The sequence below is a fragment of the Novosphingobium capsulatum NBRC 12533 genome (assembly GCF_001598375.1).
GTDB classification, from domain to species: domain Bacteria; phylum Pseudomonadota; class Alphaproteobacteria; order Sphingomonadales; family Sphingomonadaceae; genus Novosphingobium; species Novosphingobium capsulatum.
In genome coordinates, this window is the sequence record NZ_BCYV01000011.1 from 225,357 (window position 1) to 279,173 (window position 53,817).

56 protein-coding genes, 1 tRNA gene and 1 pseudogene (1 of these 58 cut by a window edge) are annotated in these 53,817 nt (G+C 63.5%); 15 read left to right on the top strand and 43 right to left on the bottom strand.

What is annotated here, in order from left to right; all coding sequences use genetic code 11:
• Positions 1-458, bottom strand: the 5' portion of a protein-coding gene (locus tag SCA01S_RS11205; RefSeq protein ID WP_022677308.1) for a TetR/AcrR family transcriptional regulator. Its footprint begins 130 nt before the window's first position; the window shows 458 of its 588 coding nt (coding positions 1-458); the start codon lies at positions 456-458; its stop codon lies beyond the left edge, outside the window.
• A 180-nt stretch (positions 459-638) separates the two neighbouring features.
• Here SCA01S_RS11205 and SCA01S_RS11210 point away from each other — a divergent pair, with 180 nt between their 5' ends.
• A complete protein-coding gene (locus tag SCA01S_RS11210) occupies positions 639-4,073 on the top strand; it encodes an acyl-[ACP]--phospholipid O-acyltransferase (RefSeq protein WP_174544795.1) in 3,435 nt (1,144 codons plus the stop codon).
• Between the two features lie 84 nt (positions 4,074-4,157).
• Positions 4,158-4,805, top strand: a complete 648-nt coding sequence (locus SCA01S_RS11215) for a YceI family protein (RefSeq protein ID WP_062785532.1) — start codon at positions 4,158-4,160, stop codon at positions 4,803-4,805.
• 58 nt (positions 4,806-4,863) lie between these two features.
• Here SCA01S_RS11215 and SCA01S_RS11220 read toward each other — a convergent pair whose 3' ends face one another.
• From SCA01S_RS11220 to pdeM, 3 genes are all read right to left on the bottom strand, one after another.
• Positions 4,864-6,582, bottom strand: coding sequence for a hypothetical protein (locus SCA01S_RS11220; protein WP_062785534.1), 1,719 nt, complete (start codon positions 6,580-6,582; stop codon positions 4,864-4,866).
• 192 nt (positions 6,583-6,774) lie between these two features.
• A complete protein-coding gene (gene infC / locus SCA01S_RS11225) occupies positions 6,775-7,299 on the bottom strand; it encodes a translation initiation factor IF-3 (RefSeq protein ID WP_022677304.1) in 525 nt (174 codons plus the stop codon).
• A 143-nt stretch (positions 7,300-7,442) separates the two neighbouring features.
• Complete coding sequence (pdeM, locus tag SCA01S_RS11230; RefSeq protein ID WP_062785536.1) at positions 7,443-8,150, bottom strand: ligase-associated DNA damage response endonuclease PdeM; 708 nt, start codon at positions 8,148-8,150, stop codon at positions 7,443-7,445.
• Positions 8,151-8,224: 74 nt separating this feature from the next.
• On the opposite strand from pdeM, the gene hemF reads away from it, so the two are divergent.
• Together hemF and SCA01S_RS11240 are read left to right on the top strand one after the other, a co-directional pair.
• On the top strand, positions 8,225-9,088 hold the full coding sequence (gene hemF, locus SCA01S_RS11235; protein ID WP_062785673.1) for an oxygen-dependent coproporphyrinogen oxidase: 864 nt from the start codon (positions 8,225-8,227) through the stop codon (positions 9,086-9,088).
• A gap of 4 nt (positions 9,089-9,092) precedes the next feature.
• Positions 9,093-9,722, top strand: coding sequence for a GNAT family N-acetyltransferase (locus tag SCA01S_RS11240; protein ID WP_062785538.1), 630 nt, complete (start codon positions 9,093-9,095; stop codon positions 9,720-9,722).
• 215 nt (positions 9,723-9,937) lie between these two features.
• Here SCA01S_RS11240 and mauJ read toward each other — a convergent pair whose 3' ends face one another.
• On the bottom strand, positions 9,938-11,314 hold the full coding sequence (gene mauJ / locus SCA01S_RS11245) for a methylamine utilization protein MauJ (RefSeq protein WP_022677300.1): 1,377 nt from the start codon (positions 11,312-11,314) through the stop codon (positions 9,938-9,940).
• 303 nt (positions 11,315-11,617) lie between these two features.
• On the opposite strand from mauJ, the gene SCA01S_RS11250 reads away from it, so the two are divergent.
• Positions 11,618-13,708: a RelA/SpoT family protein gene (locus SCA01S_RS11250; protein WP_054130459.1), complete on the top strand. Its 2,091-nt coding sequence runs from the start codon at positions 11,618-11,620 to the stop codon at positions 13,706-13,708.
• Between the two features lie 7 nt (positions 13,709-13,715).
• Here the strand turns inward: SCA01S_RS11250 and SCA01S_RS11255 are convergent, their stop codons facing one another.
• Entirely contained in the window at positions 13,716-14,657 is a 942-nt protein-coding gene (locus SCA01S_RS11255; RefSeq protein ID WP_062785540.1) for a peptidylprolyl isomerase, read from the bottom strand.
• Positions 14,658-14,731: 74 nt separating this feature from the next.
• Between SCA01S_RS11255 and SCA01S_RS11260 the strand changes: the two genes are divergently transcribed.
• Together SCA01S_RS11260 and SCA01S_RS22845 are read left to right on the top strand one after the other, a co-directional pair.
• Positions 14,732-14,822 (top strand) — tRNA-Ser (locus tag SCA01S_RS11260).
• Positions 14,823-14,921: 99 nt separating this feature from the next.
• Positions 14,922-15,116, top strand: coding sequence for a hypothetical protein (locus SCA01S_RS22845; protein WP_062785542.1), 195 nt, complete (start codon positions 14,922-14,924; stop codon positions 15,114-15,116).
• A 282-nt stretch (positions 15,117-15,398) separates the two neighbouring features.
• Here SCA01S_RS22845 and SCA01S_RS22850 read toward each other — a convergent pair.
• The 17 genes and pseudogenes from SCA01S_RS22850 to SCA01S_RS11350 form a co-directional block, all read right to left on the bottom strand.
• Positions 15,399-16,511, bottom strand: a pseudogene (locus tag SCA01S_RS22850) (recombinase family protein); the annotation flags it as partial.
• The gene (locus SCA01S_RS11275; RefSeq protein WP_062785546.1) at positions 16,432-16,833 is read right to left on the bottom strand and encodes an HVO_A0114 family putative DNA-binding protein; all 402 of its coding nucleotides are present in this window, start codon (positions 16,831-16,833) and stop codon (positions 16,432-16,434) included. The pseudogene SCA01S_RS22850 and the gene SCA01S_RS11275, both read right to left, overlap by 80 nt.
• Positions 16,834-16,964: 131 nt before the next feature.
• Complete coding sequence (locus SCA01S_RS11280) at positions 16,965-17,318, bottom strand: hypothetical protein (protein ID WP_157088948.1); 354 nt, start codon at positions 17,316-17,318, stop codon at positions 16,965-16,967.
• A gap of 44 nt (positions 17,319-17,362) precedes the next feature.
• Entirely contained in the window at positions 17,363-17,608 is a 246-nt protein-coding gene (locus SCA01S_RS11285; protein WP_062785550.1) for a DUF2274 domain-containing protein, read from the bottom strand.
• A gap of 1 nt (position 17,609) precedes the next feature.
• The gene (locus SCA01S_RS11290) at positions 17,610-18,872 is read right to left on the bottom strand and encodes a TraB/TrbI/VirB10 family type IV secretion system protein (protein WP_062785552.1); all 1,263 of its coding nucleotides are present in this window, start codon (positions 18,870-18,872) and stop codon (positions 17,610-17,612) included.
• Positions 18,869-19,897 carry a P-type conjugative transfer protein TrbG gene (gene trbG, locus SCA01S_RS11295; RefSeq protein ID WP_062785554.1) on the bottom strand — a complete coding sequence of 343 codons (1,029 nt, stop codon included), beginning with the start codon at positions 19,895-19,897 and terminating at the stop codon, positions 18,869-18,871. The genes SCA01S_RS11290 and trbG overlap by 4 nt, the downstream gene beginning before the upstream one ends.
• Complete coding sequence (gene trbF, locus SCA01S_RS11300; protein WP_062785556.1) at positions 19,894-20,577, bottom strand: conjugal transfer protein TrbF; 684 nt, start codon at positions 20,575-20,577, stop codon at positions 19,894-19,896. The genes trbG and trbF overlap by 4 nt, the downstream gene beginning before the upstream one ends.
• 2 nt (positions 20,578-20,579) lie before the next feature.
• Positions 20,580-21,917 carry a P-type conjugative transfer protein TrbL gene (gene trbL, locus SCA01S_RS11305; protein WP_062785558.1) on the bottom strand — a complete coding sequence of 446 codons (1,338 nt, stop codon included), beginning with the start codon at positions 21,915-21,917 and terminating at the stop codon, positions 20,580-20,582.
• Position 21,918: 1 nt separating this feature from the next.
• Positions 21,919-22,236 (bottom strand): putative entry exclusion protein TrbK-alt, encoded by a 318-nt coding sequence (gene trbK-alt, locus SCA01S_RS11310; protein WP_062785560.1) that lies wholly within the window; start codon positions 22,234-22,236, stop codon positions 21,919-21,921.
• Positions 22,237-22,247: 11 nt separating this feature from the next.
• Positions 22,248-23,009, bottom strand: coding sequence for a P-type conjugative transfer protein TrbJ (gene trbJ, locus SCA01S_RS11315; RefSeq protein ID WP_062785562.1), 762 nt, complete (start codon positions 23,007-23,009; stop codon positions 22,248-22,250).
• Complete coding sequence (gene trbE, locus SCA01S_RS11320; RefSeq protein WP_062785564.1) at positions 23,006-25,444, bottom strand: conjugal transfer protein TrbE; 2,439 nt, start codon at positions 25,442-25,444, stop codon at positions 23,006-23,008. Before trbE ends, trbJ begins: the two co-directional genes overlap by 4 nt.
• 13 nt (positions 25,445-25,457) lie before the next feature.
• Complete coding sequence (locus tag SCA01S_RS11325; protein WP_062785566.1) at positions 25,458-25,739, bottom strand: VirB3 family type IV secretion system protein; 282 nt, start codon at positions 25,737-25,739, stop codon at positions 25,458-25,460.
• On the bottom strand, positions 25,739-26,032 hold the full coding sequence (locus SCA01S_RS11330; RefSeq protein ID WP_062785568.1) for a TrbC/VirB2 family type IV secretion system protein: 294 nt from the start codon (positions 26,030-26,032) through the stop codon (positions 25,739-25,741). Before SCA01S_RS11330 ends, SCA01S_RS11325 begins: the two co-directional genes overlap by 1 nt.
• Positions 26,033-26,082: 50 nt before the next feature.
• Positions 26,083-27,111 (bottom strand): P-type conjugative transfer ATPase TrbB, encoded by a 1,029-nt coding sequence (gene trbB / locus SCA01S_RS11335; protein ID WP_062785569.1) that lies wholly within the window; start codon positions 27,109-27,111, stop codon positions 26,083-26,085.
• A gap of 170 nt (positions 27,112-27,281) precedes the next feature.
• Positions 27,282-27,719, bottom strand: a complete 438-nt coding sequence (locus SCA01S_RS11340) for a ribbon-helix-helix domain-containing protein (RefSeq protein WP_062785571.1) — start codon at positions 27,717-27,719, stop codon at positions 27,282-27,284.
• 11 nt (positions 27,720-27,730) lie between these two features.
• Positions 27,731-29,722 carry a conjugal transfer protein TraG gene (locus SCA01S_RS11345; RefSeq protein ID WP_062785573.1) on the bottom strand — a complete coding sequence of 664 codons (1,992 nt, stop codon included), beginning with the start codon at positions 29,720-29,722 and terminating at the stop codon, positions 27,731-27,733.
• Between the two features lie 116 nt (positions 29,723-29,838).
• Positions 29,839-30,138, bottom strand: a complete 300-nt coding sequence (locus SCA01S_RS11350; RefSeq protein ID WP_062785575.1) for a DNA -binding domain-containing protein — start codon at positions 30,136-30,138, stop codon at positions 29,839-29,841.
• Positions 30,139-30,245: 107 nt separating this feature from the next.
• On the opposite strand from SCA01S_RS11350, the gene SCA01S_RS11355 reads away from it, so the two are divergent.
• Complete coding sequence (locus tag SCA01S_RS11355) at positions 30,246-30,509, top strand: helix-turn-helix domain-containing protein (RefSeq protein ID WP_062785577.1); 264 nt, start codon at positions 30,246-30,248, stop codon at positions 30,507-30,509.
• Positions 30,510-30,547: 38 nt separating this feature from the next.
• The gene (locus tag SCA01S_RS11360) at positions 30,548-30,769 is read left to right on the top strand and encodes a helix-turn-helix domain-containing protein (protein WP_062785580.1); all 222 of its coding nucleotides are present in this window, start codon (positions 30,548-30,550) and stop codon (positions 30,767-30,769) included.
• Here SCA01S_RS11360 and SCA01S_RS11365 read toward each other — a convergent pair.
• From SCA01S_RS11365 to SCA01S_RS11380, 5 genes are all read right to left on the bottom strand, one after another.
• Positions 30,752-31,699: a LysR family transcriptional regulator gene (locus SCA01S_RS11365; RefSeq protein ID WP_062785582.1), complete on the bottom strand. Its 948-nt coding sequence runs from the start codon at positions 31,697-31,699 to the stop codon at positions 30,752-30,754. The genes SCA01S_RS11360 and SCA01S_RS11365 overlap by 18 nt on opposite strands.
• A 19-nt stretch (positions 31,700-31,718) precedes the next feature.
• Positions 31,719-32,714 (bottom strand): aldo/keto reductase, encoded by a 996-nt coding sequence (locus SCA01S_RS11370; RefSeq protein WP_062785584.1) that lies wholly within the window; start codon positions 32,712-32,714, stop codon positions 31,719-31,721.
• 212 nt (positions 32,715-32,926) lie between these two features.
• Positions 32,927-33,763: an MBL fold metallo-hydrolase gene (locus tag SCA01S_RS11375; RefSeq protein WP_062785586.1), complete on the bottom strand. Its 837-nt coding sequence runs from the start codon at positions 33,761-33,763 to the stop codon at positions 32,927-32,929.
• Positions 33,764-33,784: 21 nt separating this feature from the next.
• On the bottom strand, positions 33,785-34,111 hold the full coding sequence (locus tag SCA01S_RS21795; RefSeq protein ID WP_084390942.1) for a hypothetical protein: 327 nt from the start codon (positions 34,109-34,111) through the stop codon (positions 33,785-33,787).
• A 7-nt stretch (positions 34,112-34,118) separates the two neighbouring features.
• Positions 34,119-34,664: a hypothetical protein gene (locus tag SCA01S_RS11380; protein ID WP_062785588.1), complete on the bottom strand. Its 546-nt coding sequence runs from the start codon at positions 34,662-34,664 to the stop codon at positions 34,119-34,121.
• A gap of 169 nt (positions 34,665-34,833) precedes the next feature.
• Between SCA01S_RS11380 and SCA01S_RS11385 the strand changes: the two genes are divergently transcribed.
• Positions 34,834-35,733 carry a LysR substrate-binding domain-containing protein gene (locus SCA01S_RS11385; protein ID WP_062785590.1) on the top strand — a complete coding sequence of 300 codons (900 nt, stop codon included), beginning with the start codon at positions 34,834-34,836 and terminating at the stop codon, positions 35,731-35,733.
• An 18-nt stretch (positions 35,734-35,751) separates the two neighbouring features.
• Here the strand turns inward: SCA01S_RS11385 and SCA01S_RS11390 are convergent, their stop codons facing one another.
• The 13 genes from SCA01S_RS11390 to SCA01S_RS11445 form a co-directional block, all read right to left on the bottom strand.
• Positions 35,752-37,800, bottom strand: coding sequence for a relaxase/mobilization nuclease domain-containing protein (locus tag SCA01S_RS11390; protein ID WP_062785675.1), 2,049 nt, complete (start codon positions 37,798-37,800; stop codon positions 35,752-35,754).
• A gap of 292 nt (positions 37,801-38,092) precedes the next feature.
• Positions 38,093-38,860: a lytic transglycosylase domain-containing protein gene (locus SCA01S_RS11395; protein WP_327195987.1), complete on the bottom strand. Its 768-nt coding sequence runs from the start codon at positions 38,858-38,860 to the stop codon at positions 38,093-38,095.
• Positions 38,861-39,026: 166 nt separating this feature from the next.
• On the bottom strand, positions 39,027-39,362 hold the full coding sequence (locus SCA01S_RS11400; RefSeq protein ID WP_062785594.1) for a DUF736 domain-containing protein: 336 nt from the start codon (positions 39,360-39,362) through the stop codon (positions 39,027-39,029).
• A gap of 45 nt (positions 39,363-39,407) precedes the next feature.
• Entirely contained in the window at positions 39,408-39,953 is a 546-nt protein-coding gene (locus SCA01S_RS11405; protein WP_062785596.1) for a S26 family signal peptidase, read from the bottom strand.
• A complete protein-coding gene (locus SCA01S_RS11410) occupies positions 39,950-40,471 on the bottom strand; it encodes a DUF2840 domain-containing protein (RefSeq protein WP_062785598.1) in 522 nt (173 codons plus the stop codon). The genes SCA01S_RS11405 and SCA01S_RS11410 overlap by 4 nt, the downstream gene beginning before the upstream one ends.
• Complete coding sequence (locus SCA01S_RS11415) at positions 40,468-40,722, bottom strand: hypothetical protein (RefSeq protein ID WP_062785600.1); 255 nt, start codon at positions 40,720-40,722, stop codon at positions 40,468-40,470. Before SCA01S_RS11415 ends, SCA01S_RS11410 begins: the two co-directional genes overlap by 4 nt.
• Complete coding sequence (parA, locus tag SCA01S_RS11420) at positions 40,719-41,372, bottom strand: ParA family partition ATPase (protein WP_062785602.1); 654 nt, start codon at positions 41,370-41,372, stop codon at positions 40,719-40,721. Before parA ends, SCA01S_RS11415 begins: the two co-directional genes overlap by 4 nt.
• On the bottom strand, positions 41,369-42,448 hold the full coding sequence (locus tag SCA01S_RS11425; RefSeq protein ID WP_062785604.1) for a replication initiator protein A: 1,080 nt from the start codon (positions 42,446-42,448) through the stop codon (positions 41,369-41,371). The genes parA and SCA01S_RS11425 overlap by 4 nt, the downstream gene beginning before the upstream one ends.
• Entirely contained in the window at positions 42,449-42,718 is a 270-nt protein-coding gene (locus SCA01S_RS11430) for a helix-turn-helix transcriptional regulator (protein WP_048646203.1), read from the bottom strand.
• Between the two features lie 144 nt (positions 42,719-42,862).
• Positions 42,863-43,357, bottom strand: a complete 495-nt coding sequence (locus SCA01S_RS11435; protein ID WP_062785677.1) for a DUF2285 domain-containing protein — start codon at positions 43,355-43,357, stop codon at positions 42,863-42,865.
• 49 nt (positions 43,358-43,406) lie between these two features.
• Positions 43,407-43,661 (bottom strand): transcriptional regulator domain-containing protein, encoded by a 255-nt coding sequence (locus SCA01S_RS23035; RefSeq protein ID WP_084390944.1) that lies wholly within the window; start codon positions 43,659-43,661, stop codon positions 43,407-43,409.
• A gap of 302 nt (positions 43,662-43,963) precedes the next feature.
• Positions 43,964-44,806: a DUF932 domain-containing protein gene (locus SCA01S_RS11440; protein ID WP_062785606.1), complete on the bottom strand. Its 843-nt coding sequence runs from the start codon at positions 44,804-44,806 to the stop codon at positions 43,964-43,966.
• Between the two features lie 491 nt (positions 44,807-45,297).
• The gene (locus tag SCA01S_RS11445) at positions 45,298-45,696 is read right to left on the bottom strand and encodes a RidA family protein (protein WP_062785608.1); all 399 of its coding nucleotides are present in this window, start codon (positions 45,694-45,696) and stop codon (positions 45,298-45,300) included.
• 168 nt (positions 45,697-45,864) lie between these two features.
• Here SCA01S_RS11445 and SCA01S_RS11450 point away from each other — a divergent pair, with 168 nt between their 5' ends.
• A complete protein-coding gene (locus SCA01S_RS11450; RefSeq protein WP_245652525.1) occupies positions 45,865-46,467 on the top strand; it encodes a TetR/AcrR family transcriptional regulator in 603 nt (200 codons plus the stop codon).
• 84 nt (positions 46,468-46,551) lie between these two features.
• On the opposite strand, the gene SCA01S_RS11455 is transcribed toward SCA01S_RS11450, so the two are convergent.
• Positions 46,552-46,983 (bottom strand): RrF2 family transcriptional regulator, encoded by a 432-nt coding sequence (locus SCA01S_RS11455; RefSeq protein WP_062785612.1) that lies wholly within the window; start codon positions 46,981-46,983, stop codon positions 46,552-46,554.
• A 66-nt stretch (positions 46,984-47,049) separates the two neighbouring features.
• Here SCA01S_RS11455 and SCA01S_RS11460 point away from each other — a divergent pair, with 66 nt between their 5' ends.
• Positions 47,050-47,850 carry a class I SAM-dependent methyltransferase gene (locus SCA01S_RS11460; RefSeq protein WP_245652526.1) on the top strand — a complete coding sequence of 267 codons (801 nt, stop codon included), beginning with the start codon at positions 47,050-47,052 and terminating at the stop codon, positions 47,848-47,850.
• A 189-nt stretch (positions 47,851-48,039) separates the two neighbouring features.
• Here SCA01S_RS11460 and SCA01S_RS11465 read toward each other — a convergent pair whose 3' ends face one another.
• Positions 48,040-48,666: a hypothetical protein gene (locus SCA01S_RS11465; RefSeq protein WP_062785616.1), complete on the bottom strand. Its 627-nt coding sequence runs from the start codon at positions 48,664-48,666 to the stop codon at positions 48,040-48,042.
• A 99-nt stretch (positions 48,667-48,765) separates the two neighbouring features.
• Here SCA01S_RS11465 and SCA01S_RS11470 point away from each other — a divergent pair, with 99 nt between their 5' ends.
• The 3 genes from SCA01S_RS11470 (at position 48,766) to SCA01S_RS11480 (ending at position 53,291) form a co-directional block, all read left to right on the top strand.
• The gene (locus SCA01S_RS11470; RefSeq protein WP_062785618.1) at positions 48,766-49,947 is read left to right on the top strand and encodes a Fic family protein; all 1,182 of its coding nucleotides are present in this window, start codon (positions 48,766-48,768) and stop codon (positions 49,945-49,947) included.
• A 75-nt stretch (positions 49,948-50,022) separates the two neighbouring features.
• A complete protein-coding gene (locus SCA01S_RS11475) occupies positions 50,023-51,843 on the top strand; it encodes an SIR2 family protein (RefSeq protein ID WP_167542889.1) in 1,821 nt (606 codons plus the stop codon).
• Complete coding sequence (locus SCA01S_RS11480; protein ID WP_062785620.1) at positions 51,843-53,291, top strand: argonaute/piwi family protein; 1,449 nt, start codon at positions 51,843-51,845, stop codon at positions 53,289-53,291. The genes SCA01S_RS11475 and SCA01S_RS11480 overlap by 1 nt, the downstream gene beginning before the upstream one ends.
• Positions 53,292-53,817 lie beyond the last annotated feature (526 nt).

Genomic DNA, 53,817 nt, shown 5'->3' on the forward strand with positions numbered 1-53,817 from the left:
GCCAAGGGCTGGGCCTCTGCCCGCCGGGCGGGGGGCAGGGCGGCGGCCACTTCGCGCACCACGACATCGGTGATCGCGGTGACGCGGGCGGTGTAATCGGGTGGCGGCACCTCGTTTTCCGGCAGGCGGAAATCGTAGAGCGCGGTCCAGGCGTGGCGATGGTGGCTGGCAAAATCGAAATAGGCGGCGATCGCCTGGGCCAGGCGGTTTTCGCTTTGCCCCGCCAGCCGATCTTCCAGGGCGGCGCGCCACAGGTCCAGCGTGTGGCCATTGATGGCCAGCATCAGCGCATCCAGGCTGCCCATGACGTTGTAGATCGTGCCGATCGAATAGCCGATGCGCTTGGCCACCTCGCGCGCGGAAAAGCGGGCAAAGCCCACTTCCGACAGCTGGCGATGCCCTTCGCGCACGATCATGGCGTGCAGTTCTTCGCGGGTGTGATCGGATCGGCGGCCCATGGCTATGGCTTTAGCGAAGAAAATGAACACCGTCTAATTCTTAAATTGAACGATGTATAATTTCGTGGGAGGTAGTGGTGCATCGCCGGTGAGTCGCGGCGGGAACGGGTAACATTCGGCAATCCTTAAGCTGTTTTCCGCCAATCACGGGCAGGGGCAGCGCAGATGGGGCAAAGGCGCATGGCGAAATCTGATATTGGGCTGTTGGGCACACGCCGGTTCGGGCCGATTTTCGTGGTGCAGTTCCTGGGCGCGTTCAACGACAACCTGTTGAAATTCGCGCTGCTGTTCCTGGCCAACTTCGGCCTCTACGCCGCCGCGCCCGACAAGGCCAAGATGCTGGCGGCGGTGGCCACCGGCCTGTTCATCCTGCCCTATTTCCTGTTTTCCGCGCTGGCCGGGCAACTGGCCGATGGCATGGACAAGGCGCGCCTGGTGCGCTGGATCAAGGGGGCGGAACTGGCGATCATGGCGGTGGCCATGGCCGGTTTCTGGCTGCTGTCGGTGCCACTGCTGCTGGCGGCGCTGTTCCTGATGGGGCTGCATTCCACGCTGTTTGGCCCGGTCAAGTATTCGATCCTGCCCCAGCATTTGCGCGCGGACGAGATCATGGGCGGCACCGGCCTGATCGAGGGCGGCACGTTCCTGGCCATTCTCGGCGGGCAATTGCTGGCCGGGGTGATGCCCTCGCATCTGGCGGGCGTGGCGCTGACCGCGCTGGCGCTGGTGGGCTTCCTGGCGAGCCTGGCCGTGCCGGCGGCGCCCGCAGGCCGCTCGGTCGAGCGGCTGGACTGGAACCTGTGGCGCGGCACCATGGCCATTCTGGACGATGCCCGCGCCATTCGCCCGGTGTGGGGCGCGATCCTGGGCACCAGCTGGTTCTTTGCCGCCGGCGCGGTGCTGGTTTCAGAATTTGCCCCGCTGGTGAGCGGTACGCTGGCCGCGCGGCAAGACGTTGCCACGCTGTTCCTGATCGTGTTCTCGCTGGCGATTGCGGCCGGTTCGGTTTGCGTCAACCTGCTGCTCAAGGGCGAAGTATCGGCGCGGTGGGTGCCGCTTTCCGCGCTGGGCCTGGCGGCCGGACTGATCGACCTGTGGATTGCCGCCAGCGGCTTTTCGGTGGAAGTGGCCGGTGCCTCGATCGGGCAGTTCCTGGCGACCGACGGGGCCTGGCACATTCTGATTGACCTGGGCGTGATCGCCTTTTCCGGCGGCATGTTCATCGTGCCGCTGTACGCCATCATCCAGGTGAAAAGCCCGGTGGAGCAGTGCTCGCGCCTGATCGCGGCCAACAACGTGGTCAATGCCGCGCTCACCGTGGCGGTGGTGCTGGTCGTGGCTGGCCTGCTGGCGCTGGGCGTGGACGTGCCCGATCTGATCGGCGTGCTGGGCTTTGCCACGCTCGCCGTGGCGCTGGCCAGCGTGTGGCTGCTGCCCGAAACGCTGTTCAAGGACGTGATCCGCCTGACGCTCAAGGTGCTCTATCGCGTAGAGGTGCAGGGCCTTGAACACATGCCGCGCGCGGGCGAGGGGGCGGTGGTGGTGGTCAACCACCTGTCGTTCCTGGATGGCGTGCTGCTCGGCGCGTTCCTGCCGGGCAAGCCAACCTTTGCCGTCCACACCGCGATCGCCAAGTCTTGGTGGATCCAGCCGTTCCTCAAGCTGTTCAAGGCCTTTCCGGTCGATCCCACCAATCCCATGGCGGCCAAGGCGATGGTGCGCACGGTGCGCGATGGCGCGTGCCTGGTGATCTTTCCCGAAGGCCGCATCACGGTGACCGGCGCCTTGATGAAAGTGTTCGACGGACCCGGCATGGTGGCCGACAAGGCCAATGCGCCGATCATCCCGGTGCGCCTGGATGGCCCGCAGTTCTCGCCGTTTTCCTATCTCAAGAGCAAGGTAAAGCTGCGCTGGTTTCCCAAGGTTTCGCTTACCGTGCTGCCGCCGCGCCGCTTTGCCATCGACGGCGAGATGACGGCGCGCGCCCGCCGGGCCGAGGCAGGCCGTCGCCTCTATGACGAGATGAGCGGCATGATCTTTGCCACGTCTGACACGCAGACCACGCTGTTTGCTGCGCTCGCCGATGCGCGCAGCCTGCATGGCGGCAAAACCCGCGTGCTCGAAGACATCAAGCGTGTGGCGCTGAGCTATGACAAGCTGCTGGTTGCCGCTGGCCTGCTGGGCAAGCGTTTGGAACAGGGCACCACCGTGGGCGAGGCGGTTGGCCTGCTGATGCCCAACGTCAACGGCGCAATGGCCGCGTTCTTTGCCCTGCAGGCGATCGGCCGCGTGCCGGCAATGCTCAATTTCACCGTGGGCGCGGCGGCCATGCGCTCGGCCTGCGCCACGGCAGCGGTGCGTACGGTGGTGACAGCGCGCGCGTTTGTTGCCCAGGCCAAGCTGGAAGAGGTGATTGCCGCGCTGGAAAGCGATGGCGTGACCGTGCGCTATCTCGAGGATATCGGCGCCACCATCGGCGCGGGCGAAAAGCTCTGGGCGCTGTTGCGCGTTGGCCGGCTGGCGCGCGTCCATGCGCGGCGGCGGATCGATGCCGATGCGGCGGCGGTGATCCTGTTCACCAGCGGGTCGGAAGGGCTGCCCAAGGGCGTGGTGCTGTCGCACCGCAACCTGCTGGCCAACTGCGCCCAGCTTTCCGCGCGGATCGATTTCAACAGTGCCGATGTGGTGCTCAACGCGCTGCCGGTGTTCCACTCGTTTGGCCTGACCGGCGGCACGCTGCTGCCGCTGCTCAATGGCATTCGCGTGGTGATGTATCCCAGCCCGCTGCACTATCGCATCGTGCCGGCGCTCGCCTATGACGCCAATGCCACGATCATGTTCGGCACCGACACGTTTCTGTCCGGCTATGCCCGCATGGCCCACACCTATGATTTCTATGCGCTGCGTTATGTCTTTGCCGGGGCGGAAAAGGTAAAGGATGAAACCCGCCGCACTTGGGCTGACAAGTTCGGCCTGCGCATCCTGGAAGGCTATGGCGCCACCGAGTGTGCGCCGGTGATCGCGGTCAACACGCCGATGCACTTCCGCGCTGGCACCGTGGGCCGCCTGCTGCCCGGGATCGAGACGCGACTGGAGCCGGTGCCCGGCATTGCCGAAGGTGCGCGCCTTTATGTGCGCGGGCCCAATGTCATGGCTGGTTATTTCCTGCCCGCGCAGCCGGCTGCGCTGCAACCCCCGGCAGACGGTTGGCACGATACCGGCGATATCGTCACTATCGATGCCGAAGGATTCGTCACCATTCGCGGCCGGGCCAAGCGCTTCGCCAAGATAGGCGGCGAGATGGTGTCCTTGCCGGCGGTAGAGGCGCTGGCGGGTGGGCTGTGGCCGCAGGGCGCCCATGCCGTGGTCACTCGCCCCGATGCCCGCAAGGGAGAGCAACTGGTGCTGTTCACCACCCAGGCCGATGCAACCCTGCGCGCCTTGCAGCAGTGGGGGCGGCAACAAGGCGCGGCAGAGCTGGCCATTCCGTGCGAAATCCGCGTGCTCGACGCCCTGCCGGTGCTGGGAACGGGCAAGGTGGCTTACGTAACGCTGGGCGAATGGGCCGTGCAGGGGGCCGCGGTCGCGCTGGCAGGCGAAGAGGAGAGCGCCTGAGCCGCAGCGGGCATACATCGCGCAGTCAGGATAATTTGGGCACAGATCGCTCGCCATTTATCCTGCGCCCGGAGATCCTGTGCCGTGAAGAGCCCCGATCGTGTTGCCATTGCCCTGGCGTTGTTCAGTTCCGCCGTGGTTCTGCCGGGCACCTTTGCGCTGGCCCAAGCACCTGCCGCCGCCGTGGCTGCCCCGGCCTTGCCGGCCATGCTGCAAAGCCTGCCAGCCGGGCGCTATGTCGTCGACCCGGCGCAGACGGTGGCGCGGTTCAAAGTGCGCTATCTGGGCGTCAACCACGTGGAGGGCACCGTGCCCGGCGCCAGTGGCACGATCATGCTCGACCCGGCCAATCTCGCGACCATGGCGCTCGACGTGGTGATGCCGGCCACGGCCATCGCCACGCAAGACGGCATGTTCGACGATGAGCTCAAGGGCCCCGGCCTGTTCGACGTGGCGCACTATCCCACGATCCGCTTTCTGGGCCGCAGGCTGGTGCCGACCGGACCGAACGCCGCGCGGATCGAAGGAGAAGTGACGATGCACGGCGTCACCCGCCCCTTGCTGCTCGATGCGACCTTTGCCGATCCGGCAGGTGCCGCGCCTGGTGCGGGCCTCGCGGTCAATGCCTCGGGCGTGGTGCACCGCTCCGAATTCGGGATGACCAAATTTGCCCCGTTCGTGAGTGACGACGTGCGCATCACGATCACCGCCGTGCTCAACCGCGCCGGCTAGACCCTGCTAGCCCTGCGCGCAGCGCCGGTGGGCGGCTGCGGCAGGGCAAGTAAGGGGGTCAACCCGGGTGGCCGCCCTCGTGGTGGGCGTGGGCGGCCATGGCGCGTTCCTGTTCGGCCTGATGCTGCGCTGCCATTTGCGCCTGGTGCTGGGCCTGTGCCTGGGCACGCTGTGCCTGCATCTGCTGGGCCCGGGCCATGGCTTCCTCGCGATGCTGCGCCGCTTGCGCCTGCGCCTGTTCGCGCGCCTGGGCTTGGGCCTGGCGTTGCTGGGCCATTTCCTGCGCGCGCTGCTGCTGCATCTGCCGCTGCTGCGCTTGCTGTGCCATGGCGCGTTGTTGGGCCTGGGCGTGCTCAGCCTGCATTGCCTGCGCGCGCTGGGCTTGCTCTTGCGCCCGTTGCGCCTGGGCTTGGGCACGCTGGGCCTGCGCCGCAGCCTGATGCTGCGCGGCCATCTGCTGTTCCTGCGCGCGGCGGGCCTGCTGCTGTTGCATCATCTGCGCGCGCTGGTTTGCCGCGCGGGCGGCTGCTTGTTGCTGGGCCTGCTGCTGGGCCATGCGCTGCATCTGTGCGTGCTGCATCGCTGCCTGCTGCATCGAGGCATGTTGCATGGCCGCTTGCTGCGCGCGCTGTTGCGCCATCTGCATCTGGGCGCGCTGCATGGCGGCCTGCTGCGACTGCTGTTGCGCACGTTGCTGTGCAAAGAACTGCTGCTGCTGGCGCTGCTGCATGAACTGCTGTTGCTGTTGCTGCATCGCTGCCTGCTGGCGCGCGCGCTGGAACGCGGCCTGCTGGGCCATGGCCTGTTGCTGCTGGGCAAAGGCCGCCTGCTGGCGCTGCTGCTCTTGCCGCTGGCGATCGTTGCCGAACCAGTTGGAGAACCAGCCATACGGCCGCTGCTGCGGCGGGGGCGGGGGTGGGCTATAGACCACCGGGCGCGGCGGGGGAGACATGAAGCCCACCTGCTGCCACGCGGCAAACTGTTGCGCTTCCATCGCGCGGCGCTGGGCTTCCTGCTGCCACTGCGCGCGCTCCTGCGCCTCGTGTTCCTGGTGATAGGCCTGCCATTCGGCCTGCTGCGCCATGTCTTGCGACCACTGCGCCTGCTGCGCCGCGATTTCGGCGCGGCGGGCCGCCCAGTTGGCGGCAATCACGCCGCGATGCTCGCGCTCTTGCGACAGCTGCGCCAGATAGGCCGCGCGATCATAATAGCGCGAGGCATAATCGACGCGGGTTTCATAGTCGTCTGGCGGCAGCAGATCGCCGCGATCGTCATAGACCGCGACCAGCTGCGGCCCCGAATAGGCATAGCTGTATTGCGGATCGCGCACGAGATAGGGCGTGTCGGAATCCGCCTGATAGTAATAATAGCGGTAGCCGCCATCGACCGGCTCGGCATAGCGGCGATCGCCCAGGCTGGTTTGCCACACCCAGGGATTCACCCCGCCATCGTCATAGGAATAATCGGGCGGGGCATCGCCGATCGCGCGGGTCACTCCTTCGGCGCGATCGAGGTAGGCATAGGCATCGCGCTGGTTGGCGACGCGCGCCACGCGCACCCGGTTCTGGATCGGCAGGGCCTGCACCGCTGGGGCCGGCGCCACGGCCGTGGCCGCGCCGGCTTGCAGCGGCACGGCTGCGGGCAGCGCGGGCAGGCCATTGCTCGCCTGGGCCGAGGGATCAGCGTCGGGCGTGGAGGCGGAATGGTTGCAGGCAGCAACGCCCAGGGCCAACGCGCTGGCCGCGGCGATGCTCATCGTCTTGCGAAAAGTCAGCATGGCGTGTCACTTTCGTTGCGCGTCCCGGCATGACCATGGGCGGGTATGCCTGAACCGGCGGTGGCGGCTCCGTTCATCGCGGCCTAACGCACGCCTGCCTGTCATGATCCGCAACAAATCCCGTATTGCGGCCACGAAAAAGGGCGCACCCGGCGGGCGCGCCCTTTTTCATCTAGCCAAAGCTGGAACGGTTCAACCCTTGGGGGCGAGCACCATCAGCATCTGGCGGCCTTCCATGCGGGGGAAGGCTTCGATCTTGGCGATTTCGGCCACATCTTCCTGCACGCGCTTGAGCAGGTTCATGCCCAGCTGCTGGTGCGAAAGCTCGCGGCCACGGAAACGCAGCGTCACCTTCACCTTGTCGCCATCTTCGATGAAGCGATGCACGTTGCGCATCTTCACGTCATAGTCGTGATCATCGATATTCGGACGCATCTTGATCTCCTTGATCTCCTGCGTCTTCTGGCTCTTGCGGGCAAGGTTGGCCTTTTTCTGCGCCTCGTAGCGGAACTTGCCCACGTCGAGGAACTTGCACACCGGCGGATCGGCGTTGGGCGAGACTTCAACCAGGTCCAAGCCGACTTCGGCTGCCTGGTCGATCGCTTCACGCGTGTACATCACGCCAAGATTCTCGCCGTTTTCATCGATCACGCGCACCTTGGGCACGTTGATCATCTGGTTGAAGCGAGGGCCGCTCTTGACGGGGGGCGCCAACATGCGCCGGGGTGGGGGAGCTATAGTGCTATCTCCTGATGTTGATCCGGGTGCGAGTCATGGAAAGGACTCAAGGCGCGCTCATATCACAACAGCGCCGCAGATAAAGAGCCTTCGGGCATATCTGGGCGGCCGGGCGCCTGCTTTCAAGCCGCAGCGGCCTGCCATAGTGGGAAATGGGCCACACGCGCCGCCGTGGGCACCAGCGCGGTAATGCTGCGCGCCGGTTGCATCGCCTTGAGCAGCGCCGGATGCGCGGCATCCAGGCCCCCGGTCAACGCGCCGAAAGCGGGCAGGATCAGCTTGCGCTCGCTCATCACCGCGCAGGGCCGGCTGACCGTGCGGCCACGCGCCGCCACGCGCAGGCGCGGGTGAAAGTGGCCGGAGAGCTCTGGCCCGGCTTCCTGCCCTTGCGCCTCGTGCCGCAGCATCACCCCGCGCACCATTACCTCGCGCAGCATCGTGCCGCCGATCAGGTCATCGGCCGGGGCGCCGTCTTTCTCATCGTGGTTCCCGGTGATCCACACCCAGTCCACCGCGCGCACCAGCGCTGCCAGCCGCTCTGCCGCGCCAGGGTCAAGCCGCGCCGGGCCATGGGCATCGTGGAAATTATCGCCCAGGCAAAACACCCGCCGCGCCCCGGTATGCCGCACCAGTGCGGCCAGCCGATCGAGCGTTTCGCGGCTGTCATAGGGGGGCAGCATCTGCCCGGTGCGGGCAAACCAGCTGGCCTTTTCCAGGTGAAGATCGGCCACCAGCAGGGCCTGCTCCTCTGGCCAGGCCAGCGCCCGCGCCGGGCCGAGCAGCCATTCCTGGCCGGCAAACTGGAAGGGGGCGAACGAAAGGGGAACCATGCCTTCCCCTTGCCGCAGGCCCGCCGATTTGGCAAGCGGTTGGCTTGGGCGCTGGCTGGCCCATGGGAGATGGCATGACCGACTGGACACCCCACACCGCACGCGCCCGCGCCTGGTTCGAATCGCTGCGCGACCAGATTTGTGCCGCATTCGAAAGCATCGAGCGCGAGGCCGGCAGCGACGCCCGCTTTACCTATACCCCGTGGAACCGCGAGCATGAGGGTGAGCCGGTGGAAAACGGCGGCGGCGGCGTGCAGGGCCTGATGAAAGGCAAGGTGTTCGAAAAGGTCGGCGTCAACGTTTCGACCGTGCAGGGTGCGTTCAGCCCGGAATTTGCCCGCACCATCAACGGCGCCGATCCCGATAATCCCGGCTTTACCGCCACCGGCATCAGCCTGGTGGCGCACATGGCCAATCCGCATGTGCCCGCCGTGCACATGAACACCCGCTTCCTCACCACGCGCAAGGCCTGGTTCGGCGGTGGCGGCGATCTCAACCCGCCGCTGCCCTATGAACAGGATACCGCCGATTTCCACGCCCGCTTCCAGGCGGCCTGCGACGCGCACGATCCGGCCTATTACCCGCGCTTCAAGGCCTGGGCCGATGACTATTTCTATATCCCCCACCGCAAGGTGCACCGCGGCGTGGGCGGCATCTTCTATGATCACCTCGAATGCGCCGACGACGCCGGGTTCGACGCCAACCTGGCCTTTACCCAGGCAGTGGGCGAGGCATTCCTTGACGTCTACCCGCGCCTGGTGCGGCGGCGGATGAACCAGGATTTCACTGCGGCCGACGAATTGCAGATGCTGGAATGGCGCGGCCGCTATGCCGAATTCAACCTGGTGCACGATCGCGGCACGCTGTTCGGCCTCAAGACCGGCGGCAATATCGATGCCATCCTGATGAGCCTGCCGCCGCGCGCGGTGTGGAGCTGACGCCATGGCCATAGCCGAGACGGGCGCGCCGCTCAGCAGCGGGTTTCACGCCCTGTCGCCGGGCGACCTGGCGGCGGTGGTCACCGCGCTCGAGATGCGCAGCCCGCCGCCCAGCCTCAAGCGCCTGGTGCCCGAGGCCGACGTTCCGCTGCAACTGGTGCGCTGGAAAGCGCCAGACCCGGCCAAGTACCGCCTGCTCTATCGCCGCGTTGGCGCCAAGTGGCTGTGGTGGTCGCGCCTGGCGCTAGGCGACGATGCGCTCACCGCGATCGTCCACGATCCCCAGGTGGAAGTCTATGCCGTGGCCGACCGCGCCGGGGTGGAAGTGGGCATGCTGGAGCTGGATTTCCGTCAGGGCGGCGAAGCGGAAATCGCCTTCTTCGGCCTGATCCCCGGCGCCACCGGCAAAGGCTTCGGCAAATGGCTGATGCGCCGCGCCCTGCAAAAGGCCTGGAGCCATGACGGCGTGGCGCGCGTGTGGGTGCACACCTGCACGCTGGATGGCCCGAGCGCGCTGCCGTTTTATATGGCGCAGGGGTTCGCGCCGTATGCGCGCTTCGTGGAAGTGTTTCCCGACCCGCGCGGGTTGGGGTTGTTGGGGGATGAGGCGGCGCAGGTGCCGGTTTTGGGGTGAGGGGGAGTCAGAGTGGGTGGGCGGCATGTTTCGACCAACTCTAGACATTAAGCGTCGTTGACGTAGACGTCGGCTTTCGCCGAAATCCGCCATTCGGGTTACGCGAACTGGCCGATCGGCTTTGCGCCCTATGAACGGTCGTTTAGCGGTCCGATTGCAACGAAGTGATCCGGCCGGTGCAAAGCTGGACGCGCGACGACTGTTCCGGCGATGCTCTAAGCCGTCTCGGAGGTGTTTTGCCCATCTTGGGCTGCAATACGTCGATCGACCTCGGCCTGCGCCTTGGCAATGTCGGCATTGCACGCATCCAACTCAACATAGCAGTTCGTCGGCAGGAACGCGTCTTTTCGGGAAAGAATTTCGGCGGTGTTGCTGTTGAGGATGACCAGTTCCCCGTTGAGGAAATAGTCGCGGAAGAAGCGATAAAATTCCCGCCGATATTCCGCCGCTGCCACTGAGCCATCGTCGTGACCATAGATCCCGTCTTCGATCGCAAAATGCAGCCGCTCCTCGCCAAAATCGAGCCGGAAGCGCATCTCAAATAAGCCATCGGCCGAATTGTACGCGACCCTGACAACCGCGCCTTCCACATCGAGACCCGCGATCGTCATGTTCTCCATGGGTGGGTATGGCGGCCGCTGCCGGAGGCGCACGCTGACGTTTGGCATGTCTACGTTCTCCTCCTCGCGCGGACCTTCACCGCTGAGCAGTCGCCCGATCAGATTGTCGCCGAAAACCTGCTTCCATCCCCTTAATTCGTACAAATGCTGCGCATACTCTGTTGAAGGCGTCGGGATGCCGAACCCAGCTTCGATCGCCCTTTCCGCCAGCATCCGCACTAGGGGCAGTTCACGGTAGAGACGAAGCGCGTCTCGTGGGTCGTCCGGGTTGATGATCGGTTTGCCTGAGGCATGAGCCATCGCGCATCGGCCCGATTCAAACAGATGCCGGCAAACGTCTTCCGCGCCTTGCGCGGCGATCGTCTCGAGCGCTTCCTTTATGCCTGGCCCGCTCAGCGTCGGCAGGGTAGCCTGCATCCAATCAACCCGGGCCTTTGTCACCGGATAGGCCAGTTCAAGAACGCGCCAGTACGACAGGAACGCGTAGCCATGATGATTAAGGCTAAGCGCTTCGCGCATCAACGCGAGCGCGATGCGTGGTCCTTCCTCTTCAGGGCACGCCAGATCGATCAGATCGAATTCTTCCCGGATCGCAAACCCGAGTTTCTTATTCAAACCCATCATCATAGGCATGCTGCCGCCGGAACGATGGGCGACGGCGATGCCACTGCGCTCCCGCCACGACAGCACGCTAAGGAACCGTAGCATCAGGCCTTCGGCTTCTTCGCGGCTAAGGCCTTTCGGCACCTTCATCGCCACGCCCCCATATTCCTCCTGGGTGAGCGGTATGATCCACATCAGGTGGTCGGCGAACTCGAAGGATTGCGGATAGACCGGCCATGGGCAGGATGTTTCGACATTCACGCACAGCCAATCGCCGCGCTCCTTTAATTCTGGAGCCGCCGCAAATTTCGCTTCGCGGGTGCTAATCTCGGTAGGGCGGGGCATCCCCATATCATCGCGCATCACCATGCGCCTATTCGATCACAACGCTTTGCGCTCGGCAACAGGTCAACATCGCTTCTGGTGTCGCCTTTTTGCGGGCACTCTTAACGGTCAGCCTCTACTCAGCGTTCGGCAACAAGGCGCTGCTCTTTATGGCTGCAATAGACCAATGCAAGTCAGATCAAGGCTGTGATTGGCACGCGACGCACATGCAATCCCAGCGAGCAGTGCCCGGCCATGCAACCCTACCCCCCGATCACAATCATCGCCAAAATTCCCCAGCCTTTCCCCTTGCCCTAAGCCGCATTTTTCCCCCATTTAGGGCGGGTAATGCTCCGCCAATATGAACTTGTCGAACGTGTGCTGGCCTATGCTCCCCAGGCGGACGAGGCCATGCTCAACCGTGCCTATGTCTATACCGTGCAGAAGCACGGGACGCAGAAGCGTGCCAGCGGGGATCCCTATTTCTCCCACCCGGTGGAGGTGGCGGGCCTGATGACCGAGCTCAAGCTTGATCAGGAAACCATCGTTACCGCGCTGCTCCACGATACGGTGGAGGATACGCTCGCCACAGTGGACGAGATCGAGCGCCTGTTCGGGCCGGATGTGGCGCGGCTGGTCGATGGAGTGACCAAGCTTTCCAAGATCGAGACGATGACGGAAAGCGAGCGCGCGGCCGAAAACCTGCGCAAGTTCCTCCTCGCCATGAGCGAGGATCTGCGCGTGCTGCTGGTCAAGCTGGCCGACCGGCTGCACAACATGCGCACCCTGCATTTCATCAAGAGCGAAGACAAGCGCCGCCGCATCGCGCGCGAGACGATGGAGATCTATGCCCCGCTCGCCCAGCGCGTGGGCATGTATGAATATATGCGGGAAATGCAGTTGCTGGCGTTCGAGCAACTGGAGCCCGAGGCCTATGCCACGATCACTGGCCGCCTTGCCGCCATCCGCAGCGAGGGTGGGGGCGAGGTGGGGGACATTGCCCTGTCGATCAAGCAGGCCCTGGCCGAGGCGGGCCTGCGCGTGGAAGTGGCTGGCCGCGAAAAGCATCCCTATTCGATCTGGAAGAAGATGGCCGAACGGCACGTGTCGTTCGAACAGATTTCCGACATCATGGCGTTTCGCGTGCTGGTTGACGATGTGGGCGATTGCTACAAGGCGCTGGGTGTGCTGCACCAGACTTGGCAAATGATCCCCGGGCGGTTCAAGGACTATATCTCCACGCCCAAGATCAACGGCTATAAAAGTCTGCATACCTCGCTGATCTACAACAATGCGCGCCGGGTGGAGGTGCAGCTCAAGACGCGCGAGATGCACCACCGCAACGAATATGGTCTGGCCGCGCACTGGGCCTACAAGCAGGGTGGGGAGCCCGATGGCCAGGTCGGCTGGCTGCGCGACCTTGTCGAAATTCTCGACGCCAGCCACGATCCTGACGAGTTGCTGGAAAACACCAAGATGGCGATCTACCAGGATCGCATCTTTGCCTTCACTCCCAAGGGCGCGCTGTTCCAGCTGCCCAAGGGCGCCACGCCGATCGACTTTGCCTTTGCCGTGCACACCAACCTGGGCGGGGCGGCGGTGGGCGCCAAGATCAACGGCCGCCATGTGCCGCTGCGCACGCCGCTGGGCAATGGCGACGTGGTGGAAATCATCAAGAGCCGCAATTCCGAGCCGCAACTGTCGTGGCTGGGCTTTGCCGTGACGGGCAAGGCCCGCGCCGCCATCCGCCGCGCCGTGCGGCAAAAGGAACGCGCCGAAGTGGCCCTGATCGGCCGCAAGCTCTATGAGGAAATCACCGAGCGGCTGCCCACGCAAGTGGGCAAGAAGGCCCTGGCCGATGCGATCAAGCGCCTGAAATTCAACAGTGAGGAAGACCTCATGGTGGCGATCGGCTCGGCCAAGCTGGATGATCGCCAGGTGATGGAAGCGCTGGTGCCCGGCAGCACCGCCAACTTGCCCAATCCAGAGGATTGGCCGCGCCAGCAGCGTGCCATCGCCGTGCGCGGCCTGACGCCGGGCATGGCCTTCAAGCTGGCCGAATGCTGCCACCCGGTGCCCGGCGATCGCATCGTCGGCCTGCGCCGCCCGGGCAAGGGCGTGGAAGTGCACGCGATCGATTGCGAGAAGCTGGCCGATGGCGTCGATGCCGACTGGATCGACCTGTCGTGGGACAAGCGCACCGATGGTGCGGTCGGCCGCCTGCGTGCCGAGTTGTATAACCGCCCTGGTACACTGGCCGAAATGGCGGGGATATTTGCCAAGAACCACGCCAACGTGGTCAACCTGGAAATGACCCAGCGCGAAAACCCGTTCCACACCTATCTGGTCGATCTGGAAGTGCGCGATCTGGCGCACCTCACCCGCATCGTCAGCGCCTTGCGCGCCAGCGATGCGGTGGCCCAGGCCGACCGAATTTAGTGGCGCGTCACGGCTTCTGGCGGATGGGCACCGGCACGTTGCAGATGTCCACCCCGCCGGCCGGGCGCACGTAGAACGGATCGCGCCGGTTGGCACGGGCATCGGCATAGCGGGCAAAGCTGGCGCTGGCGGTGGACAGATACTGCCACGTCGGCAGGCCCGGCACCGCATCGCCCAATCGCACGCGCTGGATCGGCGTGCGCTCGGTGGCCTGGCGATAGAAGCCCATCTCACCTTTGCCTCGCGGCAGGCTGGATAGCCATTCCATCCCGGCAATCACCCGGCCGACCACCGCGATGTTGCGATCAAGCTGGCGTGGCGCATCGCCGATCACGGCATAAAGCTCCGCACCGCTGCCGGCGTCGGGCGGCATGTCGCGCCCCACGCCCACCGTGCCATAGCAGTGCACTGGCCAGGTTTCGGGCGCCTCGCCCGGGCCCGTGGCGATCGGCCAGCCGTGATAGAACCGTGCCTGAGCGGCATAGATGCCATCGGCAATGCGCGGCCCCTCCAGCGCCGGCGCGGCCCCGGCGGTGAGCGTATAGGCGCCCTGCGACACGCTCAGCAGCGACGGGGGCAGGGGCCGCGCCTTGGCCTTGTCCTCCGCATCGGGATCGCCCCATTGCACGACATAGCCATCCTGCACTCGAGTGATCGCCGTGCCATCCCACCAGTGCGCGGTGGCGAGCTTGCGGATATTGCCCACCCAGCCTTGCGACCAGGGCGCGGGCAGCAACTGGATAACCACCTGCCGCGCGGCGCCATCCGCCGCCGGCGCCAGGTCCATCACCAGCAGATCCTCGGGCGCGATCGCCACCCAATCGGCCGCCGGCGCCGCGCCCACGATCTCGGTCGGGCTGGGCGGAACCGGGGGCGCAGGCTGCTGTGCCTGTGCATAACTTGCAGCCGAAATGGCCAGGATCAGCGAAGCGGCGGGGCGGATCAACATTTTGCCGTTGTGATCACCAAACCGCCCTTGCGCAACCCCACATGGGCGGCTAGTGGGCGCCTTCCAGTGCATGCGGAGCGGTGGCCGAGTGGTCGAAGGCGCTCGCCTGGAAAGTGAGTATACGTCAAAAGCGTATCGAGGGTTCGAATCCCTCCCGCTCCGCCATTTCAGTCCCATAGTGGGCACGCCGATTACCGCCGATTTCCCGCTAGAGACCGAAGCAAGCGTCCGCAGCAGCGCTCCCTTCGATCCCATGATGCGGACATGGCTCTCCCCGACTTCGACACGCTGGGCGAAGGCGCGCAGGTGATCCCGCCGATAGCCGCCTCCTTCCAACCGGAGGCGTTTGCGGGCGGCACTGGCGAAGGTGCGCAGAGTTGCCGGGGTGACGGCCATGCTGCCGGAGTTTTCAAGCTGGGCCTGCGCACGCTCCGAATCAGCCTGTGCCTGATCGCGTAGCGTCCGAAGGGCAATGACGCGATCTTTCAGCGCCGGATCGTTCAGATCGACGACGCCGGCTTCGATCGCCTCGTAGAGACGCTTCAACCGAAGCTCGGTCTCGGCCGCCCGCTTGTTCAGTTCGGCAATGTGCTCGCGGCGACGCTCGGCCTTTTCCTCGCGACGGTCGAGGATCGAGGCCAGGATTTCCTCAAGCCGTTCGGGCTGGAGCAGCCGGTTCTCGATATGATCGCAAACAATGGCGTCGAGTTGCGGCATCGGGATCGAGCGGCCGGAGCAGCCCGTCTCGCCCTGTCGGGCCTTGATCGAGCAGGTATAGTAGCGATAGCGCCCACCCTTGCCGGTGCGGATGGTCATGGCTCCGCCGCACTTCTCGCAATGGCAGATGCCAGTCAGCAAGGTCGGCCCGCTGACGACGCGCGGCGGTGTCACCTTCGGATTGCGGACCCGCAAATGCTCCTGCACTGCGTCGAACGTCTCCTGATCTATCAGGCGCGGCACGGGTACTACGACCACTTCGCTGACCGGCTTCAACTCCTTGGACTTGGAGCGCTTGTTGAACTCGTGCTCGCCGATATAGGTGCGCCGGGTCAGGATGCGGTGAAGCTGGCCGATGCCCCAACGTCCGCCGTCGCGGGTGAAGATGCGGTTGCGGTTGAGATAGTTGACGATGGCCTTGACGCCCATCGGGCCTGAGCCACCTTCGCCGTGGAGCGCCAGCCGATAGATCAGTCGCACGGTGTCGGCGTGCAAAGGGTCGATCTCCAGCTTCTTCTTGGTCTTGGAGCCGCGCTGTTCGGCTGCGATGATGCGATAACCGATCGGCGGCAGCGCGCCATTCCAGAAGCCCTGCCGGGCATTCTCCTTCAGCGCGCGCATGACGTGCTTGGCGTTTTCCTTCGACTGATATTCGTCGAAGAGCGCCATGATCCGCCGCATCATGTCGTGGATCGGATCGTCACCCAGTTCCTGCGTGATGGAGACGAGCCGAACGCCGTTCTTGGCGAGCTTCCGATAGTAATATTCCATATCGAAGGCGTCGCGGAAGAAGCGCGAGAAGCTGTGAACCAGCACAACATCGAACGGCGCAGGCTTGGACGTGCCCGCCTCGATCATGCGCTGGAACTCGGGCCTGCGATCGTTGGTGGCGGAGTTGCCCGGTTCGACGAAGGTTTCGACAAGCTGAAAGCCGCGCGCCTCGCAATAGGCTTCGCCCTGCTTGCGCTGGTCAGGGATCGACACGTCATGCTCGGCCTGCCGTGCGGTGGAAACGCGCAGGTAAAGGGCGGCACGGGTGGCGACCAGCGGAGCTTCTTTATTCATGGGCGGTCTCCTTCGGACGTGAGGCTTTACGCCGTGGATTGGCAAGGGCCAGTTCCAGCACGACGCGATCATGGACAAGTTTGGGAGCGAGCTTCTTGCCGCTCCGCTCCATGCGGATGATGCCGTAACCGACCATCGCTTTCAGCGTGCGTGAGAGATTGGATTTGGCGCGGCCGGTCAACTCGGCCAGCGCATCGAGCGAATCCGGTTCCCGCTCGGCGATCAGGCGCAGCATTTCACGGTTCGGCGCGGACAGAACCTTGGAAAAGGATTCCGTCGAGATGAACCACACCTTGGGATCGTCGGGCGACGGCCGCTCCTCGCCCCGCGCAATGCGCAGTGTTCGGGCCTTCATCTCCTCGGTATCGGCAATGCCGATTTTCAGTGTGGTCATGGCGCGCAGGCTCCGTAGAGGCGCTTGCCGACCCATATGGCATGTCAGGCGGCGAAGCGGATATTCGCCATTATAGTTATCATAGTAACATATCTATTTCAAGAAAATTCCTCTTGCCTGCTCCGGCAGGATCAGCCGGGTTTGCCGAACAGTTCGTCGAGAATGTCGCCGAACCACGCCTCGAACAGGTCGATCTCAGCTTCCGTTACCGGCACGCGCTCGGGCCAGTCGTCGGAGACGGTCCAGTTCTCCGCGACCGACGTAATCGTATGGCGGGCAGTCGGATATTTCAGAGTCGGCCCGTCTCCCTCCTCGCCTTCGATATAGTCGTAAAGGTCATCGGGCAGCGTGCCTGCGACGGCACGCGCCCGATGCTTGGGCTTAGGGGTGGCGTGGCGTCGCGGCATGGTTTGGGCGTCCAGCAAATATATAGGTGTCGATGCTCTTGGCTGTTCACGGCAAAAGGCCGCCTCATGATCGAGCATCACCCTTGGGTCATGTGAAGTCGGTCTATCCTGATAACGCGATCTCACTTAGCGATCGCAGCGCCGGGCGACGGCGCACCCCGCCGCGCCTTCGCGAAGCCGCGATCCGTTGCCATGAAGCGCTCCAGCATGGGCACGATCAGACGAACAGGATCGCAAACAGCCTGCCCGGCTTCGCGGGCGAGGATGTCGGCATAGGCGGCAAGATCGCGATGCAGGCTGGCGGGCAGTTCTAGTGTGACCTTGACCGGCTTGTCGTCGACGATGGGACCGAGTTTCAGCTTCGCCATGTCAGCCTCCGTAGGGTTCGAGGACGAGATCGCGCGTGACGATCACGCGGACCGGGAAGCCGGGTCGGATGGTGAGCGTCGGCGCGATGTTGAGTTGGCGCTGCACAATCTGCTGCCCGGTCTGGCTGATACTATTCGATGCACCGTTGCGCAGGGCGCGCACGATGTCGCTCTCGCCGCTCGACGAGCCGGATTCGGCGCCGACGCTGAGCAATGTGGAGAGCGCCGCGGCCTTGAACAGCTCGCCCCAATGGTAATCGACGCCATCCTCAAGCCCGGCATAGCCCTCGGCGTCCGCGCCGGGCTGGCGTTCCAGCACGATAGAGCGGCCGTTGGGGAAGATCAGCCGGTTCCAGACGAGCAGGATGCGCCGCTGCCCGAACCCCACGCCGCTGTCATACTGGCCGATGACGCGGGTGCCCTGAGGCACGAGCAGGATCTTGCCCGTCGGGCTGTCATAGACATTCTCCGTCACCTGCGCGGTGATCTGGCCGGGCAGATCGGAGCGGATGCCGGTGATGAGCGCGGCGGCGATCACCGCGCCAGCCTGAAGCACACTCTTCGACGCGAGCGCTGCAACACGATCCGGCGAGACAGTGCGCTTGTCCGGCGTCTGGTTGAGGAAAGCGAGTTGCCGATCCTGCGCCGAGGGCGTCGCCGGCTGCGGCGCGAGGCCGAGGCTGGCGAGATCGGTGGGCGGTGAAACGGTCGCGGCGGGTTGTGTTGTCGTCGTCGTATTACCCGGCCGCGTCTCCGTAGAGGCGAACAGCCGCGCGGTCCGCGCCGATTCCAGTTCCTGCGCCCGACGCTGTTCCTCCGGTGTCGGCCCTACAGGCCCCGAAGGGGTGGCGATCCCCGGCGTCGGCACGGGCTGGCCGGCATTCTGCGCGTTGAGGATCGGGCGGCCGAGATCGCCCGGTAGCGGCGGGCCGAGCTTGGGGACGCCGCTATAGTCCTTGGGTAGGCCGGCGAGGCCATCCGGTGTGGTGCGGTTGTCGGTCGAGATCAGTTCCTGACCCTGATCGCCGCCATGACGGGTCTGGAGTGCGTAGATCAGCGCACCGCCGATGCCGACGCTGGCGGCAAGGCCGAGACCAGCCAGCACCTTGCGCGACAGGCGAGTCACGCGCGGCGGCTCAGGCCGCAGCCGCATGGGCGCGACCGGCTCGCCGGTCAGCGGGCGTGCATCATCCTCCGGCGTCTCCACCGGATACGGCGTGACTGACTTGTGGCCTTCTTCCTTTTCGGGATCGTTCTGGCTCACGACGCCGGCCTCCCGTCAGTCCGGGAGATGCGCACCCGCTTCTGGTCCTTCCCCGCGCCGAAGCGCAGTTCGGCGGCAGCGAACAGCCGATCGACGATCATGTAATTGCCGCGCACCCGGTAGTTCACCAGTTCGGATGTGGCGCCCTCGGGGCCGACGACGAACAGCGGCGGCATCTCGCCCTGGCTGATGCCGCGCGGAAACTCGATGAACACCTGCCGGCCATCGTCGAAGGCGCGCAGCGGCCGCCATGGCGCCCGGTCGCCCGACACGTCGTAACGGAAGTTGACGCGGGACAGGTCGATGCCATTCGCGACCGGCTGCTGGGCCTCGGCCTGGCTGTTCTGGCGGCGCAGCGCGATGAGCTGGTCCTGCGGATATTGCCAGGACACCGACGCCATATAGGTCGAAGGCGTCGAGCGCAGTTCCATGTGATAGGTGCGCCGATCGGTGTTGATGACCAGATTGGTCATCAGCTCGGCGCGCGTGGGTTTGACGAGGATATGCACGACTTTCGCTGCACCCGTGCCGCTCTCGGTATCGCCGATGATCCAGCGCACGGTATCGCCGGCGGCGACGGGACCGGAGCCGACGAGCTGTTCGCCGGGCTGGAGCGATATGTCGGTGATCTGCCCCGGCGAGGCATAGACCTGATAGAGCGCGCCATCGACGAAGGGATAGACCTGCATCGAATTGATGAAGCCGTTACGCACCGGCTGCATCCGCGCGGCGGCATTGGCCTGGTTGACGCGCGCGGTCGGATCGGCGGCTTCCGGCTCCGGCTTGCCGTCCTTGCCGACCGGTTTCAACTGGCCGGGAAGCGGCAGCGGCTTGGGCAGTTCCACGACCTGCACGGGCTTGGGCGGATCGGCGGCGATGACGGCCGGGGCCGCATCGTCATAGGAAATCTCCGGCGGCGGTATGTGCCCCGCGCAGCCCGCGAGGGCAGAAGCGGAAAGCAGGAAAGCCGCGAGTGAGGCATTGCGGAAAGCCGGCCTCCCAGCTTTGCGGAAGGTCGGTGTCATTGTCCAAGCTCCTTCGACCAGTTGATGGCGTTGATGTAGATTCCCAGCGGGTTCTTCCGCAGCGCGTCGGCATCGCGGGGCGGCTGCACGGCGACGGTGAGGATGGCGGACCAGCGTTCGGTGCTGGCGAGCGATCCGTCCTGATAGCGGCGCTCGATCCAGGCGACGCGGAAGCTCGATGGCGAGGCGCGGATCACGCTCGACACCTCGATCGCGACCTGGCTCTTGCCGACCTTGGCGAACGGATCGTTCGAGCGTGCATAGTCGTTGAGCGCCAGCGCGCCGGCCTGCGTGGTGAAGTCATAGGCGCGCAGCCAGTTCTGCCGCACGATGATGGCGTCGGCCGGAATGCCCCGGACCTGTTCGATGAAGCGCGCAAGGTAGAAGGCGATCTGCGCGTCATTGGGCTGATAGTCGGCGGTGGCGGGCGCAATCGCCTGCGCCTGTCCAAGCCGATCGACCTGCACCACCCACGGCACGATCGAACCGTTCATCGACTGCCAGAACAACCCGGCCGAGAGAGCGGCGGAAAGCGCCAGCGAGCCGAAGGCCATCAGCCGCCAGTTCTTCGCTTGCACACGGGCCGAGCCGATGCGGTCGTCCCAGACCTGCGCGGCGCGCTGATAGGGCGTCTCGGGTTCGGGGGATTTGCCGTAATGGGTGGAGGGTCGCTTGAACATGGTCAGTCGCTTTCGGAGAGGTTGACGGAAGAGCCGCCGCCATGGGCATCGCCGGACTTGACGGCGTGGGCGGCGGCCTGGACGCCGTGCGTCACCTGCTGGCCGCGCTTCATGCGCCTGGCCCAGGCGGGCGGACTGTCGGTGGATGATGCAGCGGCGGTCGGCGCGGCAGAGGCGGATTCGTCAGCGGATGCGGCTTCACCGGAAACGGCTCTTCCACCCGCTTCAAAGCTCTCGCGCATCGACGCGGCGGCACGCCGGAACGGGCTGGCGATGGCCGAACCGGCTTTCGATGCGCCGGTCGAGGCGACATTGCCGAGACCGGAGGCGACGCCGGATGCGCCGGACTGGCCGGCCGCGCCAAGGCTGTAGGCGGTGGACGCGCCACCCGCGAGCGTGGCCCCGCCACGGGCAGCGGCGGCAGCACCTCCGGCCAACGCAGCACCGCCCGATGCCACCGCGCCGATCGTGGCCGCACCTGCCGCGACCATGCCACCAGCGGCGAGACCCGTGCCGATCGCCGCGCCCGCGCCGAGCTGCGGGCCGCCGGAGACGAGACCGTTGGCGATGCCGGGGCCGAAGATGCCCAAGCCCAGCAGAGCCAGGGCCGCGAGCACGATGGTCATGGCGTCGTCGATCGAGGGCGTCGCGCCGTTGAACCCGGCGGTGAACTCGGAGAACAGGGTCGAACCGATGCCGATGATGACGGCGAGCACCAGCACCTTGATGCCCGAGGAGATGACGTTGCCGAGGACGCGCTCGGCCATGAAGGCGGATTTGCCGAACAGGCCGAAGGGGATCAGCACGAAGCCGGCGAGCGTCGTCAGCTTGAACTCGATCAGGGTGACGAAGAGCTGGACGGCGAGAATGAAGAAGGCGAGCAGGATCAGCGCCCAGGCGAACATCAGGCAGGCGATCTGGATGAAGTTCTCGAAGAACGAGACCCAGCCCATCAGGTCGGAAATGGAATCGAGCAGCGGCCGGGCGGCGTCGAGGCCGGTCTGCGCCACCTTGCCGGGGCGCAGGAGATCGGCCGTGGTGAACCCGGTGCCCGATGCCTTCAGGCCGAGGCCGGCGAAGCTCTCGAAGACGATGCGGGCGAGATTGTTCCAGTTGCCGATGATGTAGGCGAACACGCCGACGAACAGCGTCTTCTTGACCAGCCGCGCTATGATGTCTTCGTCGGCGCCCCACGACCAGAACAAAGCCGCCAGCGTCACGTCGATGACGATCAGCGTGGTGGCGATGAACGCCACTTCGGGGCGCAGCAGACCGAAGCCGCTATCGATATAGCGGGTGAAGACATCCAGAAAATGGTCGATGACGCCGGCGCCCTGCATCTCAGCGGCTCCCGTTCTGGTCTGGTGTGGACGGGGTTGGTGCGGTCGGCACCGGGGACGCCGGCGCGGGCTGGCCCAGGAAGCGGCGACGGTTTTCGGCCCAGGCGTGAAGGCAGGACGGATCGCGCCCACCGGCTTCGCCCATTGCGCCACAGCGCGCGAGTTCCACGCGCAGCGGATCTCGCGCAGGTGCAGGTTGCGCCAGCGTGACCGGATCATCCGGCTGCTCAGTGGGCCGGTTCATCTCGATCGCGGTGGCGGTGATCGCCAGCGCGACGAAGATGATGGCGCCGATACGCGCGAGGGTCTTGCCGTCCATCACGCCCCCGCTCAGTTGTTGCCGTGGAACATCTGCGCGTTGCCGGGCTGGTAGCCCGATCCCGGCGTCAGGAAGCGGCGGCGCTGTTCCTGTCCCTGTGCGGCGGCGGCAGAGCGTTCGGCATCCGACAGCGCCTGCGCCCGGCCATTGGCGGCGACGAGCGCGGTGAGGTCGGCGAGCTGCTGGGCCTGGAGCGCGAGAAGCTGGTTGCCCGCCTGCGTCGCCTGCAACGCGCCGGTCGCCGACTGGCTCGATCCGACCAGCGCCGACATCTGCGTGCGGTTGGTGTCGATATTGCCGACGACGGTGGCCTGCACGCGCATCGCGTCCTGCAAGCCGCCGACCGTGTTCTGCCAGCGCGATTTTGCGTCAGCGACGAGCTGCGCGTCCGACGCCGACATCGAGGCAGTCGAGTATTTCTGGCTGAAGACCTGATCGATCTTCTGAACGTCATAGGCGATGTTCTGTGCCTGGCTGAGCAGTTGCTGGGTGCGCTGCACCGATTGCTGAAGCTGTTGCAGCGACGAGTAAGGCAGGCTCGCGAGGTTGCGCGCCTGATTGATGAGCGACTGCGCCTCGTTCTGGAGCGATGTGATCTGGTTGGTGATCTGCTGGAGCGAGCGCGCGGCGGTCAGCACGTTCTGCGCATAATTGGACGGATCGAACACGACCCATTGCGCATGGGCGGGCGTCGTGACGATCGGCGACAGGGCCAGCGGGACGGACAGGATGGACGCGGCAAGCAACGCCGCGCGTGAACGGCGCAGTTTCATTGGGACTTCTCCTTGTTGGTGAGGTTGGGAATGAGATCGGCGGCCCAGCCGACGCCGCGATGGCGCAGCCAGGCATCGAGGAATCCGTCCGCGCCGTGCTCGGCCATGACGGCGGCGATGGCGGTCTGATCGGTCTTCGAGGATGCGGCGCAGAGCGCCAGCGCCACGTCCGACAGGCCCAGCTCGAACAGCCGGTTGCCGCGCCGCGACTGGCAGTAATAGTCGCGCTTCGGCATGGCCCGCGCGATGATCTCGATCTGGCGGTCGTTGAGACCGAAGCGCCGATAGATGGCAGTGATCTGCGGTTCGATCGCGCGCTCGTTGGGGAGCAGCAGCCGGGTCTGGCAGCTTTCGATGATGGCGGGGGCGATAGCGCTGCCGTCGATGTCGCTGAGCGACTGTGTAGCGAAAATGACGCTGGCGTTCTTCTTGCGCAGCGTTTTCAGCCATTCGCGGAGCTGACCGGCGAAGCCCTCGTCGTCGAGCGCGAGCCAGCCTTCATCGACGATGATGAGGGTTGGCGATCCGTCGAGCCGGTCCTCGATCCGGTGGAACAGATAGGACAATACGGCGGGCGCAGCCTCGGTGCCGATCAGTCCCTCGGTCTCGAACGCTTGGCAACTCGCCGTCCCGAGATGTTCGGCCTCGGCATCGAGTAACCGGCCCCAGGCGCCGCCGATGCAATAGGGACGCAGCGCCTGCTTGAGATCGTTGGACTGCAACAGGACGCACAGGCCGGTGATGGTGCGTTCTTCGACCGGTGCGGAGGCCAGCGAGGTCAGTGCCGTCCAGAGATGCTCCTTCACTTCCGGGGTGATGGCGACGCTTTCGCGAGCGAGGATCGCGCCGATCCAGTCGGCGGCCCAGGCGCGTTCGGCGGCGTTATCGACGCGGGCAAGCGGTTGAATCGCGACGGAGGATTCCGAGCTGTCCGTCAGCCCGCCGCCCAGATCGTGCCAGTCGCCGCTCATGGCGAGTGCTGCCGCACGGATCGAGCCGCCGAAGTCGAAGGCGAAGACCTGGGCACCTCTGTAGCGCCGGAACTGAAGCGCCATGAGCGCCAGCAGCACCGACTTGCCCGCGCCGGTCGGGCCGACGATCAACGTGTGGCCGACATCGCCGACATGGAGGGAAAACCGGAACGGGGTCGAGCCTTCGGTCTTGCCGAACAGCAGTGGGGGTGCTGCGAAGTGCTCGTCCCGTTCCGGCCCCGCCCACACCGCTGACAGGGGAATCATGTGGGCGAGATTGAGCGTGGAGATCGGCGGTTGCCGGACATTGGCATAGACATGCCCCGGCAAGGAGCCGAGCCAGGCGTCCACCGCGTTGATGGTTTCCGCCATCGCGGTGAAGTCGCGGCCCTGAATGACCTTCTCGACCAGCCGCAGCTTCTCGTCGGCGATGCGCGGATCGGCATCCCACACCGTCACCGTCGCGGTGACGTAAGCGATGCCGGCATAGTCCGCACCGAGTTCCTGCAATGCGAGATCGGCGTCGGCCGCCTTGTTCGACGCATCGGTATCGACCAGCACGGATTGCTCGTTGGTCATCACCTCCTTGAGGATCGCGGCGATGGATTTGCGCTTGGCGAACCACTGGCGGCGGATTTTTGTGAGGAGCTTCGTCGCGTCGGTCTTGTCGAGCAGGATGGCGCGGGTGGACCAGCGATAGGGAAAGGCCAGACGGTTCAGTTCGTCGAGCAGGCCCGGTGTCGTCGCCGTCGGGAACCCGGTGATGGTCAGCACGCGCAGATGCTGGCTGCCAAGGCGTGGCTCCAGCCCGCCGGTCAGCGGCTGATCGGCGAGCAGCGCGTCGAGATAGATCGGCGTTTCGGGGACGCGCACGCGGTGCCGGTGCGTCGATACGCAGCCGTGCAGATAGGTCAGCGTCTCGCCGTCGTCGAGCCAGCGGCATTCCGGCATGAAGGCTTCGATCAGGCGGAGCAGCCGATCTGTGCGGTCAGCAAAGGCGGACATGACCTCGTTGGGGTCGATGCCGCTCTTCTCGCGACCCTCATAGAGCCAGGTTTCCGCGCGGGCTGCGTCTTCAGCCGGCGGCAGATAGGTGAAGGTCAGGAAGTAGCTGGACTCGAAATGCGACCCGGCTTCCTCGAAATCGGCTTTCCGTTCCGCATCGACCAGCGCCGATGCGGAATCCGGGAACACGCTGTTCGGATAGGTCGCGGCGGCATGGCGCTGCGCCTCGACGAAGATCGCCCAGCCAGAGCCGAGACGACGGAAGGCATTGTTCAACCGCCCGGCGACGGCGACCATCTCGGCCGGCACCGCCGAATCCAGATCGGGACCGCGAAACCGCGCGGTGCGCTGAAAGCTGCCGTCCTTGTTGAGCACGATGCCGGAACCGGCCAGCGCCACCCAGGGCAGGAAGTCGGCGAGCCGGGCATTTTTGTTGCGATATTCGGCGAGGTTCATCATGGCCGTGCGCCCTTCAGACCGAAAGATGCGCGGGGATGCGCAGATGGCGGCGGCCGACTTCGACGAAGAGTGGATCGCGCTTCGCCGCCCACACCGCCGCGAAGTGACCGATTGCCCAGATGGCGATACCGACGAGCCAGAGGCGCAAACCGAGGCCCACGGCTCCGGCGAGCGTGCCGTTCATGATGGCTATGGCGCGCGGCGCGCCGCCGAGCAGGATCGGTTCGCTGAGCGCCCGGTGCAGCGGAACGGTGTAGCCGGGCACGTCTCCGCCCTGATCGACGACGCCCGTCATCAGACCAGCGCCCCGCCGCCGAACGAGAAGAAGGACAAGAAGAACGAGCTGGCCGCGAACGCGATCGACAGGCCGAACACGATCTGGATCAGCCGGCGGAAGCCGCCCGATGTGTCGCCGAACGCCAGCGTCAGGCCGGTGGTGATAATGATGATGACGGCGATGATCTTGGCGACCGGGCCTTCGATCGATTGCAGGATCTGTTGCAGCGGCTGTTCCCACGGCATCGATGAGCCGGAGGCATGAGCGGGCGCGGCCATCACCACGCTGAGCGCCGCGACCGATACGGTCATGGCGAGGCATTGGCGAGCATGGGTGAAGCGCGAGAGGTGCAGACGTTGGATCACAGGGAGTCTCCTTCAGGGATGGGATCGAGGGCGAGGCTGGTGGGAGCCGGTCCGCCGTCGCCCTCCTTGACGGCGGGCAGGACGCGGTAATCGCCGTCGGGACCGAGGCCCGCGACGCGGGCGAGTTCGGACAGGCGGCGTGCGGAGCCTCGGCCGGAGAGCACGGCGACGAGATCGATCGTCTCGGCGATCAGCGCGCGCGGGACGGTGACGACGGCTTCCTGGATGAGCTGTTCCATCCGGCGCAGCGCGCCGATGGCGCTGCCGGCGTGGATCGTGCCGACGCCACCGGGATGGCCGGTGCCCCATGCCTTCAAGAGGTCGAGGGCTTCCGCGCCGCGCACCTCACCGATAGGGATGCGGTCGGGGCGCAGGCGCAAGCTGGAGCGCACGAGATCGGAGAGCGAGGCGACGCCATCCTTGGTGCGCATCGCCACCAGATTGGGTGCGGCGCATTGCAACTCGCGCGTATCCTCGATGATGACGACGCGATCGGCGGTCTTCGCCACCTCCGCCAGCAGCGCATTGGTGAGCGTCGTCTTGCCGGTCGAGGTGCCGCCGGCGACGAGGATGTTGGCGCGAAAGGCGACGCCTTCGCGCAGCGCATCGGCGTGGGCGGCTGACATAATGCCGGCCGCGACATAATCGTCGAGCGTGAACACGGCGACGGCGGGTTTGCGGATGGCGAAGGCCGGGGCCGCGACGACGGGCGGCAACAGTCCCTCGAACCGTTCGCCGGTCTCGGGCAGTTCGGCCGAGACACGCGGGGCGCCGGCATGGACCTCGGCGCCGACATGGTGGGCGACCAGGCGCACGATGCGCTCGCCATCGGCGGGTGACAGCCGCTCGCCGGTGTCGGACAGTCCCTCGGAGAGCCGGTCGATCCAGATGCGCCCGTCCGGGTTCAGCATCACCTCGACGACGGCGGCGTCTTCCAGAAAGCGGGCGATGGCCGGCCCGAGCGCGGTGCGCAGCATTCGCGCGCCGCGTGCCAAGCCTTCCGAATTGTGATGCGAAACCGCCATTCGATCCCCGATCTCGCCGGGGACACATCAGACGGTCCCCGGACGGGGATGATTAAAAAAGCCCGAAATGGGGCCGGTTCAACAACTATCGAACGGCGTGCGGGTATCGGCGAGAAAAGGCGGCAATCGGCGGAATTGGCTATTGGCCGACCGCCGCCATTGGCCTGCCGTTACTGTGAATTACCGGAATCGCTACGTCGCGAGTCAATGTCGCGCGACAGCTCCTTCAGGAACCGATCGCCGGTCGCGAGCTTCCGGCCAAGCGTTTGCAGAAAGCCCTCGAACCGCTCGGTGCCCTTGGCGCGCGCCGATGGATGCGCGCTGTCGGGCAGCGGCGGCGTGATCGTCATCCAGAAGCGGATGAACAGCGAAAGTGTTTCGCCGAGGATGGCGAGGTCTTCGTCCATACCCTCGATCTGACGGCCGATCCGGTCCATCCGGCGCGCGAACACCGCCTCCAGCCGCTCCGAGGCATCGGCCGAAAGAAAAGACGCGACGGCGGCTTCGATCACGGCCGATTTTGAGATGTTGCGGCGGAGCGCCAGCGCCTCGACTTTCTTCAGAAGTTCCGGCTCGAAATAAACGTTCATGCGGGTCTTGGTCTGCATGGCCGCGCCCCTCACAACTCGATGCCGTCGACCGGGTCCATCGTCGCTTGGGCGGCGTTCGATGTGACCTGAAGGCGGAGGCGGTTGGCCTTGGCGGCGTCCACATCGGGATCGTCGTCGAGCAGGTCGAACTCACCGATGGCCGGGCGTTCGGGTGGCGCGATCTCCTCGTGATCGGGCAATTCCGGTTCGCGGCGAATACCGGCATTGGCCGGATCGACGATCGTGCTGCCGGCATTGCCCTGCGCCGCCCCTGCCGGACCGGACGGGATTGCCAGTGCCGACCAGTCGTCGGCGGGAGGCGTTATCGGCGTCCTCGCCGCGTTCGGTTTCGGCGGCGGCAGTATGCGCTCGCGGAATCGCGCATCCTCGTAATAGCGCGCCTTCTTCGCCCGCACCGGCGGCACGCCCGCGACCAGCAGCAGTTCGTCGGCGGGCGGGAGTTGCATCACCTCGCCGGGCGTGAGCAGCGGGCGGGCCGTCTCCTGCCGCGACACCATGAGATGCCCAAGCCACGGCGACAGCCGGTGCCCGGCATAGTTGGTGGAGTCGCGCATCTCGGTCGCGGTGCCGAGCGCGTCCGACACGCGCTTGGCGGTGCGCTCGTCGTTGGTGGCGAAGGCGACGCGCACATGGCAGTTGTCGAGCACGCTGTTGTTCGCGCCGTATGCCTTCTCGATCTGGTTCAGCGATTGCGCGATCAGGAAACTCTTGATCCCGTAGCCTGCCATGAAGGCCAGTGCGGACTCGAAGAAATCCAATCTGCCGAGCGCCGGGAACTCGTCCAGCATCAGCAGCAACCTATGACGATTGGCGGAAGTCTTCAGGTCTTCGGTCAGGCGACGACCGACCTGATTGAGCAGCAGGCGGATCAGCGGCTTGGTGCGGTTGATGTCGGATGGCGGGACCACGAGATAGAGGCTGACCGGTTTTTCGCCCACGACCAGATCGGCGATACGCCAGTCGCAGCGCTCCGTCACCTTCGCCACGACGGGATCGCGGTAGAGACCGAGGAACGACATGGCGGTGGACAGGACACCTGATCGTTCGTTGTCGCTCTTGTTCAGCAGCTCGCGGGCCGACGAGGCGATGACGGGATGGACGCCGGCTTCGCCCAGGTGCGGTGTGTTCATCATGGCGCGCAACGTCGCCTCCACCGGGCGCTTCGGATCGGAGAGGAAGTTGGCGACGCCGGCCAGCGTCTTGTCGGTTTCTGCATAGAGAACGTGGAGGATCGCGCCGACCAGCAGCGAATGGCTGGTCTTTTCCCAATGGTTGCGCTTGTCGAGCGCGCCTTCGGGATCGACGAGGATGTCGGCGATGTTCTGCACGTCGCGGACTTCCTTGTCGCCGCGCCGCACCTCCAGCAGCGGATTATAGGCCGACGACGCCGGATCGGTCGGGTCGAACAACAGCACGCGGCCGTGCCGCGACCGGAAGCCGGCCGTCAGTCCCCAATTCTCGCCCTTAATGTCGTGGACGATGACCGAACCCGGCCAGGTCAACAGGGTCGGCACGACAAGACCGACGCCCTTGCCCGAACGTGTCGGCGCGAAGCACAGCACATGCTCGGGGCCGTCATGGCGGAGATAGTCGCGGTCGAGCCGGCCGAGCAGCACGCCGTCGGGGCCGAGCAGTCCAGCGGCTTTGACCTCCTCCGGTTCAGCCCAGCGTGCCGATCCATAGGTGGCGACGTTCTTCGCCTCACGCGCCCGGATCACCGACAGGGTGATGGCGACGACGATCGAGACGAGCGCGCCCGACACCGCGATGCCCGCGCCTTCGATGAAGATGTGCGGCGCATAGGCGTCGTAGCAATACCACCACCAGAAGAAGATCGGCGGATAGTAGAACGGCCAGCCGGCCACCTCGAACCAGGGCGCGCCGAGCTGCGCCTGAAAGCCGAGCCGCCAGGCTGTCCATTCGGTCGCGCACCAGATTGCGGTGAATACGATCGCCAGAACGAGGGCGACTTGTCCCCACAGGACGCGGCTTCCCGACATACAGGCTCCAATCGGCAAAAGAGACGGAGCCGATCAGAGAATAGCCGCATCAGCCAGAAGCAACAGGAAATCCCAAGCGTCGGGGTTTCGGATACCATGGCGAAGAAAAAGGACGGTCAATGCCGTAAGGATCGCGCCTCGGCCACCGCCTGTTCGAGAATCTTCCTGTAGCCAGTCTTCGTCATCCAGCGGGCACGGTCCATATGACTTTGCCAACAGCGGCGCGAGCGTCCAGCCTCCGCCGCCGGATCGCGGTGTAGCACGATCCGGGCGACCTCGCGCCAGTCCGCGCCCTCCGCTTCCGCGTCGAGTAGACGCAGATAGGTCACGAAATGCGCCTCGTCGTAGATCGTGATCTCCGACGCGGTCGGCGCCAGGTCATCGACATCGGGGTCAAGCTCGGGTCGCACCCGCATCGGATGGCTCTCCCTCGGACCTAATGCCCAGAGCAATCCCGAAATGGGATAATCCTGAATCAGGATTAGCGGATTGGCTCCCCCTTTTCAATGGAGAGCCGCCCCGAATGCAAAAATCCTTGCGCACGCCCCGACAAATCCTGCTGCAATCTCTCCTCGTCGAAGCGCGCAAGGCCAAAGGACTGACACAGGCTGATTTGGCCGATGCGCTGGGCAAGCCGCAATCCTTCGTCGCCAAGTATGAGAACGGTGAGCGACGGATTGATGTCGTCGAGTTCGTGGACATTACTGCGGTCCTTGGCATTGCCACCAGTGATCTCCTCACGAAGATCGAGCCAGCCGTCGCGAAAACGCGACCGGCAGCACGGTGAATACCACAGATCATTCCGACGCTGGTTCCTCTCATGTCATGGACCTCAAGGAGGTCATGGCGGTCAATCTGCGTCGGATTCGTCATGATTGGAACATGACGCAAGAAGATCTGGCGGATCGCGCTGGCCTGAGCGCCCGCTATATCGGCGCGATCGAACGCGCGAACGTATCGGCGACCGTCACGGTGTTGGGACAGATCGCCGATGCGTTGAAGGTCGAACCGGGCGAATTAGTGAAGGCGTCAGATCGCGCCCGTTGAACGACTTATTTGAGTGGCGAGGTCGAGCAGGTTGATCAATGCCGGATTGCGATTGTGTGGTGACCACACGGCGGTGAACCGTGCCGGCTCGGTTTCATCGGCGATTGGTTGGAATACAACGCCGGGAAACGGCACGTGGGTCGTCGCTTCGCTGGTGAGTGTGATGCCGTCGCCCGAAGCGACCATGCCCATGAGCGTGTCGCGCGCCACATCGCAGCGATGAATGCGTGGCGAGCGTTGCCGTTCGCTGATCCGGCGCACGACATGCTCGAACACCTGTGGTCCGGTCCCGCCGTGACGGACGAGGAATAGCTCGTCCACGAGATCGAGCCAGGTGATCGTGTCCCGTCCGGCCAATGGATGATCGAGCGGCAGCGCCACCAAGATCGGTTCGCACCACAGCAGGCGGGAATGGCAGTCGGGTGCGTTTACAGGGCCGACCACGAAGGCCGCATCGAGCTTGCCTTCTCGCACCATTGCGATCGTTTCGGTGGATCGTCCCTCCAGCACCGATTGCTGGATCATCGGATAGCTGGCGCGATATTCTCGACGTAGATTGGCGAGAAATCCAGATGCGATAGAACTATGCAGGCCGATATTGAGTGTGCCTTCGACACCCTCGGACATCGCGCCGACCGTTCTTATAGCATAGTCGAGCTGTTCAATGCCGGAAGATACCTCGGTGACGAAGCGGCGTCCTGCCTCGGTCAACCGGACGCCACGATGGCGGCGCTCGAATAGCAAGATGCCAAGGGTCTCCTCCAGAGCCTTGATCCGGGTACTGACGCTCGACTGCGTGACGCCAAGATTATTGGCGGCATGTCGGAAGTTCAAATGATCGGCAACGGCAATGAGTTCTACTAAAGAGACAAGAGGTATTCTCCCGCTAGAAATTCTCACATTGCCCGGGACATGCCTTGCTCGCTTCATTGAGCCGACCGAACTCTATTCACTCGAATGCGTTGACAGGGTGCGGCACGTAGTCCGCCTCCAGCGCCGCGATCTCGTCATCATTCAACGCAATCTCCAGCGCAGCTATGGCGTCATCAAGATGATGGGTTTTGGAGGCGCCCACAATCGGCGTCGACACCTCGGGTTTGGCCACAACCCAAGCGAGCGCAATCCGCGCCATCGGCACGCCACGTAAGCGAGCAATGCGCTCGACGGCTCCGATCACGGCATTGTCCGCGTCTTCCGTTGCCGCATAGAGCGAACGGCCAAAGGCATCACTCTCACTCCGTTTCGTCTGCTCTCCAGCAGGGCGCGTCAACCGACCACGGGCCATCGGACTCCACGGTATGAGGCCCACGCCCTGATCCTTACAGAGCGGGATCATTTCGCGTTCTTCTTCCCGATAGAGCAGATTGACGTAGTTTTGCATGGTGACGAACGGGGTCCAGCCATTGGCTCGCGCTACCTCCTGCGCCTTGGCGAATTGCCACGCGAACATTGAGGATGCGCCGATGTACCGTGCTTTGCCGGCCTTCACGACGTCATGAAGGGCCTCCATCGTTTCCTCGATCGGAGTCCCGTAGTCCCAGCGATGAATCTGGTAGAGGTCGACATAGTCCGTTCCGAGACGTGCCAGGCTCGCGTCGATCTCGGTCATGATCGCCTTGCGGGAGAGGCCCTTACGGTTGGGCGCCGCACCACCTTCAAGCATTCGCTCCGGGAAGAATATCTTGGTCGCGATGACTGTCTCATCTCGGCGCGTGAACTCCTTTAACAGCTTGCCGACGATCATCTCGGACGTGCCAGCCGAGTAACTGTTGGCGGTATCGAAGAAATTGATCCCCTGTTCGATGGCCCGCTTAATGATCGGCCTGCTGTCATTCTCGCCAAGCGTCCAATCGTGGATGCCCGCGTCGGGCACGCCGAAAGTCATGCACCCCAGACAGAGCCGCGAGACATCGAGGCCGGTCGACCCGAGCTTCACATAGTCCATGGTCGTTCCTTGTAAGACGTAGCGACCGTCTTAATTTCCGGTCTGCCTCATTGAATCATGCGACCGTTTCGTCGCGCTGCTTGAGCTAGAGCATTTCCAGCCGAAGCGTGTTCGCTTCGGCATCGGACAATGCGGCAAAGACAAAAGGATAGAGTATTTCCGGTGATCCGATGATCACCGGAAATGCTCTAGTGCTGAGCGCGCTACGCTCATCACTCATAATCGATGGCATAGTTCTCCCCGTCTCGCCTGATATGCGCGAAACCGAGTTCGCCGAGGTGCATCCCTGCGATCAGCAGCCGCTCGGAGCTCACGAGGTCCAGGAGCCTCGACCGTGTTGAGGCGGCAAGATGGGAATCCTGATCGAACGCGATCGTCACATCCGGGCGCGGAATCTGAATCTGGGGGAAATGGACAATATCTCCCCAGACCAGAAGATTCTGGCCGCCGGATTCAAGACGATAGCCGGTGTGCCCGTCTGTGTGGCCTGGAAGCGGCATCGCTGTCATGCCGGTAAGCACCTCACCGGCATCGAAGGTGCGCAGTCTGTCGCGATAGCCCTCGAATGCCTGACGCGCCACGAGGAAGTTGCCACGGGCGCGCTCAGGCGCGCGGCTCAGATTGCCGTCATCCTGCCAGAACGCGACTTCCCGATTGTGGACGACAAGCTCGGCATTCGGGAAGGCGGCTTCTCCTGAAGCGTCCATCAACCCTCCGACATGATCGGGATGGGCGTGCGTCAACAGGATCGCGTCGATCTCGGAAGGCTGGATGCCAGCGAGCAGCAGATTGCTTCTCAATCGACCACCCCACTGCTTGAAACCACCTGCTCCTGCGTCGATCAGGACCGTGCGACCGCCTCCGCGCACAAGGTAGCAGTTGATATGGATAGAGGTGTGATCCTTTATCCCCGCATTTTCTTGCATACGGGAGGCATTGTCCGGGTCGATATTTGCGAGAAAATCGAAACTGGCGTGGAGATAGCCATCGCTAACTGCGGTGATATTTAAGTCACCGACCTGTTTACTGGGAAATGCAAGCTTAGACATCGTTTTTCTCCAAGCATCAGCTCAATTTCGTGCGTGAATGCTAGACGCCGCATAACCAAAGCAACGGATACGCGCGGTGACACCGATATTGTCCTTAATGGCGTCGTCCAGCTTTTCCATGAACCGCTCCATGATCGGCGGTGTCCGAAATGGCTCAAGTCGATATTGGATTTCTGCAAAGGCCGGGTGCCCTCGACCGTGCCGAACAGCGACATAAACGATATGCACATTCACCAATGCAGCCCGGAGAATGCCCGTGCAGAGTTCGGTGCATTGCTCCGTGAGTTCTGCGAGTGCTTCGTCCGGCGGCATCTTGTCTGCCGGGATGTAGATCGTGACATTCGGCATTGGGGGCCTACCGTGCCTTCTTGAAGGCAGCGTTAGCGTCACTCGTCAATTGCGGCGTCATCGGCATATACACATGGACATCTTCCGGTAGGTTCTCGATGTCAGGCGCCTGGCTGCGCTCCACCTTGGCAAGCCAGCGATATTCCGGGAACTTCTCCATAGCGACCGCCTGCATCGCATAGGGGGTGAGGCCCAACTGGATCAGCGGCTCCGGTCCTTGTGCGCTCAACGCCAGATATTCGCCTTCACCAATTGCCGGTGCCCGATCGACGCCGCCATAGAGGTTTCGATGCCAATCGGTGATGTGCTGCTGCCAGCGCGCGAAATTACCGCCACCCTTTTGGCGGTATTCCTCACCCGTCAGGATGTCGAGGCCGTCGATCGAATGAATGGCGAGATAGACGGGACAGCCGCGGCTCAACGCTTTGAAACGCTGCGAGGTGTGAAACCCGTTCACCGAAATGAGGGCAGGCAGTTTGTCCAGGCTGTAAAAGTCGTTCCATTCCGCTTCGCTGCCCGGATCGGCAAAGCTGCATTCCACTGTATAGATCATGGCACCACCTTCGACCGGAGGCAGGGGGCTTCCGGTCTTGTCTAACGTTGATATTTTCTCATGATAGGCTACCAATTATCGCCTATATATCGAAATTGGATCATGCTTCAGTGATCTAATGTCAATGTTACGGCGGATAGAATGCCAAACCAGCCTGTCAGGAGCCGTCATGCGCCGCAAGATTCCCAGTAATTCCGCACTCATGGCGTTCGAGGCGGCGGCGCGTCATGGCAGCTTCGCTCGTGCTGCCGACGAACTGGCCCTGACCGAAGGGGCGATCAGCCGCCAGATCGGTCGGTTGGAAGCTTTCCTCGGCGTCACGCTGTTCGAGCGGGTCGGCAATCGTGTCCGGCTTTTGCCGAATGGAGAGCGTTATGCCGTTCAGGTTCGCGAGTCACTCGACCGGCTGGAGCATGACAGTCAATATCTGATGGGGCAGCCCAGCGATGGCGCCAGCCTCGACATCGCCACTATCCCGACATTTGCCGCACGTTGGCTCATTCCCCGATTGGCGCGATTTCGGGAAAAGAACCCAAACATCATCGTGCATCTCACCGAACGAATGGAGCCTTTTGTCCTTGCCGGAAGTGGTTTCGATGCCGCGATCCATTTCGAACATCCCGCATGGACGGGAATGAGAACGCATCGGCTATTACACGAGACACTGGTTCCGGTTTGTCACCCGGCGCTGCTCGATCCAGGCAAAGGGGCGATATCCCTTGACGAACTACCACGCCTTCATCGACGTCAGAACCCGGATGCGTGGCAACGCTATGCACAGGAAACCGGAATCGTGCTGACCAATCCTGCGGTTGGTGCCCGTTACGATCTTCACTTTATGCAAATCGAAGCCGCGTTGGCCGGCCTCGGCGTTGCGCTGGTGCCTCGCCTGTATATCGAAACGGAGTTGGCGGAAGGTCGCTTGGTAGCACCTTGGCCTGATGGTGAATCGATCTCCAAGACCTTCTGCCTCATCCTGCCAGAGCCGATCCGATTGAGTGATGGTCCTATCCAGATTTTTGCGAATTGGCTTCTCAAGGAAGTGCGATCGTCGAATCCGACGCTTTGAAGGCGGCCCCTACATTTGTCATAATCCAAGCCCTTTCTGCCTCCCAAACTGCCAAGATACCGATCCGCCTTGCACAACGCCGGTGACCTCACGCCCAATCTGACGGTCGATAACCGGCCGCCACGGGACCAACGTGAACTCATGGCTTTTCTCGACGATGGCGAACTTGCCGCTGGATAGCTGCGCCGTCCCGGTGAAGGTGCCGGTGACGGTTTCACCGTCGGCAGCGGCACGGAACGGTAGCGATTTCTGGGCCGCCAGCTCCTCGCCCGCGCGGGTGACTTCGCGCTCCTGAAGCGTGGCTATCAGATTGCGCCGATAAGCGATACGACCGTCCGCCTGACGGATGGCATCGCCTCGGTCGATCAGAGTCTCGCGTCGCCGCTCCATCGCCTCGCGCACCTGCTCGCCGAAACCGGCAGGCGACAGGTCCGACGCGCCTGCACCGACCAACCGCCGATCGAGCCAGGTCGCGCCGTCCGATCCGATCTGGCGCTCGAGGTCGAAGGTCGAAAGGAGACGGATATTGGCACGGGCATTCCGGCTCGCGTCGTGCGCGGTGGCGCGCGCCTCGAAATCCTCTGGGATGCGCCATTGATCGGCGTCGATCCGCTCCACGATCCCGGCACGCCGCAACGCTTCCAGGCGACGGACATGGGCATCGATGAAGCCCTCATAGTCCCCACTGGGCACACGGCCATCGAACCGGGCCTGCTCCAGATGCCGGCTCGGCCGATAGATGCCATCCTCGGCCATACCGGCGATGGCCCGATCGGATGGACGGACGGCGCTATCGGGTGGCCCGATCTCGATGATGCTGCCGATCCGAGCGTCTTCGACACGGGCCGGGTCGATGCCGGCGACATGGTGCGTGCGCCCGTCGATCCCATCGACCACCAGCGTCAGGTTCTCGCCCAACTCGTCCGACAGATGCTTGTCGATGACGCGGCCGACGATCGGCGCCGCTGGCACGGCATCGTGAATCTCGAAGCTCATTGGATCGCGCTCGGCACCCTCGGCCCGAAGCGCCTTCTGCATGGTGCGGACGATATCGCCACGCTCGCCCATCTCGCGCAGGGTCAGCTCCAGCCGCTCGCTCAACTCCCAGACACCGGGCGCATGCTCGGTGGCGAGGCCCATGGCGCCGAGCTTGCCGAGACGGCGCAGCCGCATGGTCCGATCGGACTGGCCGCGCAGATCGTCCGGCTCATGGCGCAGGTCGATGAAACGGTCATCGGCTTCGGCGATCATCGCCCGGTCGATACGGGTGAGCCGGTCCTGGTCGATCTCCGCCATGAGCTTGCGGCGCTGCTCGATCTCGGTGACGGGACCAAGTTCCAGCGTCGCCAGTTCGCTTGCCCGCTCGCGGATGCCGCCCGCAAGATAATCGCCATTGATGACGAGATCCTCGCCTGGGGCGTCGCGGCCATTGACAATGACATGGACATGCGGATGGCCGGTGTTGTGGTGATTGACCGCGACCCAATCGAGCTTGGTGCCGAGGTCGGCCTCGACCTGCGCCATCAGCTCGCGGGTATAGCCGGTAAGGTCGGCGAGATCGGCGGCGTCCTCGGGCGAGACGATGAATCTAAACTGGTGGCGATCGTCCTTGCCGCGATCGAGGAAGGCATCGCCATCGGCGCGATCGTCTGTCGCGGAATAGAGCCGGCCGCGCTCGCCATCGCGGGCGGTGCCGTCGCGCTGGATATAGCGCAGGTGGGCGGCCGCCTTGCCGCTGCGCCCGGCGGCGCGAACCGACCGGGATTTGACGATGACGCGGCGGCTGCCGGATTGGCGATGGCTCCAGCCGTTTGACAGATTGCGGGCGCGCACGAAGGATGCGCCGCGCCCGCGCTGCACACCCCGGCCGGAAGCGATGACACTCTGACCGTTCGCCGTCCGGCCCGGGCCACCACCCTTCACCGATCGGCTGCGCCCGGTTCCGGTCTGCTGCTGGCGGGCGATCTTGCGAACCTTGCTGAGAAAGCTCCTGGCCTGTCCCGCCTTCACGCCGTTGGAGCGGACGCGGCCGGGCTTCGGCCGAAAATGATCGTCGTCGTCGCTCATGGCCGCCGATCCGCCCAAAACCGGCGATTTCGGGCAGGAGTGCCGCGAGAAACGCGGGAAATGCTGATTTTGCCGCGCCTCGCGGCACTATGATGGCCCGGAGACGGTGCCGCCCCAAACAGTGTGCAGACAAGGGCTTGCCCTGCGGATCGGACCCATAGGGTGCCGTCCGCTTTAATCTTGCCCTCCCGCCTGCCTTTCTGATTTGCCCCTCCTGCCCAGGGATGAGACTGTTTCCAGCCCCATCTCCTGCACACTGAAACTTGCCGCGCGATGCCCCTGACTCCGATGCTCATGGCTGCGGTCCGGTGCTGGCCCGCGCGACGAAGAGGCCACCGGACTGCGGCTCGATGGCGGAAACATCGCGCACGGTGACGGTCGCAGGCATGTCGTTGGAGGTGCGCTCGACCTGCACGAGATTGGCTGCGGAATGGCGATCCGGCTGCGCGATGAACAAGGGCGCGCGCGTCCATGCCAGCGGATCGGCCACCGCGACTGCGACAGGCGTAACGATCACACCGCCGTCGATAATCGGCGCAATGGCGGAGACATAGGCGCGGGTTTCAGCGGGCAATGGCCGACCGGAAAGCGACGCCTCATAGCGACCGGGACCGGCATTGTAGGCGGCGAGCATGGCGGTGACATTGCCGTAGCGATCATGCAGCTCGCGCAGATAGGCCGTGCCAGCAAGAATGTTGTCGCGCGGATCGTAAACGTCGCCGCCGAGCCGATGCCGGACGCGCAGTTCCGCCCATGTGGCGGGCATGATCTGCATCAGCCCCATCGCGCCGGCCGAAGAGATGGCGCGTGGATCGCCCGCGCTTTCGGCGTGCAGCACCGCCCTGATCCATGCCACCGGGACGCCGAAGCGCTGCGAAGCTTCCGCGATATGCGCGGCATAGGGATCGGAGGTTGCGGCACGCTCCGCCGATTGAGGCTGCGCCACGGCGGCAACGGGTATGGCGGAAGCGAGCAATCCCGCGATCAGCAGGACCGTGTATCGGACGGGCGCACCTTCTCCGCTACGACGCCAGCCTGCCAGCGTGCTCGCTGCGGTCAAGGGTACACGCAAAGCGCCGGCCAATGGCCGCCCTTGATCTGCGCTGCGCGCGCCGGCCGACCTGTGTTCGAGCGGGACGAAGGGATGAGACGTCTTTCCCGCGAACAAAGGGATGACCGATCTGAAGAGAATTGCGCAGGGGCGCGGGCTGACGGTTCGCATGGCGTCAGTCTTTCCCATCGCGCTTTTGCGGGCGGCTCCAGTGCAGCGACCACGCGTTGCCGGCGTCGTCGTCGCGGAAGAGGTTGGCGCGGATCGGCTGCGGCAAGCCGGGATCGTCGATCAGCAACGCGATATATTCGCCCGCCCGCTCGCCGGTACGTTTCCAGCCCGCGCCGATCTCCGGGCCTTCGTCATTGCCGTGGTGGATGCGGTAGTCGGGCGCATTCTCGGCGTCGGCCGGCTCGGTCGGAACGACGGTGACTTCGCGGTATATGGTGAAGGTGTGGATGCGGCCAGTGAAGCCGGATTGCTCGCGCGTGAATGTGCCGATCTGCGGCATGGAAACCTCCTTACGATTGCGTCGATGAGGGAAAGGGAGCGGCGGTCAGCGCGTCGCCGAACGCCAGACGAAGCGGCCGTCGCCGTCTTCGTCGGTGTAGAGCGGCATCGCCTTGCCGATGACGGTGCGCGCCGGGATCGGGCCGAAATAGCGACCGTCCAGGCTGTCGCGCACGTCGGGATTCATCAGAAAGATGTCGCCGTCCCCGATGCGTCGGCAGCCCTGCCAGACGGGCAGTTCGCGGCCATACCGGTCGCGGTCGAGCGCATCGCCGAGCGGGATGGCATCGACGGTCACGGCGGTGCCGGTGCGGCAGACCCGTTGACCGGGAAGCCCCATGACGCGCTTCATCAGTGGCACGCCGCGACCGATATAGCCGCGCTCCACCATGAAATCGGCGAGCGGCTTGTCCGGCATGACGGCGACCAGATCGCCGACAGCTAGGTCGCGTGGCGGATCGAGGTCGTAAAGACCGATCGGCACGCTGGCCGAGGCGTTCCAGACGAGGCGCAGCGGCGTCGGAATGAATGCGGCGATGGCGACGCCCATCGTCGCGAAATACGTCACCATGACATAGCCGAAGCGGGTCATTGCTCGATCTCCCGCCGCTTGAGCCACGCCTGATGGCGATCCGCCGTGTAGGGGCGCGGCGCATGGCCGGCGCCAATCCGGTTGCCGACATGCCGCCAGTGGTCGGGCGCGACCTCGCAGGCATCGATGCCGGCAGCCTCCACCGCGTCGATATGGCGGATCACCTGTTCGACCTTGGGCCAGCCTTCGATCTTCAGGAGGATGTCGCCGCCAGGGCGCACGAAAGGCAGCGTCTGGTATGCTTCTCCCGGCTCAACGGCGCGCACGATGTCGATGCGCGAGATGATCGTGCCGAAGTCGTTGGCCGCCCACCGGACGAAGGCGAAGATGCTGCCAGCGCGATAGGAGAAGACACGGCGGCGGCGGTCCAGCACCTGTTCGTGAACCTCTCGGCCGAACCTGATCCAGTTCTCGATCCGCTTCTCGATATGCGTCAGTTCGACATGGGTAAGGCTGTCGGATGGCAACGCGGACGGCATGGAGCCGCCGCGCGCGCGGGGAACCGCGGCGCTGGTCATGATGGGTCTCCTTCGGTGGTGGGTGGAAATTCGCGCGCGAGCAGATCGCGCAGCATGTCGGCGACGGTGACGCCGCGCCCGAACGCGGCGATCTTGATCCGGCCGCGTAGCGCAGGCGTCACGTCGATGGTCAGCCGGGCCGTGAAGCCGCCGGCGTCGCCATCGCGCGATGGTGGATCGGCCGCCTTGATCCAGTGGTCGAGATCGGTAGGCCGGGACGCGAAGCCTTGACGGGGCGGACGCTCGCTCATGGCGTCGCCCTCCTGATGCCGAGTGCGTCGATCGCCGCCGTCAGCGCCGCGATCTCGCGCGCGGCGGGCGTGTCGTCGTCCAGTTCGGACACCATCCGTCCCGACTGCGCGGCGACCGCGAAGGCGACGCGCTGGCCGATGGTGGGGCCGAGAACAGGCGGATCGTGATCGGCCAGCGTCTCGGCCGTCTCGCGGGCGAGCACGGTGCGCGCGCCGCAACGGTTGAGCACAAAGCGGGCGGCAAGGTCCGGCCTGTAGATGCGCGCCTCGCTGACGAGCGCCAGCATTTCCGCCGATGCCCAGCCATCGAGCGGCGACGGCTGCACCGGGATCAGCACCAGATCGGCGGCGAGCAATGCCGAGCGCATCAGGGCCGCGACACGCGGCGGGCCGTCAATGACGATATGGTCGGCGTTGCGCGCCAGCTCCGGCGCTTCGCGGTGCAGGGTGTCTCGGGCCAGGCCGACGACGCCGAACGTGCGGGCCAGACCTTCGCGGGCGCGCTGCTGCGACCAGTCAAGCGCCGATCCTTGCGGGTCCGCGTCGATCAGCGTGACGCGCTTTCCCTGCCGCGCCCACTCGCCGGCCAGGTTTAGCGCCAGCGTCGTCTTGCCGACGCCGCCCTTCTGATTGAGGAGCGCGACGATCATGGCGCACCCCTCCGGGTGGCAGCGGCACCGTGCCTCGCGTGTGCGCGCGTCAAAGAAGAAAAGTTAGATTCTTTATTAGACTCTAAGTTAGCAGTCGGATTCTGCTTTTCAGGCCAGAGACTTAACTGTGGTTCGTGCGCCCGAAATCCCGATTGTGCTGCGCCTGAAGTCCCGATACCGTTTGCGCCCGAAGTCACGAGCGTATCCACAGGGTTATTCACAGGCACTGTGGACAGACCGGAGGGGCGGATTTGCATCATTTCCCGCCGCCCTTCGCGCCAGATGTCGAGGCGATAGCCGGGCAATGGCTGGCGGGCGGCGATGCGGCGCAGGTCGAGCGCGAAATCGGAGATGCGGGCGAGACTGCCCGATTTCTCGTGAAGGTGGGCGATCTCGAACAGCCACCCGTGCGGCTGATGGCCGGCGTGCTTGCGGGCGACGCGGTAGAGCCAGCGTTCGATGCCGCCGGTCAGCCGGAAATATTGCGGGTCGATGGTCAGGACGAGCGAACGGTCGATGACGCCGCGATAGAACCAGTCGGGCAGGACGAACTCCATGCCCTCGACGCGGCCGTCGCGGGTCGTCAGTTCCTCCCATTCGTTGATCCAGGAGAATTGGTGCCGCCGCCAATGCTCGCCGTGGCGGATGGTGGTGCGGATCACGGTCGATTGCAGGCGGGCGAGCGCGCCTTTCAGCAGGCGATATTCGCGCGCGCCGGTGGCGCGACCGATCGCTTGCAAGAGCTGATAGGGCGTGAAGCGCAGGAAGCGCGACGTGCGCAGGCCGTGATTTTCCGCCTCGACGATCTGCGAGGCCGCCCAGATGAGCACGTCGGCGTCCCAGATGGTCGCCATGCCGTGTTCGGGCATCCCGTGAACTTCGACGCGCTGACCGCCGGAGTCGTAGAGGATCGGCGCGACACGCTTGACCTTGGCGAGCGAGAAGAATGGCCGCTCCATGAGGTCGCGCTGATCGCGCGGGCTGGCATCGCCGGTGGCGACCACGAAGGGATCGAGGCGTTCGCGCTCGCTGCCCTGTGCGAAGCGTCCTCTGCCGGGTGAGACATCGCCCGGCATTCAGCGTGACGCCTTTTCGGCAGGGGTCAGCGGGCGGGCCGGGAAAACGCGCGTGGCGGTTTTCTCCGACGCGGATTTGCGGATGCCGTCCTCGGTCCACGCCTGAAGGTCATCGACGGAATAGACGATGCGCCCGCCGATCTTGCGGTAAGTCGGGCCTGTGCCGTAGGTGCGGTGTTTCTCCAGCGTGCGGATGGAAATGCCGAGAAAGCGGGCGGCGTCAGGCGCACGCAGGTATCGGGGCGGCAGCCCCGTCTTCGGGTCAATCATGATCGGATCTCCGGTCGGGTCGAGCGGGCTACCGGGGGCGGCAGCGGGCTATGGCGAACCGTGGCGGAGAAACGGCGGCTTGGAGCGTGCCGGAATCAGGGGGGTGCGATTCCGGCACCCCGACCAAAGGGCGAGATACGGATGTCAGCTATGCGGTGGGAGATGAACGGGATAGCGGAGTAAATCGCGATAGCCGCCGTGCATGTAGCGAAGCCCGTCGGTGACAAGGCGACGGGTCTGGTTCTTACGTGGATCGGCTTCCCAATCGGCCTTGCGCCCCCGGAAACCGAGCAGCGCTTCCGCGATCTGTCGATAGCTTGCGCCGTCAAGCCGTCCGTCCAGCGCCCGCAAGGTGAGGATATGGCGATCTCGGCTCTGCGGCGGAAGTTCGTGCCGCCAGTCGCCAGCCGGGCGGTGCTGGAGCGCCCGCCAGAAGCGCAATAGCGCCGCGACGCGCAATTCCAGCAGCATGTCGAAGGGAAGAATAACGCAATAAGCGTTGGGGCCGCGCGGCAATGGTTCTGAGAGCCAGAACTGATGAGCCGTTCCGGCCGAACGCCAGAGGCCGTGCCATGTCCCGTCCACGGCGGCATCGGCATCGGTATCGAGATCGGCCAAGGCCGCCATATCCACCGGCATCGTGGCCGGGTCGGTATCGTCATGCGGGGATGGGCGAAGCTCGAAAGCGTCAGGCAGCAGCGAGGGCAACCAGAAAAGCCGGGCACGGTCGGCAGGATGATCGGGGTCGGCGGCGAAATCGTAACCCCCAGCGCTCGGAGAATGCCTTCCGAGCTTTTGGGTCTCCCTGCGGGACAACCTTCATGCGAGAATAATCGCGGCGATATTCTTCGTCGCGACGAAGATATTCCCAGGCAAAACCGGCGGCGGATATATGCTCTGCATGTGCATATCTTGCCGGTACGCGCCAGTCAGAACTCGGCATGGCGTCACCTCACATCTGCACTCATCTCAAGCGCAAGAGAGGTGAAGAATGAACAACCTTGGATGGAGTTTGCAGATGCTGTTTCAAGATACCATGATCTTGAAAACCAATCGAATTTGGTAAATTTTCTACTACCATAACGGATGTAGTCTGGCGAGCCGGGCCAGCCCGGCGAGCCGCATTTTTTTGCGCAGCAAGCCCGCCGATCCGCAAAGGCGGATCGGCGCGAAATCTGAAATGCGTCCCTGCGGAAAGATGCAAAGCCGTGAAACCGGGTTTCCGGTTCCACGGCTTTACGGAAATCAGGCCGACTTGAGACGCTGCATCCCCTCGGCCAGCGTCCACAAGGCGCGGTTCAATCCGACATTCTGGTCAATGCCGTTGATGGGGCGGGTCCGGCTGCGGCGAATACGTCCGTCCGATGTCTGGCGGCGTCCGTCCAGCCCGCCGCGAATGAGATTTTCCTGAATGACGTTGAATGTCTGCCAGACGCTTTGCCCCACATCTTCGCGGCGGCGCGGGGCGATGATCTGATCCGGGCGAACCGGGCTTTCATCCTCGCCATAGCGGGCGACAAGGCTGGCTTCCGCCAAAACCTGTTGTTCGTTCTGCGAAAGCCGGGTTTCCTTCATGGTCTCGGTGGCGTCGATCAGGCGCGGAAAATCCTCCGCCACGGTATAGACGCCTTCAATGATCTGATCCTGTATCCCGCCCTTGTGGGGAACGCGGACTTCCTCGAACCGCTCGCCCGCAATCATGCTGTTGGTGCAGACGAAGCGCAGTACGCCCGCGAACATCTGATAGGCGCTGGTCCCGTCGTGCGAATTGACGATGATAACTTCTGCCGCCTCCGGCTTGCCGATCCCGTCATCTCGGCGCAACCGCAGCATGTGCTTGGCATGGCCCATGCGCTCGCCGTCACGCGGAACCGCCTGCACGGCGAAGAACGGAAACCATCCTTCCCGGCGTAGCCCCTCCACGATCTCGATGGTGGGGACGTAAACATAACGCTCCGAGCGGCTGTCATGGGCTTCGCGGGCGAAGATGGACGGGACGTGACGGTAAAGGGTTTCGTTGTCGAGCGCTTCACGCCCGCTGATCTGATGAGAGTTGCGGCCGAACCGGGTAGCGAGACGATAGGTCATTGTCTTGATCCTCATTGGCTTGGGTTGGAGCGCAGCGCTGCGCTGCAACCCTGGCCGTCGCCGAGACCGGGGGGTGCAAGGAGCAAGGGCGGACGGGACGGAGGGGGATCACCCGGCCTGCACGGAACGGAGGAACGACGTGGAGGAAGGCAGGGGATACCGTCCCGGCCGAGCGTCAGCGGTCCCTTGCGCCGCGCCAGGGGGCAGCGCCCCCAAGCAACCCGCCCGGCATGAGCGCCAGCGGGAGGCGGGTATAAAGCTGGATCAGGATATGCAAAGCCTCAGAATCTAAAATCTCAGCATTTCGCTATTGGGTTAGATCGGGGCATGAATAACCATATCGCTCGAAAGCGAAGCGCATTCGCAAGCCGTCAATCGGTAGCGAGTGCACTGCCGGATTGAACGTCCATTGAATAGGCATCACCGTCCGTGAGGACAAAGCCCCGTATGTCGGCTCGCAGGCCTCCGACGATCAGGAGACGCGGATAGCTTCAGGTTCCATCTGGGATGCGAGCGATAACCTTGATCTCGAAGTCAAAACCGGCGAGCCAGTTGACACCGATCGCAGTCCAGTTCGGATAGGGCGACTGAGAAAAGACGTCGCTCTTCACCTTCATGATCGTTTCAAACTGGTTTTCCGGATCGGTATGGAACGTCGTCACATCGACGATGTCGTCGAAGGTGCACCCGCCCGCCGCCAGCGTTGCCCCCAGATTGGAGAAGGCCAATCGAACCTGCTCGGCGAAGTCCGGTTCTGGCGAGCCATCGGTACGGCTTCCAACCTGACCGGATACGAACAGGAGATCGCCGGATGCGATCGCAGCCGAATAGCCATGGGCTTCGTAGAGGGCATGGCGGTTCGCTGGAAAAATAGCATTACGTTTGGTCATGGGATCAACCTTTCTGGAAACTGCTTGGGCCTGCAATGTCGGCGCTCATCGCGGCCGGACATGGTTCTCATTTGTGGCGTAATTTGATATACGCTACGTATATAAATATCTGACATACGGTCCGTATGTCAATTGATATGCACTGCGTATGTGAAAAGGAGGCTATTCGTGACGCCGCGTCGACGCATCGAGACCATGGAAGAAAACCGTACCAAGCTGATTTCGGCAGCGCGCCGGGCCTTTGCCGCGAAAGGGTTCGCCGCGGCCTCGATGGACGAACTCACCGCGGATGTTGGGCTGACACGCGGGGCGCTCTACCATAATTTCGGTGATAAAAAGGGACTGCTCGCCGCAGTGGTCGCTCAAGTCGATGGCGAAATGGCTGAACGGGCACAAGAACTGGGGGCAGTCGCGCCGAACGACTGGGAAGGCCTGCTTGCAGAGGGATCGGCCTATATCGAAATGGCCCTCGACCCCGAGGTTCGCCGGATCGTGCTGCTGGACGGGCCTGCCTTTCTGGGCGACCCCACACAATGGCCCAGTCAGAACGCCTGTCTGGAAGTGACGAAGCAGATAGTTAGCAGGCTGATCGCGAACGGGATCATGAAGCCTGTCGATGACGAGGCGGCGGCACGTCTTCTCAACGGCGCGGCGTTGAATGCTGCTTTATGGGTAGCGGCAAGTGATGAGCCAAGCGCTGTCCTTCCCAAGGCCATTGAGGCTTTCTGCGCTTTGGCGACGGGGTTGCTGGCAGAGGGAAAACCAATATGAATCTTGGCATTGTTGAGCCTGCTCCAAAAAAGACCAGAAATTGTTGCCTATCATCTCGCGATATACTGCTTCATAGCCATGTCACTAGATATTTTTATTGCACTGTTCGTCGAAGCGTTGAGCCAGTTCTTCCAGGCTAATAGCGCCCAACTTTGCAATCAACATCGCTTCAGCCTCGCTCAATACGTTATCAAGGGCTTCGTTGACAATTTTTTCAACCGCGCAGTCGGTATCCCTGTGCCCGTTACTGATTGTGAAGAGGTATGGCCCACCTACGGCACGGTGGACGTCGAGAAGCGTCACAGCCTTGAGGTCTGCCGCGATGACCCATCCACCACCGTGGCCCTTTTCTGATCGCACATAGCCAGAATCCCGCAAGCCGGCCATCGTCCGACGCACGACCACGGGATTGGTGCCCAGCATGCGCGCGATCTCGTCAGACGTCATTGGACCGTCGTGGCGGGTCATGTGGAGCAATACATGGAGCATTCGCGACAAGCGGCTGTCATTACGCATGGTTGAAGCTTTCGCATGTCAGCGGGGATTGGCAAGAGTTCAGTTTCACGATACTTTTAATGTTACATGATTCGTGGAGCGCTGAAAATGGTTGGATTCGAGAGCCCTGACCACTGGGACATCGCCGCCCGGCACTATGAGGAGACGGCGCATCCCTTTACAGCTCGCTATGCCGAGGCAGCGCTCACCCGCGTGCATCTGGGTCCCAATAGCCGTGTTCTCGATGTTGGGGCCGGTACCGGTGCACTGGCTCTGCTCGCAGCTCAAGCCGGTGCGCAGGTTCTTGCCACAGATTTCTCGCCTGGCATGATCGCGCGCATCGCAGCGGCGGGTGTGCCCAATGTCGAGGCGCAGGTCATGGATGGCCAGGCGCTTTCTTTGGAGGATGCCAGCTTCGATGCAGTATTTTCCATATTTGGCGTCATCATGTTCCCAGACTGGCGCAAGGGCCTCGCCGAGATGGCGCGGGTGACGCGCCCTGGCGGTTACGGCGTGATAGCGACTTGGCGTGAGCAGGGCGCCGCGACCTTCTTGTTACTCGGCCAAATTCGTCGCAAGCTGTTCCCCGGACGGGAAGGCATGACAATGCCGGAAGCCGTGAACGCGCTGAACGATCCGGCGGATCTCGCCTGCGAACTGATAGCAGCGGGGTATCGCGACCCTAAGATTGAGCCGATTACCTTCGACTATGAGTTGGATATAGGGGCATTGGCCGAACCAGATTCGCTGTTTGGCATGTCTCCAGACTGGACGAGTCTCGATCTAGTCGAAAAGGACGCCGTGATCGCCGAGGTCCGGAAGATGGCAGGCGAAAGAGCCACCCTGCCCATACCCTCCACGGCGCTGATTGCAGTCGCTCGACGTTAGTGCTGAAAAGAGGGCTGGTTCACTCGTGTCTATTGACGTCACGAGTGGCAGCGATCCCTTGCGCCGCGCCAGGGGGCAGCGCCCCCAAGCAACCCGCCCGGCATGAGCGCCAGCGGGAGACGGGCATAAAGCTGGATCAGGATGTGCAAAACCTCAGAACCTGGAGGCCGTGCAAGCTGATCGCCGCAGCTACCCTTGTGGTGAGGTATGACCCAGTTCAACAGCCTTGCGACGCTGGGCAGTCGTCAACGCGGTCCAGAACCGATGGACGCGCGCGGTCGGCATTTGTTTCAGATCGTTGATATGTTGGGCGCGGCGAAGCTCGATCTGAAAGAACGACGGGTGATGATCGATGTTGAAAGTCTGAAGCTTCCAGAAGACGACAGCAGCGTATTTAGGGGTGAGCTTCTTGTTCTTGCGATAGTAATCCAGAGCGCCCGACAGGATGGGATTGTTTTCTTTTGTAGCAAGCTGTTCAAGTGTGCGGATGCAGGATTCCAACTGCATCTGCTGGGTCAGCTTGGTGAGGTGACGCTTTGCCTCGGCCGGCGAGAGGCGTCTGCCTTTCTCGATGACCGCCACATCGAATTGAAGTATGCAGTGGGAGCCGACCCAAAGCGTCGCATCTGTACAGTGATTGGCGATCTCGAAGTGGTAGCGAAGGTCTTGCTGGCCGCAGAGTTCACAGGTTTCGATGGGTTGTTCGTGGTCGACCGTGTTGTCGGTGAAGGACCACTCGTGGAACGCAGCCGGCAGGGTTCCCGCCACTGAAAGCGGAAGAATACTGTCACGAACCCGTTGCGTGTACCCGCCCATGATGGTGCCGCCCGTTATTTAAGAGTGCTTACCTTAGCTCAACTCCTATTTAAGCCAAGTACCAATTGCTTAAATAACGCTGCGCCCACATAATGGGGCATGTCCGAATCAGCTTCCAACCTCCGGCTAGGCCGCTTTGTCGAGACCCCTGTTGCGGGCGAAATCGTGCGCGCCTTTGTACCGCCCCCACTACCGCCAGAACCGCCGATCGACGTGCTGACCCTTCTGGAGCGGCTAAGTTTGGCGGAACGTGCCTTGGGGCGCCTCGACGGCATCACTATGCTGCTGCCGCGCCAAGAACTCTTCCTCTACATGTACGTGCGGAAGGAAGCCGTCCTTTCGTCCCAGATAGAAGGAACGCAATCGACCCTTTCGGACCTGCTCCGCTTCGAGACCGAAGCGCAGGCCGGCCAGCCGATCGACGACATCCGCGAAGTCTCGAACTACGTCGATGCGATGATGTATGGGCTGGAACGGCTGGAAGAGCTACCGCTGTCACTGCGTCTGATCCGCGAGATGCACGAACGCTTACTGCAAAGCGGACGCGGCGGGACGAAAAATCCCGGCGAGTTTCGGCGGTCTCAGAACTGGATCGGTGGCTCACGTCCAGGCAACGCGCTTTTCGTGCCGCCGCCGCCGCCCGAGATGGATGGTTGTCTCGATGCGCTTGAGCGATTCATGCACGAGGACGGTTCGCGTTTGCCCGCCCTTATCAAGGCCGGGCTGCTGCATGTCCAGTTCGAGACCATCCACCCTTTTCTGGACGGCAACGGCAGGATCGGCCGCTTGCTGGTGACGTTGTATCTCTGCGTCAACGGTGTGCTGCGCAAGCCGCTCCTCTATTTGAGCCTGTACCTGAAAACTCATCGCGCCGATTATTACCGACTGCTTCAGGAGGTGCGCGAGCACGGGGCATGGGAAGCCTGGCTCGATTTCTTCCTCACCGGCGTTGCGGATACGGCCAATCAGGCGTTCGAGGCCGCTACCCGTATTGTTGATCTGTTCAAGGAAGACCGCGAGTGGATTACGACAGAGAGCGACCGGGCAGGCTCCGCGCTGCGTATCCATGATCTGTTTCAGCAGAACCCGTTCCTGACGGCCAACCAGCTCGTCCAACAAACAGGGCTTTCCGCTCCGACCGTGAATGCGGCACTCGCCGATCTGGAACGGTTCGGCATCGTTGAGGAAATCACCGGGCGCAAACGGGGGCGCGTGTTCAGTTACCGGCGATATCTCGCCATCTTGAGCGAGGGAACCGACCCGCTCCCCACAACGGCCTAAAAGGGGGAGCCTGTGCCGATAAAAACTATATCTGCCGCACAATTCGCGACCGCCTTCGATCTTAGGCCCCATCTCGTGGCGTGGTTCCTTGGCGCTGGCGCATCGGCCGCCTCCGGCATCCCGACCGGCTATGCCATGATCCGCGACTTCAAGGCGCAAATCTTTTGCCGTGAGACAAACCTGTCAAAGCGAGAGATCGATACGGCTGATCCAGTGTGGATCGACAGGATCGATGCCTTTTTTCGGCAAACGTCACTGTTGCCGCCTGACGGCGATCCTACGGAATATGCCAAGGCCTTCGAAGCGGTATATCCAGAGGCTCGGCATCGTCGACAATATATCGACGATGCGATCTCCAAAGGTACTCCCTGTTTTGGGCACAAGGTACTTGGCAGCCTTATGGCAGCCGGTAAGGTCGATAGCGTTTTCACCACTAACTTCGATCCGCTTATCGAGGAGTCGGCGCATTCGGCAAATGCGATCCTCCCGATAGACGACCAGAACCGCCCGACTGTGGCGGCGATCGATTCCGCTGACCGTGCAATGCGTTGCCTCAATGAGTCGGACTGGCCGCTGGTCGCTAAGCTTCATGGCGATTATCAGTCGATCGCGATTAAGAATACGGGATCGGAACTTGAGAAGCAGGATGCTCGGATGCGGCATGTGCTGGTGGAATCCGGCAAGCGCTTCGGAATGATATTCGTCGGCTATAGCGGACGCGACGCTTCGATCATGGAGGCGCTGAACACGGTTCTGGATGGGTCGTCGCCATTTCCCAACGGGCTTTACTGGCTCACCTCGTCAGTTTCGCGCTTGCTGCCAGCAGTGATCGAATTCCTAGATCGCGCTCAAGCAGCCGGCGTGGACGTGGCCGTCGTCGAGTGCGCGACCTTCGACGAACTGGCTGCCGATATCATCAAGATAACTGACCTACCCCAACCGCTTCTTGATCGCGTGATGGAAGGGCGACCTACGCCGCGCCTCGTGCCCGTTCAGATTCCACATACCAAAGCCCGCGCCTTCCCGGTGCTGCGCTATTCGGCAATTCTGCTCCAATCGATGCCGACCGTAGCCAGACGCATCAGGCTGAGCCAATCGACGACGTCGGCAGAGGTGCGCGAGATATTCAAAGCGAAAGGATATCGAGCGACGGCAGCCGCGTTGGGGCGTGAGCTAGCGGCGTTCGGGCGGGACCAAGAAATCCTGGATGCCTTGGCTCCGCTCGGTCCATCGCTCGCTGGAACGATCGACCTAGATCCGGTCGCCGATAGCTGGGCGATGGGATTGCTCTACGACACGCTCGTGCGATCTCTCGCCCGACAGCGCCCGCTCATCCCACGCTACAGGCGTTCGGGCCATTCGCTCGTCGTTGCAACACCGCGCGACGGCGACGATCCTGATCGAGCGCGGCGTCAGCAGCAAACCCTATCTCGGCTGCGCGATGCCTACGGCACCAGTCTGTTTGGCACTGTGCCCAAGCTTGGCTTCCCGTTTCAGGAGGGTGTCCACCTCAAGCTGGAACAAGTCGATGGAAAGTGGTGGTGCGGCTTCGAGCCTTACACGTTCGTCCAGTTGCCCCGGCAAGATAGTTCCCAAACGGACAGTGCGGAGGGTTTGGTCGCCGAAGAAGCTCCGGCTGAAATGGGTATGCGAGCCGAGCGCCGAGGTGATCCTGCCGGTGACTGGCGCCGCGAGCGATGGGCTCCGCGCTATAATAGGAATTGGTCCAGCATTATTGGGGCTTGGGCACAGCTTCTAACCGAAACGGGAGGCACGACCCGAAGTGCCTTCGGGCTCGAAGAGGGCACTGGCATTGATGCCGTGTTCAAGGTGTCACCCGTCACCGGGTTTAGCCGACCATCGCATCACCATACCTACTTCGACAGGAGCAAATGATGGCGAACTCAGCCCTCACCGAGTTGCCGCCATTCACGCTCTTGGATGAGCCGGACCTGTCGTTTTCACCATCCGACGCCACCCAGGTAGATGTCCATCCATTGCGCGGCCTGCTGAACTTCGGGCCGTATTCGAAAGGATCGTTTAGCGGATACACTCCCCGCATTCGAATCGCGACGGTTGGCCCGGAGAGCGCTTTCCATCGTCGCGGCGACCTGATGAAGCTGTTGCGCGGCGTGCATCGGCCTTCCGACCGATCAGAATATGTGCCGGAATATCCCGGTTTTGAGCGCCTATTCCGCGTGTCGCTCGATGCCGCGCCAGCGAGCGCGCACATCAAGTGGCCTGAACACCTCGACCAGTTGCCGGGCGACGGCAACGCGCAGCATCGCCTATACCTTGCAATGGATGGCGCGCTTCGCCGCCTCGACGCCGTTCGCAATGAGTTCGACGTTGTGCTGGTCCACTTTCCTGACAACTGGGACATGGCGACACGCGGAAAATTCTTTGACGCCCACGACGTGCTGAAGGCTTTGGGCGCCAAGTATAATATTCCGACCCAGGTTCTGAACGATCGCGTCTTCACGTTCAGCTTTAAGGCCTCGCTCGCGTGGCGTCTTTCAACCGCACTGTATGTGAAGGCTGCGGGCACGCCATGGAAGCTCGCGCCGCTGAAGGGTGTGCCGGCGGACACTGCCTACATCGGGTTGGCTTATGCCCTGCGCGGTGACCAACAAGACGCGCATTATGTGACGTGCTGCTCGCAGGTCTTCGACATGGACGGCGGGGGCATGCAGTTCGTTGCGTTCGAGGCGCGAGACCCGGTGGCCGACGTGGCCGAAGCGCGCAGGAACCCCTTTCTCAGCCGCGACGACATGCGCGCGGTACTCGCCCGTAGCCTGGCACTCTATCAGGGGCGCAATGGCGGCAACTTACCAAAACGCATGGTCATTCATAAGACGACGGCCTTCAAGGAGGCTGAAATCGAAGGCGCGTTCGACGCGCTTGCTGGCGTAGCGGAAATAGAGTGCGTCGAGGTCAGCTCGGCATCGTGCTGGCGCGGCGTCTGGCTCATCAAGTCGGGAGTAGAGAGGCCGCCATCAAAACCGTCGGGGTTTCCCGTGCCCCGCGGCACGATGGTGGTCCGCACGGGTAATTCCGCCTTGGTGTGGGTGGCGGGCAATGCTCCAGATGTCTCAACCAAAGGCGATTACTACCAGGGCAAAAAGAGTATACCGCGACCGCTTCAATTAATTCGTCATGCCGGCAGCGGGCCCCTCGAATTGACCGCTCACGAGGCGCTGGCGTTGACAAAGATGGATTGGAACAATGACGCGCTCTACGACCCGGTGCCGGTCAGCATTCGCTACTCACAGAAACTAGCGCGCACAATTGCCAATGTTCCCGATCTGCCTCGAAACGTCTATCCTTATCGTCTGTTTATGTGAGTATTCCGCGCCCATATCTCTAGAGGATGGCGCCGATGGGGCTCCGTGTGCAGTCGTCTTATCGCTCATGAATCGTTGGCTCAACGCCAGCCAAATGCCAATCATATCCACCGCTTAAGGTGGCGGTGGATTGGCCGTATAATCATTCAGAGCCGCGACAATGCGATCAAGCAATCCCGAAAATTTTGAAAAGTCGATCGTGTCCTTCTGCGGTTGCACAACCTTTTCGGCAAATCTCTGCTTCCCATATTTTCCAGGTTCGCCATGCTTTTTGTTGGCGTCGAATTTTTTGCCGTCGATTTCTGTGTTCAGCAGCGCCGGATCGAATAGGTCTCCGTGGCGGTCGTTTCAACAATGTTGGTCATGGTCCTGATCCTTTTGGCTTAGGTTGGAGCGCAGCGCTGCGCTGCAACCTTGGCCGTCGCCGAGACCGGGGGGTGCAAGGTGCAAGGGCGGCCGGGACGGAGAGGGATCACCCGGCCTGCACGGAATGGAGGAACGACGTGGAGGAAGGCTGGGGAGACCG

Coding starts and splice junctions, on each gene's coding strand:
- SCA01S_RS11285 (WP_062785550.1), bottom strand. CDS start 17,608: ATGGCGAAGCTGAAACTCGGTCCCATCGTCGACGACAAGCCGGTCAAG.
- SCA01S_RS11255 (WP_062785540.1), bottom strand. CDS start 14,657: ATGTTGATCCGCCCCGCCGCTTCGCTGATCCTGGCCATTTCGGCTGCA.
- trbJ (WP_062785562.1), bottom strand. CDS start 23,009: ATGAAACTGCGCCGTTCACGCGCGGCGTTGCTTGCCGCGTCCATCCTG.
- mauJ (WP_022677300.1), bottom strand. CDS start 11,314: ATGGTGATGCGCGATGATATGGGGATGCCCCGCCCTACCGAGATTAGC.
- SCA01S_RS11460 (WP_245652526.1), top strand. CDS start 47,050: ATGATTCGTGGAGCGCTGAAAATGGTTGGATTCGAGAGCCCTGACCAC.
- trbK-alt (WP_062785560.1), bottom strand. CDS start 22,236: ATGGACGGCAAGACCCTCGCGCGTATCGGCGCCATCATCTTCGTCGCG.
- SCA01S_RS11465 (WP_062785616.1), bottom strand. CDS start 48,666: ATGGGCGGGTACACGCAACGGGTTCGTGACAGTATTCTTCCGCTTTCA.
- SCA01S_RS11455 (WP_062785612.1), bottom strand. CDS start 46,983: ATGCGTAATGACAGCCGCTTGTCGCGAATGCTCCATGTATTGCTCCAC.
- SCA01S_RS11350 (WP_062785575.1), bottom strand. CDS start 30,138: ATGCGGGTGCGACCCGAGCTTGACCCCGATGTCGATGACCTGGCGCCG.
- SCA01S_RS11345 (WP_062785573.1), bottom strand. CDS start 29,722: ATGTCGGGAAGCCGCGTCCTGTGGGGACAAGTCGCCCTCGTTCTGGCG.
- SCA01S_RS11280 (WP_157088948.1), bottom strand. CDS start 17,318: ATGCTCGATCATGAGGCGGCCTTTTGCCGTGAACAGCCAAGAGCATCG.
- SCA01S_RS11440 (WP_062785606.1), bottom strand. CDS start 44,806: ATGACCTATCGTCTCGCTACCCGGTTCGGCCGCAACTCTCATCAGATC.
- trbL (WP_062785558.1), bottom strand. CDS start 21,917: ATGCAGGGCGCCGGCGTCATCGACCATTTTCTGGATGTCTTCACCCGC.
- pdeM (WP_062785536.1), bottom strand. CDS start 8,150: ATGGTTCCCCTTTCGTTCGCCCCCTTCCAGTTTGCCGGCCAGGAATGG.
- SCA01S_RS11365 (WP_062785582.1), bottom strand. CDS start 31,699: ATGAAGCGAGCAAGGCATGTCCCGGGCAATGTGAGAATTTCTAGCGGG.
- SCA01S_RS11390 (WP_062785675.1), bottom strand. CDS start 37,800: ATGAGCGACGACGACGATCATTTTCGGCCGAAGCCCGGCCGCGTCCGC.
- SCA01S_RS11210 (WP_174544795.1), top strand. CDS start 639: ATGGCGAAATCTGATATTGGGCTGTTGGGCACACGCCGGTTCGGGCCG.
- SCA01S_RS11240 (WP_062785538.1), top strand. CDS start 9,093: ATGGCCATAGCCGAGACGGGCGCGCCGCTCAGCAGCGGGTTTCACGCC.
- trbB (WP_062785569.1), bottom strand. CDS start 27,111: ATGGCGGTTTCGCATCACAATTCGGAAGGCTTGGCACGCGGCGCGCGA.
- trbF (WP_062785556.1), bottom strand. CDS start 20,577: ATGTTCAAGCGACCCTCCACCCATTACGGCAAATCCCCCGAACCCGAG.
- SCA01S_RS11445 (WP_062785608.1), bottom strand. CDS start 45,696: ATGACCAAACGTAATGCTATTTTTCCAGCGAACCGCCATGCCCTCTAC.
- infC (WP_022677304.1), bottom strand. CDS start 7,299: ATGTTGGCGCCCCCCGTCAAGAGCGGCCCTCGCTTCAACCAGATGATC.
- SCA01S_RS11375 (WP_062785586.1), bottom strand. CDS start 33,763: ATGTCTAAGCTTGCATTTCCCAGTAAACAGGTCGGTGACTTAAATATC.
- SCA01S_RS11430 (WP_048646203.1), bottom strand. CDS start 42,718: ATGATTGACCCGAAGACGGGGCTGCCGCCCCGATACCTGCGTGCGCCT.
- SCA01S_RS23035 (WP_084390944.1), bottom strand. CDS start 43,661: ATGCCGAGTTCTGACTGGCGCGTACCGGCAAGATATGCACATGCAGAG.
- SCA01S_RS22845 (WP_062785542.1), top strand. CDS start 14,922: ATGGCTCTCCCCGACTTCGACACGCTGGGCGAAGGCGCGCAGGTGATC.
- trbE (WP_062785564.1), bottom strand. CDS start 25,444: ATGATGAACCTCGCCGAATATCGCAACAAAAATGCCCGGCTCGCCGAC.
- SCA01S_RS11480 (WP_062785620.1), top strand. CDS start 51,843: ATGGCGAACTCAGCCCTCACCGAGTTGCCGCCATTCACGCTCTTGGAT.
- trbG (WP_062785554.1), bottom strand. CDS start 19,897: ATGACACCGACCTTCCGCAAAGCTGGGAGGCCGGCTTTCCGCAATGCC.
- SCA01S_RS11410 (WP_062785598.1), bottom strand. CDS start 40,471: ATGACCAGCGCCGCGGTTCCCCGCGCGCGCGGCGGCTCCATGCCGTCC.
- SCA01S_RS11385 (WP_062785590.1), top strand. CDS start 34,834: ATGCGCCGCAAGATTCCCAGTAATTCCGCACTCATGGCGTTCGAGGCG.
- SCA01S_RS11355 (WP_062785577.1), top strand. CDS start 30,246: ATGCAAAAATCCTTGCGCACGCCCCGACAAATCCTGCTGCAATCTCTC.
- SCA01S_RS21795 (WP_084390942.1), bottom strand. CDS start 34,111: ATGCCGAATGTCACGATCTACATCCCGGCAGACAAGATGCCGCCGGAC.
- parA (WP_062785602.1), bottom strand. CDS start 41,372: ATGATCGTCGCGCTCCTCAATCAGAAGGGCGGCGTCGGCAAGACGACG.
- SCA01S_RS11250 (WP_054130459.1), top strand. CDS start 11,618: ATGCTCCGCCAATATGAACTTGTCGAACGTGTGCTGGCCTATGCTCCC.
- hemF (WP_062785673.1), top strand. CDS start 8,225: ATGACCGACTGGACACCCCACACCGCACGCGCCCGCGCCTGGTTCGAA.
- SCA01S_RS11435 (WP_062785677.1), bottom strand. CDS start 43,357: ATGCCGGTGGATATGGCGGCCTTGGCCGATCTCGATACCGATGCCGAT.
- SCA01S_RS11400 (WP_062785594.1), bottom strand. CDS start 39,362: ATGCCGCAGATCGGCACATTCACGCGCGAGCAATCCGGCTTCACTGGC.
- SCA01S_RS11360 (WP_062785580.1), top strand. CDS start 30,548: ATGGACCTCAAGGAGGTCATGGCGGTCAATCTGCGTCGGATTCGTCAT.
- SCA01S_RS11330 (WP_062785568.1), bottom strand. CDS start 26,032: ATGACCGTATCGGTCGCGGCGCTCAGCGTGGTGATGGCCGCGCCCGCT.
- SCA01S_RS11275 (WP_062785546.1), bottom strand. CDS start 16,833: ATGACCACACTGAAAATCGGCATTGCCGATACCGAGGAGATGAAGGCC.
- SCA01S_RS11220 (WP_062785534.1), bottom strand. CDS start 6,582: ATGCTGACTTTTCGCAAGACGATGAGCATCGCCGCGGCCAGCGCGTTG.
- SCA01S_RS11340 (WP_062785571.1), bottom strand. CDS start 27,719: ATGCAGACCAAGACCCGCATGAACGTTTATTTCGAGCCGGAACTTCTG.
- SCA01S_RS11405 (WP_062785596.1), bottom strand. CDS start 39,953: ATGACCCGCTTCGGCTATGTCATGGTGACGTATTTCGCGACGATGGGC.
- SCA01S_RS11425 (WP_062785604.1), bottom strand. CDS start 42,448: ATGCCGGGCGATGTCTCACCCGGCAGAGGACGCTTCGCACAGGGCAGC.
- SCA01S_RS11415 (WP_062785600.1), bottom strand. CDS start 40,722: ATGAGCGAGCGTCCGCCCCGTCAAGGCTTCGCGTCCCGGCCTACCGAT.
- SCA01S_RS11325 (WP_062785566.1), bottom strand. CDS start 25,739: ATGACGGGCGTCGTCGATCAGGGCGGAGACGTGCCCGGCTACACCGTT.
- SCA01S_RS11370 (WP_062785584.1), bottom strand. CDS start 32,714: ATGGACTATGTGAAGCTCGGGTCGACCGGCCTCGATGTCTCGCGGCTC.
- SCA01S_RS11380 (WP_062785588.1), bottom strand. CDS start 34,664: ATGATCTATACAGTGGAATGCAGCTTTGCCGATCCGGGCAGCGAAGCG.
- SCA01S_RS11470 (WP_062785618.1), top strand. CDS start 48,766: ATGTCCGAATCAGCTTCCAACCTCCGGCTAGGCCGCTTTGTCGAGACC.